Here is a 57671-nt window from a genome sequence, read left to right as displayed (position 1 = left end):
CGAACAGCGACGGGGCCCGCGGCCTGGCGAAGGTCAAGGCACAGGGCGGCCTTACGATTGTCCAAGACCCGGAAGAGGCGCAGGTTTGCACCATGCCCGAAGCGGCGCTCAGCTTGCATGAGCCCGACCACATCCTAACTTTGCAGGGCATCGGCCAGTTGCTGGCCGGGCTGGAATGAACCACATGCCAAGAGATATTCAAGCCAAACTGCTGATCGTCGACGATCTGCCTGAGAATCTGTTGGCCCTGGAAGCGCTGATCAAGCGCGACGACCGCCAAGTCTTCAAGGCGTTATCGGCCGATGAAGCGCTGTCCCTGCTCTTGCAGCATGACTTTGCCTTGGCAATCATCGATGTGCAGATGCCGGGCATGAACGGGTTCGAACTGGCCGAGCTGATGCGCGGCACGGAAAAGACCCGCAGCATTCCCATTATTTTCGTCAGTGCCGCCGGCCGCGAGCGCAATTACGCGTTCACCGGTTATGAAAATGGCGCGGTGGATTTCTTGCACAAGCCGCTGGACACCCACGCGGTCAAAAGCAAGGTCAACGTGTTCGTCGAGCTCTATCGCCAGCGCAAGGCAATGAAGGAGCAAGTGATTGCCCTCGAGCAAAGCCGTCGGGAGCAGGAGCAGTTGCTCAAGGAGTTGCAAGCCACCCGCAGCGAGCTCGAGCAGGCGGTGCGCATGCGTGACGACTTCATGTCGATCGTCGCCCATGAGGTGCGTACGCCGCTCAATGGCTTGATCCTCGAAACGCAGCTGCGCAAGATGCACCTGGCGCGGGACAACGCAGCGGCGTTCACCTTGGATAAGGTGAAGGCGATGGTGGAGCGCGATGAACGCCAGATCAAAAGCCTGATCCGCTTGATCGAGGACATGCTGGACGTCTCTCGCATTCGAACCGGCAAGCTGTCCATTCGTCCGACCCGCTTCAACCTGACGGCGCTGGTGCAGAACCTGCTGCGCAACTTCCAGCCGCAGATCGCTGCCGCCGAATGCACGCTGAGCTGCACGGCCGAACCGTTGGTAGAAGGGCACTGGGATGAGTTCCGCATCGAGCAGGTGGTGTCGAATCTGCTGACGAATGCGCTGCGCTATGGCAGCAAGAGTCCAATTGACGTTCGGGTCTACAAGACGCCCGACCATGCTTGCGTCGAAGTCCAGGACCAGGGCATCGGTATCAGCGAAGAGAATCAGAGGCGCGTCTTCCAGCAATTCGAGCGGGTTTCCTCCAAGGCCGCCACGGCGGGCCTTGGGTTGGGCTTGTTCATCTCCGAACAGATCGTTACCGCCCATGGCGGCAGCATCACGGTCGATAGCCGCCTCAACGAAGGGGCGTTGTTTCGCGTTTGTCTGCCTTTTCAGAAAACTGGCGAACGGACGCAACCTCTGAGTGACCCCAGGGTCGTATCAGCAGCTATTGATCCAACAAAGGCTTCTCATGAGTGAAGATGCGCAAGACGTTGTTCTGATCGTCGAGGATGACCCCTCGATCCTGATGGTGCTGTCGGCTTACCTGTCCGGCGAAGGCTATCGCGTGCTGCAGGCCGAAAACGGTGAGCAGGCGTTCGAGATCCTCGCGAGCAAGCCCCATCTGGACATGATGATTACCGACTTCCGCCTGCCCGGCGGCATTTCCGGCGTGCAGATCGCCGAGCCGGCGGTGAGGTTGCGTCCTGACCTGAAGGTCATCTTCATCAGCGGTTACGCCCAGGAAGTGCGCGAGACCGACAGCCCGATCACCCGCAAGGCGCCGATCCTGGACAAGCCGTTTGACTTGGATGTTTTGCAGAAAATCATGCAAAAAATGTTGTCCTGACTTCAAACACTTCAGGGGTACCCACTCAATATTCTCTGCTCGATGCCTATGTAACTGAACACTGCATCGTCAGAAGGTGTCGCCGGTAGTGTCAGCCTGATAATCGGCACCACCACCATTTCTCCGGATTGAATGTAATGGGCCCATTGGTCTCGCTGGGCGTCTTCCAGTCCGCCTTCGGTATAAAAAAAAGCCTCAATGGGAACCGAAGCGGGGTTGTTCAACTGTGGCCACGTGGCGAGGATGAGCTCGATATAGGCATAGTTTCCCTCGAAAAAACCGGCGAGGTTGTGGGCTCGAATGGTCTCTGCAAAGGATCTCGCGCTGGCATTGTTCGTTCGGTTATCGACGTCAAAACCGCACCATGCACCGTGGGCATCCCGGTTCTGTACCCATTGCTCTGCGGTAGTGATGCCCAGTGTCTGGCAACGTTGACTTTGATGGCGTTGGGTAGCATCAGTGAAAGGGTAAGCGCCACAGCCGGGCTTCTCCCGATTGTTGGTTGCTCCGTCCATAGGGAAGGCGCATAGGACCTTTACGTGGAGAGTGTCGGGATCCCTGATCAAGTCCGGATAAAAAATGTAACCGCTGCGTTGCCCATAAACCAACCCCTGGAATTTCACATCCTTTCTCAGGAAGGAAAACGAAACCCCGCCGCTACCTTGCGAGTATGGACTTGGATTCCAAGCGAAGTAATTGGATCCGCCTTTTGCCGCACGCAACATTACACCAGAGCAAAGAAAGCTCGGCCTTGTAGCGGAGCCGCAATCATCCCGAAGATCGTTGTATCGTTGATTCAGTTCGACTGCCACTTGGCCACCCGAGCGGCGCCAATCCGATGCGGAAGCAAACTCTACGGCACCACCTGTCAATGCGATCAGCAACGCCCATATGCCAATTTTTTTTTTCATGATCCACCTCAAACGCATTATTCATGCCTTGGAGGGTTCTCCAGGGCTGTGCGTTAAAGATCTAATCAGGAAAAAACCGTCCGGATAACTGTCAACTCTTACAGCTATCCATCAGTGCGATCTGCATTCAAGATATTGCGTCTTCTAAACCTTGATCATTTCCCGCACCTTCGCCGTCAATAGATCAAACGTGAACGGCTTGGTGATCATTTGCATGCCAGGGTCCAGGAAGCCACCGCGCACGGCTGCGTGTTCGGCGTACCCGGTGATGAACAGTACCTTGAGATCCGGGCGGATCTGCCGGCCGATTTCCGCCAGTTGCCGCCCGTTCATCCCAGGAAGGCCCACGTCGCTGATCAACAGGTCGATGCGCTGGCTCGATTGCAGGATCGGCATCGCGCCGTTGGCGTCGCCGGCCTCGACGAAGGCATAGCCCAACTCGCTCAGCACCGCACAGACCAATACCCGCACCGCTGGATCATCTTCGACGATCAGCACGGTTTCGCCATCCTGTGCATAAGGGGCCTGTTGGGCAACGGCCGACGGTTCGTGTATTTCTTCGCCCACGAAGCGCGGCAGGTAAAGGTTCACCGTGGTGCCTTTGCCGACCTCGCTGTCGATGGTCACATGGCCCCGCGACTGCTTACTGAAACCATAGATCATCGAAAGACCCAGGCCGGTGCCCTGGCCGATGGGTTTGGTGGTGAAGAAGGGGTCGAACGCTCGGTTGATCACCGCTTCAGGCATCCCGCAACCACTGTCTTGCACGCTCAGGACCACGTAGTCACCGGGCTCCAGGTTGGTGTAGGCGTCGGTGAAACCGGTGTCCAGGTATTGATTGAAGGTCTGCACCACCAGTTTCCCGCCATCGGGCATAGCGTCCCGGGCGTTGAGCACCAGATTGAGCAGGGCGCTTTCCAGTTGGTTGGGGTCGGCTTCGGCGATCCAGAGCTGATCGTCCAGCTGCATGTCCAGGCGGATACTCTCGTTGAGGCTGCGTTGCAGCAACTCGCCCATGGACAACACCAGGGTGTTCATTTGCACGGCCTTGGAGTCCAGCGATTGCCGGCGTGAGAAGGCCAGCAACCGATGCGTCAGGCCTGCCGCCCGATTGGCCGACGTCACCCCCAGGTCGATCAGACTGTCGAGGTCTTCGGTACGGCCGCGGGCCAGGCGTCGGCGCAGCAGTTCGAGGCTGCCGATGATGCCGGTGAGCATGTTGTTGAAGTCATGGGCGATGCCGCCGGTGAGCTGTCCGACCGCTTCCATTTTCTGTGATTGGCGCAGGGCTTCTTCGTTATGACGCAGTTGGGCGGTGCGCTCCTCGACCTGTAGTTCAAGGGTTTCGAGGGTATTTTGCAGGCGCAGTTCGCTGTTGCTGAGGTCGATCAGGCGGTCCCGTGCTTCATATTGCCTTCGGCGTCCACGCAGCGCGGTGGTCACCAGGCTGACGAGCGTCACCGGGTGGAACGGACGCTCCAGGAACGTCACGTTGCCCAATTGAGCGCCAATGCGAGCGACCGGGTTGTGCTCGGGGCCACCGTGATGAGTCAGCAGGACTATGGGCAGGTCGGACCAGGCCGGTTGCTGTTCGATGTGCTGGAACAGCGTTTCCATATCTGGCCCCACCAGGGCTTCGGAGGACACTACCAGCACGCCCGCCCCATGCTCCAGTTCTTCGCACAAACGACCCAAATGGCTGCAAACGACTCCGCCGAAACCGGCTTCGTTGAGAATCATCAGGGCAATCTGGCTGTCCCGTCCCAGCGGCGCGAGAATCAGCGCCCGCTCGGACAGTGGCGTCGCCGAAGTCACTGGGGGGCATCCTCGAGCAGCGGGTTGTCCGACCCCATATAAGTCGGTACGCCACGCAACACGCCCTGGAAAGCCTCCAATGGTTGGCCAATGGTCATGCTCTTCTTGCTGATGCGGTACTCACGGATAGTGGATTCATGGCTGCCGGTGCGTTTCTTGATAATGGATATCGCTCGGCGAACCTTGCCCAGCGCCTCGAAATAACGCAGCAGGATAACGGTGTCGGCCAGGTAGGTAATGTCCACCGGCGCCTGCATGTCGCCCACCAGACCGTGCTGCGCAACGGTCATGAACGTCGCCGCGCCCTTGCGATTGAGGTAGAGCAACAGTTCATGCATGTGCAGGACCAGGGCGTTTTCTTCCGGCATGGCGGCCTGGTAGCCGTTGATGCTATCGATCACGACCGTCTTGATGTCGCCCTCGTCGACGCAGCGACGCACGCGGTGGGAGAACTCGCCGGGCGACAGTTCCGCAGCGTCCACCTGTTCGATCAGCAGGTTCCCGGTTTCTTGCAGCGCACTCAAATCAATCCCGATGTGTCTCATGCGTTCGAACAGCAAGCCCATTTCTTCATCGAAGATGAACAGCGCAGCTTTTTCGCCACGTCGCACGGCGGCTGCCGCGAAGATCAACGCAATCAGGGATTTACCGGTACCGGCCGGGCCAAGGATCAGCGTGCTGGAGCCGGTCTCGATGCCACCGCCCAGCAGGGCGTCCATTTCCGCGATGCCGCTGGACAGTTGCTGGCGCAGGTACTGGCCACGGTGCTCGGCAGCCACCAGGCGAGGGAAGACATGCAAGCCGTCGCTCATGATGGTGAAGTCGTGGTAACCGCCTCGGTATTTCTGCCCGCGATACTTGACCACCCGAAGCCGGCGCCGCTCTGCGCCGTAGCTGGGGGTCAATTCCTCAAGGCGGATAACGCCGTGGGCCACGCTGTGCACGGTTCTGTCCAAGGATTCGGTGGTGAGATCGTCCAGCAGTAATACCGTGGCGTCGTAACGCACGAAATAGTGTTTGATCGCAAGGATCTGGCGGCGATAGCGCAGGGAGCTTTGCGCCAGCAGGCGGATCTCGGAGAGGCTGTCGAGCACGACTCGGGTCGGCTTGAATCGCTCGACCACTTCGAAGATCTGCCGGGTTGCTTCGCCCAACTCCAGGTCCGAGGAATACAGCAGGCTCTGCTGGTGCTCGGCATTGAGCAGGCTCTCGGGCGGGGTCAGTTCGAAAATATGGATGTTTTCATCCAGTGTCCACCCGTGGGAGGCTGCGCCCTGGCGCAGTTCACGCTCGGTTTCCGATAGCGTGATGTACAACGAGCGCTCGCCGGCCTGAGCGCCGGCCATCAGGAAGTGCAACGCAACCGTGGTTTTACCGGTACCCGGTTCGCCCTCCAGGAGGAACACATGACCCCGAGACAAACCACCGGAAAGGATGTCGTCCAGTCCCTCGATACCGGTGGCGGCTTTTGCGCTGATCGACTCGTTAGATGTAATCAAAAATAACCCTCTCATGACTAGGGGAGTGGGCAGTAGACGGGGTATCGCCTGAAATGAACTGCCTGAACACTTGACCTTTGGCAGTGATGGCGGTTCCGCTTTCTTTGACAAAACGCGCACTGCTGCGCAACTTTCGGCTCGCGTCGATTGGCCTAGAGCCCTTGCTGCAGCGCCGGGTCGTCGGGGTTCAGTTGTTCCAATTGGGCCAGCAGGATTTGGACATTCTGCAACTGTCCAGTCTCTTTCCAATAGTTGATCAGCAGCACACGTGCCTTGCGGTCGGCGGGGTAGCGCTGGACGATTTCCTGCAGCTGTTTCTGTGCGGCTTCCACTTCCTGCTCGGCGTGCAACGTGGTTGCCAAGTCATAACGGTAATGCCTGTTCTCAGGCTCCAGCTCCACGGCTTTTGCCAGGCCGAGCACCGCGTATTCGCTCTGGCCGTGTTGCAGCAGCCACATGCCCAGCGCATGTTGCAGATAGGCGGATGCCGGCTGGGTTTGCAACTGGCGGGCGAGCAATTGTCGTGCGGCTTCAGCCTGGCCTTGCTTGTCCAGCACGTCGACCTGCATGACCAGCGCCGGCAGGTTGTCCGGTTGCAGGCGCAGCGCCTGTTCAAGTGCCTGCTGGGCTTTTTTCAGCTCGGCGTTGTGCAAATACAGGCGGGCGAGTTGATAGAGCGATTCGGTAGTCGGTGGCCCGTCGTTCAACACCTGTTTCCAGGTATCGACAGCGATCTGCATCGCTGCGAAATACAGGCCCAGTTCATCCGGCGAAGACCCCAGCAGCGCATCCACCGCAGCGAATCGGACGCTTGGCTCGTTGTCATCCAGCAGCGGGCCGAGCAACAGGCTGCGATGGGCGTTCGGCACCAGCCCGACGATACTGCCGATGGCCGCTCGCCGCACTTCTGGCGCTTCGCTTTGCAGGTCCGCCTGTGCCAGTTTCAGGGCTTGGGGGCTGGGGTAGTTGGGCAGTTCCGCGTGCAGCCATACCCGCCGTTTGGGCGACAGGTCCGGACGTCCCAATTGCTGATACAACATCCGCGCGGCGCCGGGCTGGCCATTGCGTGCTTGTTCCAGGGCTTCGCTGTAACCGCGCTTGATAGCCTCGGGAATCTGCGGCGTCGTACCGCGCTGCCATATCGCGACAAGACCGATCGCCAACACAACGGCAAGACTGAGGAGCAGGTAGCGGCGAGGCGAGGGCATGCAGGTAGTCCATAACCAGGAGCGTGAAATGTCGCAAGCTTCGGTCAGGCCGCGACCTTAGTCAAACCTTGTGGCTATCCGCGCACGAAACGTATCGGCGATCGACCAAAAAAAGCCCCGCGTCCAGATGGGAGGCGGGGCAAAAATTTGGCTGGTTGCGGCCAACCAAAGGAGCTCGGTTGAGCCGGCTGGTCAGTTGCGGGCGACGGTTTCCGGTTGCCAGCCGCCGCCGAGGGCCTTGTAGATCGCGACGATGCCGCGATACAGGTCGACTTCGGCCTGGGCCTGGCTATCTTCCGCAGCCAGGCGCTCACGTTGGGCGTCGAGGAGCACGAGGAAATCCTCCGTGCCTTCGCGGTAGCGAATTTCGGCGAGGTTGGCGGCCGCGCGGCTCGATTCGCTCTGGCGGATCAGCGAGATCAGCCGTTGCTGGCGCTTGCCGTAGTCGCTGAAAGCATTTTCCGATTCTTCCAAGGCCAGCAGCACTTGTTGCTCGTAGTTCGCCAGGGCGCCATCCGCCTCGGCGCTGGCACCGCGCAGGCGAGCCCGCACGCTGCCCAAGTCGAAAGCTGCCCAGGTAATGCTCGGACCCAGTGCCCAGGCATTGGCCGCCGAAGAGCCGATCTGCGAACCGCGTCCAGCGGTAAAGCCGAGGAAGCCGCTGAGGCTGACCCGTGGGAACAGGTCGGCCTTGGCCACGCCGATGCGTGCCGTGGCGGCTGCCAACTGACGCTCGGCGCTGAGCACGTCCGGGCGGCGTTGCAGCAGTTGACCGGGGTCGCCAATCGGCAGGGCCTTGGCAATGGCCGGCAACTGTTTGGGGCTCAGGTCCACGCTCAGCTTGTCCGGACGCTCGCCCAGCAAGGTCGCAATGCGGTTGCGCTGGCGGGCCTGTTCGGCTTGCAGTTGCGGCACGCTGGCTTCCACTGCGGCCAGCCGAGCATCGGCACGGACCACGTCGAGCTGATCGCCGACGCCGGCATCGCGCAGGCTTTCGGTGATCTTGCGTGACGCCTGCTGGTTGTCCAGGTTCGCCAGGGCAATCTTCTCCCGAAGCTGGGCGCCGCGCAGTTGGCCGTAGGCATCCACCAGTTCGGCGATCATCGTCACCTGTAACTGGTAGAGGTCGGCTTCGGTGGCCTGCTGGTCGGCGTCGGTGGCCTCCAGGTTACGTCGGATGCGGCCGAACAAGTCCAGCTCCCAGGCCATATCCAGGCCCAGGTCGTAGCGCTCGCTGTTGACCCGATCATCGGTCTGGCCCATCGGGTTCTGCCCCTTGCCCAACTCGCTGCTGGCACGGCTGGTGATGGTCGGCATGGCGTCATTGCTGGCGTCATCGCGAATCGCACGGGCGGCCCGCAGACGGGCGAAGGCCACGCGCAACTCGCGGTTGCCTTCCAGGGAGCGGGTCACCAACGCGTTGAGGGTCGGGTCGTCGAACTGCTGCCACCAGATGCCTTCGAAGCGCGCGCGGTCGAAGTTCTTCTGGCCGGCGGCGCCGTCGGTGGCGGTGGTGATATTCGCCGCCTCCGTTTCTGGCGCCTTGTAGTCCGGGCCCACGGCGCAGGCACTCAGTGCCAGGACCAGCAAGCTCGGCATGAACACTTTCAAACTCATTGTTGCGCCTCCAGTTTCAAGGCCCGGGCCGCTTTGCGGGCCTCGCTGCGCTCGACAAAGTTGCGGATCAATACATAGAACACGGGCGTCAGCAGCAGACCAAAGAACGTCACGCCGAGCATCCCCGAGAACACCGCGACACCCATGGCATGGCGCATTTCCGCACCGGCGCCGCTGGAGAACACCAGGGGCACCACACCCATGATGAAGGCGAACGAGGTCATCAGGATCGGCCGCAGACGCAGGCGGCAGGCTTCGAGCACGGCGGCCAGCGGGGTCATGCCTTCGAGCTGTTTATCCTTGGCGAACTCGACGATCAGAATCGCGTTCTTACAGGCAAGCCCCACCAGTACGATCAAGCCGATCTGCGTGAAGATGTTGTTGTCACCGCCCGACAGAATCACACCGGTGATGGCCGACAGCAGGGTCATCGGTACGATCAGGATCACCGCCAACGGCAGGCTCCAGCTTTCGTACTGTGCCGCGAGTACCAGGAACGCCAGCAGGACGCAGAGCGGGAACACGAACAGCGCGGTGTTGCCCGAGAGGATCTGCTGGTACGTCAGGTCGGTCCACTCGTAGGTCATGCCGTTGGGCAGTTCGTCCTGGAGCAGTTTCTCGATGGCTTTTTCAGCCTGGCCGGAGCTGTAGCCCGGGGCAGCCGCACCGTTGATTTCAGCGGTGATGAAACCGTTGTAGTGCATCACGCGGTCCGGCCCCGAGGTGTCGCTGACCTTGATGAAGGTCGCCAGCGGGATCATCTCGCCACGGTTGTTACGTACCTTGAGCTGGCCGATCTGGTCCGACTCGAGGCGGAACTGCTGCTCGGCCTGGACGTTGACCTGATAGGTGCGGCCGAAGCGGTTGAAGTCGTTGGCATACAGCGAACCCAAGTAGATCTGCAGGGTGTCGAAGATGTCGCTGACGGCCACGCCATGGGTCTTGGCTTTTTCACGGTCGATGGCGGCATCGACCTGGGGCACGTTCACGGTGTAGCTGGTGAACAATCCAGCCAGTTCCGGCACGTTGTGGCTCTTGGTGATGATGTTCATGGTTTCTTTGTACAGCTCGTCGTAGCCCAGGTTGCCCCGGTCTTCGATTTGCAGGCGGAAACCACCGATAGTGCCCAGGCCTTGTACTGGCGGCGGCGGGAAGATCGCCATGTAGGCTTCCTGGATTTCCGAGTACTGGCCGTTCAACGCACCGGCGATCGCACCGGCCGACATGCTCGGGTCCTTGCGCTCGTTAAAAGGCTTGAGGGTGACGAACACGATGCCGGAGTTCGGGCTGTTGGTGAAACCGTTGATCGACAGGCCCGGGAAGGCCACCGCGCTTTCAACGCCTGGCTGTTTGAGGGCCATGTCGGACATGCGCTTGATCACGTCTTCGGTGCGGTCCAGGCTCGCGGCGTCCGGCAATTGGGCGAAGGCCACCAGGTATTGCTTGTCCTGGCCAGGCACGAAACCGGTCGGTGTGCTTGAGAAGCCGAAGAACGTCAGCACCATCAGGCCTGCGTACAGGACGAGGGCAATGCCGCTGCTGCGGATTACGCGGCCGACGGCGCCCACATAGCTGTGGCTGGCGCGGTCGAAGAAGCGGTTGAACGGTCGGAACAGCCAGCCGCCGAAGATCTTGTCGAGGAACCGCGAGAAACGGTCCTTGGGCGCGTCATGGCTCTTGAGCAATACCGCGGCCAGCGCTGGCGACAGGGTCAGCGAGTTGAACGCCGAGATCACCGTCGAGATGGCAATGGTCAGGGCAAACTGCTTATAGAACTGTCCGGTCAAGCCACTGATGAAGGCCGCTGGCACGAACACCGCGCACAGCACCAGTGCCGTGGCAATGATCGGCCCCGTCACTTCGCCCATGGCGCGCTTGGTCGCTTCCACCGGAGTGAGCCCGAGGCCGATGTTCCGTTCGACGTTCTCCACCACCACGATGGCGTCGTCCACGACGATCCCGATGGCCAATACCAGGCCGAATAGCGACAGCGCGTTAAGGGAGAAGCCGAACAGGTGCATGACCGCGAAGGTACCGATCAGCGACACCGGAACGGCCACCAACGGGATGATCGAGGCGCGCCAGGTCTGTAGGAACAGGATGACGACCAGCACCACGAGAATCAGCGCTTCGAACAGGGTGTGGACCACCGCTTCGATGGAGCCGCGCACGAAAATCGTCGGGTCATAGACGATGCTGTAGTCCATGCCGGCCGGGAAGCCTTTCTTCAACTCGTCCATTTTCTCGCGCACATCGTTGGAGATCTGGATGGCGTTGGAGCCTGGGCGCTGGAAGATCGGGATCGCTACCGCCGGCTGGTTGTCGAGCAACGAGCGCAGGGCGTATTGGCTGGAACCCAGCTCAATCCGTGCGATGTCTTTCAGGCGAGTGATTTCACCGTGGGCGCCAGAACGGATGATGATGTTCTCGAACTCTTCTTCGCTCACCAGGCGACCCTGGGTGTTGACCGAGAGTTGAAACGCCTGGGCGTTCGGCGCTGGCGGGGCGCCCAGGGCACCGGCGGCAACCTGGCGGTTCTGTTCACGGATCGCCGTGACCACGTCGGTGGCGGTCAGGTTGCGCGAAGCGGTCTTGTTCGGATCCAGCCAGACCCGCAAGGAGTAATCGCCCATGCCGAACAGCTGCACATCACCCACGCCGCCGAGGCGCGCCAGCTCATCCTTGATGTTGAGCAAGGCGTAGTTGGACAGGTAGAGCATGTCGTAGCGTTGGTCCGGCGAGGTCAAGTGCACGACCATCGTCAGGTCGGGCGATGCCTTGTCCACCGTGATACCGATGCGGGTCACTTCCTCCGGCAACTTGGGCTCGGTTCGGGTGACGCGGTTCTGCACCTGCACCTGGGCGTTGTCCAGGTCGGTGCCCAGGGCAAAGGTGATGGTCAGGGTGATCTTGCCGTCGGCGGTGGACTGCGAGGACATGTACAGCATGTTCTCGACACCGGTGATGGCTTGCTCCAAGGGCGCGGCAACGGTTTCGCCGATCACTTTGGGGTTGGCGCCTGGGAAGTTGGCGCGCACGACCACGGTCGGTGGCACGACTTCCGGGTATTCGCTGATCGGTAGCTGGAATAGCGAGATGGCGCCGGCGATCAGGATCAGCAGCGAGAGCACCGCGGCAAAGATCGGCCGTGAAATGAAGAACTGGGAAAATTTCATCTTGAGTTCAGTCCCTTAACCGCGTGGGGACGCAGAGGCCAGTTTGCCTGCCGATCCGGACGGCGCCTTGGCGGGCGCGACCTGAGGCAAGTTGCTGGCTTCGAGCGCTTTGCGTTGTTGTGCCAGGGCGGCGAGGGTGGCTTCGCTGGCCATCGGCACGGTTTCAGGCGTAACCGGCGAACCCGGACGGGCGCGTTGCAGGCCCTTGACGATGATGGTGTCGTCCTTGCTCAAGCCGTTGCGCACGATGCGCAGGCCTTCGATCTTCGGCCCCAGCTCGACGGCGCGGTACGCAGGCTTGTTCTCGGCGTCCATCACCAGCACGAATTTCTTGCCCAGGTCGGTGCCGACGGCTTCGTCGTTGATCAGTACGGCGGAGTAGGTGCCGCTGCCGACCAGCTTCAGGCGAGTGTAGAGGCCTGGCGTGAAGGCGCCGTCCTTGTTGTCGAATACCGCGCGACCGCGGATGGTGCCGGTCTGCGGGTTGACCTGGTTGTCGACGAAGTTCATCTGGCCTTGGTGCGGGTTGCCGTCTTCGTTGGACAGGCCCATGTAGACCGGCGTGGCCTGGCCGCGCTGGCCCTGGCGGGCGAGTTGGGTGTACTTGAGGAAGACACGTTCGTCGGCGTCGAAGTAGGCGTAGACCTTGTCGGTGGACACGACGCTGGTCAGCGGCGTGACGTCGGCGGTCACCAGGTTGCCAGCGGTGATCTCCGCACGGCTGACGCGGCCGCTGATGGGCGAGGTGACTCGGGTGAAGCTCAGGTTCAGTTTCGCCAGGTCCAACTGCGCCTGGATGCCCGCTACGGCGGCGCGAGCTTCCTGGGCCGCGGTGGTGCGCGAATCCGCCAGTTCGGCGGAGATGGCATTGCTCAAGCGCAGGCGTTCGCCACGCTGGGCTTCGTTCTCGCTGCGGGTTGCAGTGGCGCGGGCCTGGGCCAACTGGGCTTCGAGACGACGCACTTCTGCCTGGAAGGGGCGCGGGTCGATCTGGAACAGCAGGTCGCCTTTCTTGACCAGCGCACCTTCGGTGAAGGCCACTTCATCGATCTGCCCGGAAACACGCGGGCGAATCTCGACGGTTTCCGGCGCTTCGAGGCGTCCGGTGAATTCATCCCATTCGTTGACGGGCTGCTCCAGCACCTTGGCCACGCTGACTTTGGCCGCCGGCATGGAAGCTGCCGTGTCGGGAGTCTTGCCGCAAGCGCTGATCACCAGCACTGCCAACAGTGCGAGGGGAAAGCGCAGTTTAGAAAGTGAATGTTCCATGGATAGCATCCGCCAAGTGTATTGAGATGGCCGGATGATGCGTGGCGAGGCGCAGAGGAACGAATCGAATGAAGCAAAGGTAACTATCATTCGGAATGATATAAGCCATTGGCGAGCCCTCTGGAGCGGGGCTTTCGTTAGGTGGCTATCATTTGCAATGATGTTTCGGGCACGTCTTATGGCAGGTAAACATCATGAATACGCTTGATCGCACCCTCCTTGCGCAACGCTTCCACCGCCTCACGCAAGTCGTCGACAATCTTCGCCGAGCAGCGCCGCGAGCAGGCCAGGTAAAGGTCGGCGCTGCTGCCGACCGAACTCATCAGCAGTTTGCGCTTGGACACTTTCGGCCAGATGTAGCGACTCTCCGGAACGCCGTTGAACCAGGCGTCGATACGCCCCATCAGTAGCATCTGGGCAGGGTTGTCGCCGATGGCCAGGGGGTAGATCTGGTCGTCCCGGAAGCCCTCGGTGCGCAGGATCTCCTCTTGCGCGCTGCCCAGGCCGACGCCTATCTTGCGGAAGGTTTCTTTCGCTTGGGCGAAGCTGTCCACCTGCCGGTCGAGGCTGAAGAAGGCTCGCTCCATGGGCATGATCCGGGCGATCCAGGTGAAGCGATCCTCTCGCCCCGGAATGCGCGACAGGGGCGTTATCAAGTAATCGTGTTCTTCGCTCACGTGTTTCTGTGCCCTGGCCCAGGGAAGCAGATGGATCTTCGCGGTGTACCCGGCCCGGGTCATGGCTTGCACCGCGACATCGCCGATAATCCCGTGCCCCCTGGGGTCGTCGACGAAGGTCAGCGGGGGCGCGTCGAGGATGTGCAGTTCAAGCACCTGGGACTCGCTGCGGGCGTGATCGACTACCAGCAGCAACAGGCAGAGCAGGCACAATGCTTGGGTACGGCCATTCAAAACGCGGTTGATCCGGCTCATGATCGATACTTCAGGCATTGAAAGGGCGGGGCGCCATTCTACGCATGCCGGGCGCCAGTCACATCGTCTTGCAGGCCGCTGTGTCATGGGGACGCGCTTGCATACACGGCGCGTTCTTGTCTGGACATGTCCGCGTTTGTCATCCGGCCTGATTGCGTGTTCCTGAAGGTATAGATCATCCCGACGATAAAAACCCGGGTGCGCGGGATTTGATGTCAGGCGGGTGCACTCCATCGAACCTTGTAAAGCAGCGCCCCTTCAGAACCGCGCGCCCATGCCGATACAGCGCACATAACTTCTATTGCGCGGTCGCTTTCGAGCGCCCCAGCCAGGAAAATCAAGGCGTTCGTGTACTTGTACTCCCTACGATTTTCGCAGGTATGAACATAAGCGGACCTCAGGGAAAGAACCATGTCAGCCCATCCCCGGACCGAATTGGAAGGCGCCCTTGCCGCGTGCAAAGGCAGTTTTCTTTCCGTTGCCTTTTTCAGCTTTTTCGTCAACTTGCTGATGCTGGTCCCCTCGTTCTATATGCTGCAGGTCTACGACCGCGCAGTCGCCAGCACCAGCCTGTCGACGTTATTGATGTTGACGCTGATCATGCTGCTGATGATGACTACCATGGGCGGCCTGGAATGGGTTCGCTCTCGGATCATGGTGCGGATCAGCACGCGCCTGGACACGCTGCTTGGGCAGCGTCTGTTCGATGCGAGCTTCAAGCAGGCACTCAACTCCTGTGGCATGAACGCCACGGCCCAACCGCTGAGTGACTTGAATGCGTTGCGCCAGTTCCTGACTGGCAATGGTCTGTTCGCGTTTTTCGACACGCCGTGGATTCCGATTTACCTCACCGTCATGTTCATTTTCCATCCCTGGTACGGCTGGATGGGGCTGCTGAGCGCGTTATTGCTGGGGGCGCTGGCCTTCGTCAACGAGAAGCTGACCCACGCGCCGTTGCAAGCCGCCAACCGTGAACAGATGGCGGCCACCGCGTTTACCAACAAAAGCCTGCGCAACGCCGAAGTGGTTGAATCCATGGGCATGCTGGGCAGTCTGCGCCAGCGCTGGGATGGACAAACCTACAACATCCTGTCTTTGCAAAGTCTGGCCAGTGACCGCGCCACGACCGTTGCCGCGGTGTCCAGGACGTTCCGCCAGATTGTCCAATCGCTGGTGCTGGGCCTGGGCGCATACCTGACGATCAATCAGGAGATTTCGCCGGGACTGATGATCGCCGGTTCGATTTTGCTCGGCCGTGCCCTGGCCCCCATCGATCAGTTGATCGGCGTCTGGAAAGGCTTTTTGAGCGCGCGGGGGCAATACGCCAGGCTGCATGAACTACTGCTCAAGATCGCCGCCGAACCGGAACGCATGTCGTTGCCAGCACCCGAAGGAGCGATCCGCGTCGAAGGGCTTTGTGTCGGATCGCCGAACAGCCGCCAGGCGATCATTCGTGGCCTGAGTTTCGAAGTGCCGGCTGGAGAGGTGGTGGGCATCATTGGTCCCAGCGGCGCCGGTAAGTCGACCCTCGCCAGAGCGCTGCTCGGGATCTGGCCTGGCCAGTCCGGCACGGTGCGCCTGGACGGCGCGGACATCAGCCAATGGCGCCGGGACGAATTGGGCCCGTACATTGGTTATCTGCCGCAAGACATCGAGTTGTTCGAGGGCACGATCAGCCAGAACATCTCACGCTTCGGCCCGGTGGACGCGGCCGCGGTGGTCGCTGCCGCACGCATGGCCGGGGTCCACGAGCTGGTGCTGCAACTGCCCGATGGCTACGACACCGTGATCGGCGCCAATGGTGGTGGATTGTCCGGTGGCCAGCGCCAGCGCATCGGTTTGGCCCGCGCGCTTTACGGCGAGCCCCGTCTGGTGGTGCTGGATGAACCGAACTCCAACCTGGACGACGCCGGAGAGAAGATGCTCACCGAGGCGCTGAAAAAGCTCAAGCAGAGTGGGGCCACGGTGTTCGTCATCACCCATCGTTCCGGGGTGCTGGCGCAGGTCGACAAACTGTTGGTCCTCAATCAAGGCGAGCTGAGCCTGTTCGGTCCACGGGACAAGGTGCTGGCGCGGTTGCAGGGCGCAGCCCCAGCCACCCAGCAGGTCGCCGCGGTTGAAGCGCAGAAAACGGGTGAACAGCTTTATGCAAAACAGTAGTCCCTCATCCGTCGACAGGGTCGGCTTGCCTATCGACGACAAACCGGTGCGCCGAGTGGGTTATCTGATGCTGCTGGTGACCTTCGGCCTGTTCGGCGGCTGGGCGACCCTGGCGCCGCTCAACAGTGCGGCGCTTGCGCCGGGCGTGGTCACGGTCAAAAGCTATCGCAAGACCGTGCAGCATCTGGAAGGCGGCATCGTCCGAGAACTGCGCGTGCATGACGGCGACTTGGTGAAGTTGGGCGATGTGCTGCTGGTGCTCGACAACACCCAGGCACGTTCGGAGATGGAGGCGATGCGCAGCCAGCTGATTGCCGCCCTCGAACTCGAAGCCCGGCTGGTGGCTGAACGTGATGCATTGCCCGAGCCGTTGGCCGTCCCGACCCTGGATCCTGCCGACCTGCGCGTACGCGAGGCCCGCGACAGCGAGGCGCGGATTTTCCAGACCCGCCGCACTTCGTTGCTCGGCGAGATCGCCTTGCTGGAGAAGTCCATCGGGCAGATCGAAGAACAGATTCGTGGCTACAAGGCCATCGTCGCCAGCAAACAATTGCTCGCGGTGTCCTATCAGGAAGAAATTTCCGATTTGCGTGCGTTGTTGGCTGAAGGCTACGTCGACAAGCAACGCCTTCGCGAGCAGGAGCGCAGCCTTGCGCGCCTGCACGCCGAAATTGCCGAAAGCCAGTCCGAAAGCGCGCGAGCGGGGGTTCATGTCGACGAAGCGCGGCTGAAGATACTTCAGCTGAAAAAAACCTTCGCTACCGAAGTCGCGGGTTTGCTCGGCGATGCGCGGACCAAGGTCTACGAGCTGCGTGAACGACTGGCCACCTTGCAGGATCGCGACCAGCGCACCGATATCCTTGCGCCAGAATCAGGCCGGATCATGGGCATGACGGTGCACACCCTGGGCGCCGTGGTCAGCCCTGGCACCGCGCTGCTGGACATTGTCCCGGCCAATGAGGAATTGATCGTCGAGGCGCAGGTTTCGCCAATGGACATTGACCGGATCAAGGTCGGCAAACTGGCGGGTATTCGCTTCAGCGCGTTCAAAAGCGGCACCACGCCCGTCATGGAAGGGCAGCTGGTGCAGGTATCCGCCGATCGCCTGGTCAACAAAGACACCGGCGCGCCTTATTACCTGGCGCGGGTGGCGTTGACCGACAACGGGCGCCTGGCGCTGGGCGACCTCGCCTTGGTGCCGGGCATGCCGGTGGAGGTGCTGATCAATACCGGCGCGCGGACGCTGCTGGAGTATTTGATGCAGCCTGCGAGCAATGCATTCGCCCGCTCGCTGATCGAGGATTGATATGAAGCCTCTGGTCGTGCTGTGCCTGGCGCTCATGCCGTTTGGCGCTCTAGCTGACAACGACGCTTACCTGGACCTCTGGCAATTGCATCAAGAGGCGCAGGGGGCGGATCCGCGCATCCTTCGGGCACAAGCCCTGATTCGCAGCGGCGAGGGCAACGAGCGAGCGGCCTTCGGTCAGTTGTTGCCGCAGCTCAACGCCAGCGGTAGCGTCAACCGCAGCCGGCGCGACGATGATCTGAGCCGTATCCAGTACAACGGCAAGCGCATGGCGGTGATGCTCAATCAGGTGATCTACGACCCGCAGGTCTGGCGCAGTTATCAGCGGTACGTGGAGCTGGCCCGGCAAAGCGAGTACGAATCCGACGATACCCAGGTGCAGGCCAGCATTGACCTGTCCGAGCGGTATTTTGCGGTGCTCGCAGCGGAAGACGAACTGGCTCTGGTGCGCAGCGAGCTCGGCGCGACCGAGCGCAACCTCAAGCGTGTCAACGCCCTGTATGCGCGCCAGATGGCGATGGTGACCGATACGTTGGACCTCGAGGCGCGCGTGGATGCGCTCAAGGCTGATGAGATCGAGGCCAGCAACAAGGTCGAGGTCAGCCGCGAAGCAGTGTCCGAACTGGTGGGGCGCGCCGTCACCGAGCCGTTCAAGCGCATCGCCGATAATCCGGCGTTCAGCTTGCCGGCACAAGCGCAGGATTATTGGGTGCAGACCGCGCTGGACAGCAACCCGGCGCTGCATGCGCGCGAACACAGTATCCGCGCCGCCGAGGCGGCTATCGGTGAAGCCAGGGCCGGGCATCTGCCCCGATTGGGCCTCAACCTGATGGCGCAACGCAGCGACATCGGCTATGAAGGCGCGTTGGCGCCTCGCTCGGACAACCTCGTCGCGTCCCTCGATTTGCAGATGCCGCTTTACAGTGGCGGCTCCACCCGTGCCCGAGTCTCAAGTTCCGAAAGCGACAAGGAAGTCGCCCAGCAGGAACTGGAAGCCTTGCGACGCCAGGTCATCAAGGAAACCCGTACGGCCTACCTTGGCATGAGCGCCGAGCTGAGTCGTATCAAGGCGACACGCCGCGCTTTGGATTCCGCTGAAAAGTCCCGGGTCGCCACCGAAAAAGCCTTCACCTACGGCGTCAAGAATGCCGTGGATGTACTCGATAGCATCAAGGAGGAGTTTCGCGCGCGGCGTGATTTCCTTCAGTCCCAATACCGCTTCGTCACCAGCCTGCTGGTCCTGCACCGCTGGAGCGGAAGGTTGGGGGAGGGGGATATCCGCAAAGCCAACGAATGGCTGGTTGCCCCCGCCTCGTCGGATATACGGTCAAAAAATGATGGCTAAGTAATATTATTGACGCCATTTTTCGGGCAAAATGAACCACTTGTCGCGGCCGCACCCGGGAAAGGCCGCAGATCGCCCATAGGAAGCTCGTATGCCCAGTCCACTTGGTTATTCCTCGATTTCGTATGCAAAGCTGACTAGCAATGTGCAGGTCAACAGTTTGCTGGTCGGTACTTATTGGGCCGGTAGTGCGACGGCGGGCACGTCCTTGACGTACAGCTTCATGACGGCAGATTCCTATTTCGCCAGTAACTACAGCAGCGAAAACGAATACGAGCGCGGCTACGCCGTAACATCGGCGCAACAGGACGGCATCGTCAACGCCATCGGAAGCTGGGGTTCGGTTGCCAATATCCATTTCACCCAGGTCGCCGAGTCTGCTACCAATGTGGGTGATCTGCGATTTGGCGGCTATCTGTGGATGGACGATGACACGGCTGCATGGGGCTATTACCCCGACAGGACACCCAGCGCCGGGGATGTCTGGCTGGGGCCAGTGACCAACGATCCAACTCCCGACGAGGGCTCCTACGACTACCTGGTCTTCATGCATGAGATTGGCCACGCGTTGGGCCTCAAGCACCCGTTCTCCAAAAGCCTCTCGAACCCGACGATTCTTTCCGCGCAGTTCGATGACGTGCGCTACACGATCATGAGCTACAACAGCGCGTACTCCTACGAACCGACGACACCGATGTTGCTGGATATCGCGGCTATCCAGAGCCTGTACGGCGCAAATAACCAATGGCAGACCGGTAATACCACTTATAGCTGGGCGACCGGCCAATCGGTTTTCGAGACGATCTGGGACGCGGGCGGCATCGATACCATTGATGCGAGCAGCCAGGCGCAAGCTGTGCGTATCAACTTGAACGAAGGGCAGTTCAGCAAGATAGGCCAGGCATTCGTGAACCTCAGTACCGACACTGATTTCAATGAAGGCCTGGCGATCGCCTATGGCACCAAAGTCGAAAACGCAGTCGGCTCGGCCAATGACGACACGCTGATTGGCAACGCGCTGGCCAACGTGCTGAACGGTCGCGCTGGCAAGGACGTGATGATTGGCGGGGCAGGTAACGATACCTACGTCGTCGACAATATCGACGATGTTATTCAGGAAAACAGTGCGCTCAATAGTGGAGTCGATACAGTCCTGGCCTCCAGCAATTATGTCTTGAGCGCCAACATCGAGACCCTGACGCTCAGTGGTGTCGGCAATATCAACGGCACCGGCAACGCCCTGAACAACCGCATCACCGGCAACACCGCGGCGAATGTGCTGGACGGCGGCATCGGTATCGACACGTTGGTCGGTGGTACCGGCAACGACACCTACGTGGTCGACAACCTCAAGGACGTGATCAGCGAAACCAGCACCCTGGCCAGCGAAATCGATACCGTACGTTCCTCTTTGAATTGGACGCTGGGCGCCAACCTGGAGAACCTCACCCTGACCGGGCTCGCCAACCTCAACGGCCTTGGCAACGCTTCGAGCAACGTGCTGACCGGCAATGCCGGCAACAACGTTTTGGATGGCCTGACCGGACGCGATACGTTGATCGGCGGTGCGGGCAACGACACATATATGCTCGATAACGTTGGCGACAGTGCTGTCGAACTCGCCGATGAAGGCCGCGACGTGGTCCGCACTTCGGTCAGTCATGTCTTGTCGGCCAACGTCGAGGACGGCCAACTGCTCGGCGTTGCCGCGCTCAATTTAACCGGCAACGCCTCGAACAACAGCTTGATCGGCAACGCCGCGGCCAACGTGCTCAATGGCCTGGATGGCGCGGACTTCCTGGACGGTGGTGCCGGCATCGACACCTTGATCGGTGGCACCGGCAACGACACTTACGTGGTCGACAACCTCAAGGACATCGTCAGCGAAACCAGTACGTTGGACGGCGAGATCGACACCGTGCGCTCCTCGGTGAGCTGGAGCTTGGGCGCGAACCTGGAAAACCTCACGCTGACGGGCGTCGCTCACATCAACGGCAGCGGCAATGCGCTCGCCAACGTGCTGGTCGGCAATGCCGGCAATAACGTGTTGAATGGTGGCGCAGGCGTCGACCAACTGGACGGCGGTGCCGGCAACGATACCTACTACGTGGATAACCTCGGCGATACGGTCACCGAGCGAGGCGCTTCGCTGGTTGAAATCGACAGCGTTATTTCGTCCGTCAACTACGCCCTGGGCGCCAATCTCGAAAACCTGACGTTAAGCGGTTCCGGCAATATCAACGGCATCGGCAACGCCCTGAACAACCGCATCACCGGCAACACCGGGGCGAATATGCTGGACGGCGGCATCGGTATCGACACGTTGGTCGGCGGCACTGGCAACGACATTTATGTGGTCGATAATCTCCGGGACGTCATCAGCGAAACCAGTGTCCTAGCCAGCGAAATCGACACGGTTCGTTCCTCCCTGAGCTGGACCCTTGGCGCCAACCTGGAAAACCTCACGCTGACTGGCATTGCCCCTATCAACGGCAGCGGCAATGCCTTGAACAACGTGCTGACCGGCAACGCCGGCAACAACCTACTCAATGGCCTGGCCGGGCGTGACACGTTGAAAGGCGGTGCGGGCAACGACACCTATATGCTCGATAACGTTGGCGACAGTGCTGTCGAACTCGCCGATGAAGGCCGCGACGTGGTCCGCACTTCGGTCAGTCATGTCTTGTCGGCCAACGTCGAGGACGGCCAGCTGCTCGGCGTTGCCGCGCTCAATTTAACCGGCAACGCCTCGAACAACAGCTTGGTCGGCAACGCCGCGGCCAACGTGCTCAATGGCCTGGATGGCGCGGACTTCCTGGACGGCGGCGCCGGCATCGACACCTTGATCGGTGGCACCGGCAACGACACTTACGTGGTCGACAACCTCAAGGACGTCGTCAGCGAAACCAGTACGTTGGACGGCGAGATCGACACCGTGCGTTCCTCGGTAAGCTGGAGCCTTGGAGCCAATCTGGAAAACCTGACGCTGACCGGTGTCGCCCACATCAACGGCAGCGGCAATGCGCTCGCCAACGTGCTGGTCGGCAATGCCGGCAATAACGTGTTGAATGGAGGCGCAGGCGTCGACCAACTGGACGGTGGTGCGGGCAACGACACGTATTACGTCGATAATCTTGGCGACACAGTGATTGAGCGGGGTGCGTCGCTGATTGAAATTGACAGCGTCTTTTCAAGCATCAGCTACAATCTGGGCACCAACTTCGAGAACCTGACGCTGCTCGGCGCCGCCAGCCTCAACGGCACCGGTAACGCCCTGAACAACCGCATCACCGGCAACACCGGGGCGAATATGCTGGACGGCGGCATCGGTATCGACACGTTGGTCGGCGGCACCGGCAACGACACTTATGTGGTCGATAACCTCCGGGACGTCATCAGCGAAACCAGTGTCCTGGCCAGCGAAATAGACACGGTTCGTTCTTCGCTGGGCTGGACGCTGGGCGCCAATCTGGAGAACCTCACCCTGACTGGCATTGCCCCTATCAACGGCAGCGGCAACGCCTTGAACAACGTGCTGACCGGCAATGCCGGCAACAACGTTTTGGATGGCCTGACCGGACGCGATACGTTGATCGGCGGTGCGGGCAACGACACCTATATGCTCGATAACGTTGGCGACAGTGCTGTCGAACTCGCCGATGAAGGCCGCGACGTGGTCCGCACTTCGGTCAGTCATGTCTTGTCGGCCAACGTCGAGGACGGCCAGCTGCTCGGCGTTGCCGCGCTCAATTTAACCGGCAACGCCTCGAACAACAGCTTGATCGGCAACGCCGCGGCCAACGTGCTGAATGGCCTGGATGGCGCGGACTTCCTGGACGGCGGCGCCGGCATCGACACCTTGATCGGTGGCACCGGCAACGACACTTACGTGGTCGACAACCTCAAGGACATCGTCAGCGAAACCAGTACGTTGGACGGCGAGATCGATACCGTGCGCTCCTCCATAAGCTGGAGCCTTGGCGCCAATCTGGAAAACCTGACGCTGACGGGCGTCGCTCACATCAACGGCAGCGGCAATGCGCTGGATAACGTCATGACCGGCAATGCTGGCAACAACGTGTTCAACGGCGGCGCAGGCAATGATCGCCTCGATGGCGGAGCCGGCAATGACACGCTGATGGGCGGTGTTGGCACCGACACCTTGATCGGTGGCGCCGGAGCCGACCGTTTCGTCTTCAGCACGTTGAGTGAACTGGGCAAGGACGGTACCGGTGACGTCATTCTCGATTTCAGCCGCCTGCAGGGCGACAAGATCGATCTGTCGAAATTGGATGCCAATGCCCTGACACCGTTATTCAATAAGTTCAGCTTTATCGACGCGAACGATTTCACCGGAGCAGGGCAACTGCGCTTCATTGACCATGTGCTGTATGGCAACGTCAACGGCGACCTGAACGCTGATTTCGAGATTCAGTTGCTCGGTGTCAACACGTTCAGTGCCAACGATCTGGTTGCTTGATCAATCGCTCAGCCTGCCTTCGATGAGGGGCGGCTGAGCGATTTGAAGGCTTTGCCTTGGGCGGATATCAGGTCACCGCAGCGGCAGCGGCGTCACGCTTGGCGTATGCCGCAAAGCCATGTTGCGACGACCACGCCACCGCCAGTGCCAAAAGCAGCAGGACCGTCAGCGCAGGCGCAAACGCAACGACCCCCAGATGATTCAACATGGCGCCTCCGATGATTCCACCGCCGGCAATCGCAACGTTCCATGCGGTGACCAGCATGGACTGGGCGAGATCAGCTGCTTGTGCCGCCGTCTTGACAATGGCTGTCTGGAACAGCGTGCCGGCCCCACCGAAAGCGATTCCCCACGCTGCCATCGCGACATAGATCGCGACCGGCATGTCGCGCATCATCCCTAGCATCAACGCGGCGATGGCAAACAGGACTGTGCTGGCGAGCGTCAGGGCCCGAAGGTGTCGATCAATCAACACGCCGACGATCCAGATGCCGAGTAGCGAGGCGACGCCAAACACCAGTAATACAAGATCCGTTCGTTCGGCCAACCCGGACGCTGCCAGGAAGGGAGCGATGTAGGTGTACAAGATGTTGTGCGCCAATACGAAGGTCAGCACCACGAACAACACGCTGCGGACACCGGGCAGAGCAAGCACCCGACCTAATTCAAGCCGCTTCGCCCGGGGTTGCCCGGTGAAGTCAGGCACCTTCAGATGTACCCAGACCATCAAGGCAATCGCAAACACGCTCATGATGGCGAAGCTCATCCGCCAGCCAATCAGGTTGCCAAGCAGAGTGCCTGCCGGCACGCCCAGGGACAGTGCCAGCGGCGCTCCAACCATCGCAATCGCTATTGCCCGACCTTTTTGGCGTTCTGGCACCAGGCGGGCGGCATAACCGGCCAGCAATGCCCAGAGCAGCCCCGCTGAAACACCACCGAGCAACCGAGCGATGATCGTCAAACCGTAGCTGGTGGACAGTGTCGTGACGGTATTGGCGATGGCGAAGCCGGCGATGGCCAATAACAACAAGGGCCTTCTGCGCATGCCTTGGGTGGCTGCCGTCAACGGGATGGCTGCGAGCAACGAACCGAGCGCATAGACAGTAACGAGTTGGCCTGCGAGAGCTTGCGAGACCGCCAGTCCTTCGCTGATCTGCGGCAACAGGCCAGCGGGAAGTGCTTCGGTGAGGATAGTGACGAACGCTGCCAGTGCCAGGGCAAACAGCGATCCGAGGGGGAGTGGTGCGGCATCTTCGTCGTCGTTTCGATCTGCGCCGATCCGGGTATTGGCAATCGTCATGTTTCACCTTCCTGTAAGCCGCTGGTGGACTGGATGATTCCGTCCCTCAAGGATGACTATCTGGCGGCTACGGTAAGTGCGCTTCAGAGTGAAGACAATAATGCTAAGGTTCGGAACACAACGGACAAATTGTCTCTAATGGATCTCCCATGGAATCGTTAAGCGGGATAGATTTTTTTGTTCGGGCCGCCGAGGCTCGAAGCTTTTCAGAGGCGGGCCGGGTACTCGGGGTCTCCTCGTCGGCGGTGGGCAAAAGCGTGGCTCGCCTTGAAGAAAGATTGGGCGTGCGTCTGTTCCATCGCAGCACGCGAAGTATCACGCTGACGGCGGAGGGCGCGCTTTTCCTGGAACGCTGCCGGCGCATCCTGTGCGAAATCGAAGCGGCGGAGTTCGAGTTGTCCGAAACCCGAAAAGCGCCGCGCGGGCGATTGCGGGTGAGCCTGCCTTTGGTGGCGGGGCTGGTCATGCCGACGCTGATTGCGTTTATGCGCCGCTATCCGAGTATTGAGCTGGACCTGGATTTTTCTGATCGATTGGTGGACATCGTCGAGGAAGGTTTTGACGCGGTTATTCGTACCGGCGAACCGAACGATTCCCGGCTGATGTCCAGGCCGTTGGGCACATTTAAACTGTTGGTGGTCGGTTCACCCCGGTACTTCGTCGAACATGGCCGGCCGCAGGTCCCGGCGGATTTGTTGCAGCATGCCTGCCTGCTGTACAGATTTCCGAGCTCCGGCAGATTGCAGGTTTGGCCGGTCGCCGGGGAAGGGGAGGCGGATCTCGCTCTGCCGGCGGCTCTGATCTGCAATACCACTGAAGCGTTGCTACACGTTGTACGCGATGCACTGGGGATTGCCTGCGTGCCGGACTTCACCGTACGCGATGCGCTCGCTGCTGGGGAATTGGTCACCGTTCTGGATGACTTCAATCAGCACCAGAACACGTTCCGCATGCTTTGGCCTTCCAGCAAGCATCTGGCGCCCAAGTTGCGGGTGTTCATTGATTTCATGTGCACTGAGTTATTCAAGCGATAAGCGCAGCACAGCGGATCAAAACAACCGGAACAGCCAGTAAGGGCGGCCTGACAACGGGGTGGCGCCCGGTAGAGCGGGTATTCGAGTCATCAGTTAGATGTTGATCGAAATCAAAATCTTGACGGCGAAGATTATGACCATCATCATAGCTTCGCCCGACACGCTTCGATGCCGGGCCGACCCAGCCCGAGGAGTTCCTATGACGATCCCTAAACCCGTAGCGTTGGTGACAGGCGCTTCGTCTGGCATCGGAGAAGCCATTGCCAACAAACTCGTGGCCGCTGGCTACCGTGTGTACGGCACCAGTCGACGAGGGACGCGGGCGGAACGTCAGGCATTTGCGATGCTGGCCCTGGACGTGACTGACGATGCCAGCGTCGAAGCCGCCGTCGCAGAGCTGTTGCGGTTGGAAGGGCGCATCGATTTGTTGATCAACAACGCGGGCTTCGGACTCGCCCCGGCCGCAGCCGAAGAGAGCTCGATCGAGCAAGCCAAGGCGCTCCTCGATACCAATTTCCTCGGTGTCGTGCGCATGACCCGCGCCGTCGTGCCTCACATGCGGCGCCAAGGTGTCGGTCGAATCATCAACATCGGTTCGATACTCGGCGTCGTCCCCGTGCCTTATGTCGCGCTCTATGTGGCCAGTAAACATGCGGTGGATGGCTATTCCCAGGCGCTGGATCACGAACTGCGTACCCATGGCATCCGGGTTGTGGTCATCGAGCCCGGGTATACGAAAACGGCATTCGAGAGCAACAGCTTCCAGGCCGACGCCAAGCTGGACCTGTATGAGGATATTCGGGTAAAGGTAACCAAAGTCGTCAATCAGGCAATGGCGTCTGCCGAGGGGCCCGATGTGGTCGCCGACGTGGTGCTGAAGGCTGCTCGTGCCGATCGGCCGAAATTGCGCTATACCGCTGGCAAGGCCGCCGCCCAGTTGCAATTCATGCGCCGCTTCGCTCCGGCAGGCTTGCTGGACTCGGGCATTCGCAAAGCCATGCAATTGGCCTGAATCGCCTACGCTGTCCAGCGCTCTGGAGCACACGCGCTGGCCCGAATTCGCTCAAATGGACAGGAAAACAACAATGACCTTCAAAGCGCTGCTTTCCAATAAAACTGGCGATGTCATCTCCACCAACCTTGTCGACTTCAACGACGAGGACTTGATGGCCGGAGACGTCACTGTCGCGATCGAATATTCCACCGTGAACTACAAGGACGCCATGGCCCTCAGTGGCCGCACGCCGGTGATCCGCCAGTTTCCATTGATCCCAGGCATCGACTTCGCCGGCATCGTCGAAAGCTCCAGCCACGCCGGTTTCCAGGCTGGCGACCGGGTGCTGGTCAACGGTTGGGGGCTGAGCCAGACCCATCACGGCGGTTTTGCCCAGAAGGCACGGGTGAGCGGCGATTGGCTGGTAAAAGTCCCCGAGGTATTTTCGACCCGGGAAGCGATGGCGATCGGCACGGCAGGTTATACGGCGATGCTCAGCGTCTTGGCGCTGGAGCATGGCGGACTGACCCCGGAGCGCGGCGATATCCTGGTCACGGGCGCCAGCGGCGGCGCCGGCTCGGTGGCCATCGCGCTGCTCTCGGGCCTTGGCTATCGGGTGGTGGCCTCGACCGGGCGTCAAGAGGAAGCCGGCTACCTGAGCGATCTGGGTGCGACACAAGTCATCGATCGCCACACCTTGTCAGAGCCGGGCGCACCCATTGCCAAGGAGCGCTGGGCGGGCGTCATCGACTCGGTCGGCAGCCATACCTTGGCCAACGCCTTGGCGCAGACTCAATACCGTGGCGTTGTCGCTGCTTTCGGCCTGGCCCAGGGGGCGGACCTGCCCGGATCGGTGTTGCCCTTCATCTTGCGTAACGTGACCCTGGCCGGTATCGATTCTGTCAATGCGCCGCAAGACGTCCGGTTGCAGGCATGGTCACGACTGGCGCGGGACCTCGACTTGAGCAAGCTCGCCCGTACCACTCAGGTGGTGGGTTTGGCACAGGTTCCAGCGGTCGCCAGTCAGGTGCTGGAAGGCAAGGTCCGGGGGCGCACGGTCGTCGATGTGAACGCGTGACCTACGCTTCTCGCGGCCATCTGGAACTGAGGAGTCATCCATGACGCTTCCACGGCGCGAGCGATACGCGCCGGCAATTCTTGCGCACCAACTGCGTGGACGTCGCTGAAGCTGCCCGCAGTTAGAGACTCTCAGGGTCGCCTTCGTTCACCTGAGTAAAGCGCCCGTGCTCAAGATCCATGATGCCGATTGAGGTCGCCTGACGCAGGGCCTCAATTTTGGCGGCGTCTTCGGCGACGCGCTGCTCCAATAAACGTAAACCTTCTCGCATCACTTCGCTGGCATTCTGATAACGGCCGGACTGCACCAAGTCATGGATAACCTGTTCCTGGTGAGGGGTGAGCACAACGTTTCGCGTCGCCATAACTAGCTCCAGGTCTATGCAAACAGGTACTTTTGATTGTTGGCATATTATGCCATTTTCGCTCAGGAGAATAGCTTGGGGGCGACATCCGGCGATCAGGTGATGGCTGACTCGAACATCTTTGAATTATCAACGTTTCCGGAGCCTTGACTGTTGAGCCAGATGAAAGGCTAGTTTTACCAACCCTGGGGCGATCACTTCATCGCTGCCGTTGAAGTTCGATTCTGGTTTGCATGGGAAGTGTCAGCCCCTCCGATCTTGGCTTGAAAACGAGTCTGCACGGAGGTGGTGTTGTTCGCTCATCGATTCCAGTGTCCGCCGTTCCGCTGAAAGCTTCAGGCCGGTCTATCGAATCGCAGAGTGTCCGGTCGGAGCTATCCTCATCAATAGCCCACTTGGCCTTAGGCTGGGGGCATCCTTTTCAAACCATCCAAAGCATGCCCTCAGATGTGCCCCCAATGTAGCCATCCACTGGAAGTGAACGGAGCTCCATGGTTTGTCGAAAGGCAAAAATGATCAGATAAACAGCCAGCCCGACGACGCCTAAAGACTCTCAGGGTCGCCAAAAAACATCTGAATCCGCGATCTCAACCAGCGTTCGCCCGGGTCGTTGTCCTGGGATCCGCGCCAGGCCATGTGCAGCTCGAAGCTGCGCACCGGGATCGGTGGGTCTTCGGCGCGTACGCCGCCAGCGGCGGTCAGTGCGTCGGCGGTGTAGTCGGGCACCGTAGCGACGATGTCGGTGCCCGCCAGCAATGTGCTCAAGCCGTTGAACTGCGGCACGGCCAGCACCACATGGCGCTTGCGGTCGAGTTTTTCCAGCTCTTCGTCGATGAAGCCGCTCAAGTCGCCGGCAAAGGAAACCAATGCATGGGGGCGGGCGCAGAATTCGTCCAGGGTCAGTCGTCCCGGCGCGGTGTCGGCGCGCAACACTTTGGGTAAGCTGCGGCGCAATACCTTGCGCTTGGCGTTCGCCGGGAGGTCGTCGGTGTAGCTGACACCAATGGAAATTTCACCTGAGGCGAGCAGACCTGGCATCAAGATGTAGTTGACTCGCCGCACCACGAGCACAATGCCTGGCGCTTCCGCTCGCAGGCGCTTGAGCAGCATGGGCAGCAGGGCGAACTCGGCGTCATCCGACAGACCGATGCGAAACACCGACGTGCTGGTGGCCGGATCGAACTCCGCCGCCCGGCTGACGGCCGTGGAAATCGAATCCAGGGCCGGGGACAGCAGGGCGAAGATCTCGATCGCCCGGGCCGTGGGCTCCATGCTGCGCCCGGTGCGCACGAACAACGGGTCATCGAACAGGCTGCGCAGGCGCGACAGCGCGGCACTGATGGCCGGCTGGCCGAGAAACAGCTTCTCGGCGGCGCGGGTCACACTGCGTTCATGCATCAATGTTTCGAACACGATCAACAGGTTCAGGTCGACACGACGCAGGTCATTACGATTCATCTGGGGTCCTGGCAGATTCGGCAAGCTTGACGTGGGCGGCCATATGAGAACAATGACCGGCGTGAATCTTACGGGGAAAGGCTGGTACTCTGCATCGGCTAATTGCAATTTTTAAGGATAAGTCTTACCGGACTGGTTCGGTTTTCCTACGCGGAATCAATGACAGGCATGTCGACTATTAATAGCCACTGATGGTCTTGGGTACAAAGCCCGGATAGAGTTCATGGCATTAGAGGTAACTTTGACGAGGTTTGCGATGTCCCGCACGATCCGTTTTCACAAGTTTGGTGGTGCCGAGGTGCTCAAATGCGAAGAGCATGCGGCGGCTCTTCCTGCGCCAGGAGAAGTGCAGGTCCGCGTCGAAGCGATCGGCATCAGTTGGTATGACACCCTGTGGCGCCAGAACCTGGCGTCGTCCCAGGCCCGCCTGCCTTCCGGGCTGGGTCATGAGATGGCTGGGGTGGTGACGGCGGTTGGCGAGGGTGTCGATGACCTGGCCGTGGGCGACAAGGTCGCCAGCTTCCCCGCCGAGAGCCCGAACGATTACCCGGTGTACGGTGAAATCATCGTGCTGCCCCGTACGGCGTTGACTCGTTACCCCGACGTGCTCAGCCCGATCGAAGCCGCAGTGCATTACACGCCGCTGCTGATCGCCTACTTTGCCTATATGGATCTGGCGCGGGTGAAACCCGGACAATTTGCCTTGGTGACCGACGCCAGCCATTGCGCCGGCCCATCCTTTGTGCAATTGGGCAAGGCCTTGGGCGTACGGGTGATTGCGGCGACCAAGACTTCCGACGAACGCGACTATCTTCTGTCGCTTGGCGCTGAAAAGGTCATCGTCACCGAAGAGCAGGACTTGCTGATGCAAATCAACAAGCTCACTGATGGTCGTGGCGTCGATGTCGTGTTCGATGGTCTCGGCGGGCCGCAGATGTCGCTTCTCGGCGACGTGCTGGCACCCCGTGGCAGCCTGGTGCTATATGGCTTGCAGGGCGGTAACCAGACACCCTTTCCAGCCTGCGCGGCGTTCCAGAAGAACATTCAGTTCTTTGTGCACTGCATTGGCAATTTCACCGGTAAGCCGGAGCTGGGCATTGTCCAGGACCAGGTGGCGTTGCAGCGGGCGTTGCGCGATATCAATCAGCTGACTGCCGATCGCGTGCTGCTGCCGCTCAAGACTCGGGTGTTTCCGTTCTCCGAGTTTGTCGAAGCTCACCGCTACATGGGCGAATGCCCTTGCCGTGAACGTGTTGCCCTTCAGGTAGTCGATCCCGCCTGATTATCCCCCTTGCGCAAGAGTCACGGGCTTCGACTCTTGCGCTGCCCTGGTCGTACCGACCATTTTCTTCCTCGTTCGTAATCCATCGTGTCCGCCGGAAAGTGCGCACCTGCGCCTGGCATGCGTGACGTACGGCCGTTTCACTACGGCGCGTTGAAGGCTCACCCCGCAAGAACGGCAACTGAACTGGTTTTTGCCGTTAATCTGTATCTTCTAATCATTATTTAAGTCCTGATAATTGAGCGCTCGTTTCCAACTCAAGGAAGAAGTCGTGGCGCGATACAGACTTTGCACTGATTTCGAATCTTCTGCGCATGTTCCAAGTGACTTCCGCGTTATTTCCTTCGTGGCTGCGCGTCGACAAAGGGGAAGAGTGGCTGGGGCAGCAGGTAGGTCGCCGCTCGGCATGTTCCTTATTTGTTGTATCCCTTGTCTGTGGGAAGTTGTAAGAAATCTCCTAGGACACTTTAAACATTTGGCGATGCCCCATGTTTCCGGGGGGTCTGCCGGCGCCAGTGGTAGAGAAGGGGTGGCACTGCTCGTATGTGTCAAATAATTACGCAGGACAGCATTCAAGCCTATCGCCAATACTTTGGGCAATAGCAAAACAATCCTCCAGACCAACACGTCGTGTAAATCAAGCGGGCGCGACGCCGATAATCGAATTTGCAGGTAAATGGTTATGAGTGCAATTCATGAGCAGGCGATGACTTACGTATATCAGCAAGTACTGCAGCGCTTGCTGAATTTTTATTCTCGTGCGGAACGGACTGCATTGCAGCTTTTGATTCAACGCTTGATCGTCGCAGCCGGAGGCATCGACCGCATAGGCGAATACCGCGTGTTGACCGTCCAGAACGGAAGCCGGGAAGGATTCTATGTTCTCACGGCCTTGCGCGCCGCGCAGTTGAGCATTGCTGGCCGGCATCCGACGACGTTCGATCTGCGCGTCGCCACGCCTCGCCTGGGCGAGACCACGCAGGCCAGCCTGGAAAATATCCATCGCTGCTATAGCGCTCTGTTTGTCTACGATGATCCGCGTGTGGAACTGCTGATGGCGGACAATCGTGAAGTGGTGCCGTTCAACCACAACAAAGCGTTGTCGACGGCGGGGCACGAGGCCAATCGCTTGGATATGCTGGTCTTCGGGCACCTGCGGTCGAATGACAGCCTCTTGGGCATGGGCGACGAAGGCTACCTGGCGATGGCGGAGTTCTACAGGCACATGGCGCGCTGGGAGTCGGGCGTGGACTCATGGGTCACCTGTGACACGCCACGCCAGCAAAAGCAATTCATGACGGGCCTCCAACGCTCGATGCACAAGATCGGCCGGGCCATTGACGCAGGTTGTGGCTATGACGGCCTTTTCTCCCAGCTCGAGACCTTGGGCGGCGAGGTCTTCCGGGGTTTCTACGGGCAGGAATGCCTGGGGCCGTGGCAGCCCGAGGGGCAGTTCGAGGCCCGTCGGCGGATAGGGCATATCAGCATCGAAGACCTGATTGTCGACCGGTCGGAAGAAAACAACTGGCCATTGTTCAGCGAGTTCCTGGGGGTGCGCTCCCACGGACTGATCGTGCCAACGCTTGAACATGAGTACCTCAGTCCGTATCTATCCGCCCACTTGTATGGCTTGCAGGCTTGTTACCTGCAAGGGCGCAGTTATGAAACGGGCTACAGCGACTATGTGCAGCGAACCATCATGATCATGCATCGCAAGCAACTGCCCATGCACGTCTGCCAGCAGGTCCAGGAATTGTTCGGCACGCCGGCGGCCATTCCTGAGCGCCGCGCCCAGGCGGCTGCCGAAGCGCAAAACTCGCTGGGCCTCAACGAAACGCAACTGGTTTGCATGCTGTTCGCACCCTTCGTGGAAAACGGCGCCGGCCTGGAGCATTTCCTGCGCTGTTGCCATCCCGGCATGCTGGTGGCGATGCCAGATTTGCACAAGGCCATGCGGGGCGGAGCCGTGGCCGATCAGGTTGCGCAATGGATGGTTGATGTCAGCGGCCTGCCCATTCCCATGCTGGGCAAGTTGTACCGGACGCGTATTAGCCCGGCGGAAGCGGAAAGCGTCTTGACGAGCGACCTGCAATCGGCTGTCGGAAGCGTTGCTACGGAGGACGACGAGCAGGAGGGCGACGGCCTGTGTGGACGATCGGCTTGGCGTTGAGGAGCACTGCTTGAACGATTTCTGCTCCATCATCCGGCCATGTCCGGTCATGGCACATTTTGTTGGCCTTTCTTCATGAAGGGTGGCCGTGAAACCGATTTTGCTTACCAGGCGGTCTATCGATACCTGACGAGCCTGATCAATGAGTTGGGCACCGACGCCCGGGTGCGCCTGCCGTCGTTGCGGCAATTATCCGAGCGCTTGAACGTCTCCATTTCGACCATCCAGTACGCTTATTCCTTGCTGGAGAAAGAAGGGCGCGTGTATTCGATCGCCAAGTCCGGTTATTACGCGTTGCCGGTGCCCTGCGTTGCCACCCTCGGCGGTGGCGACGATTTGCTTGAAACCTTGTATGTCAATGCACGCCGGCCAGGCATGCTGGCGCTGAGCGACGACGAACCGGCGTCCTTGCAGTCGCTGGACAGTCCGCTCCTGTTGCTTGAGCGCGAGTTGCTACGCCAGTATCCACGCGCTTCGCAGCTGCCTTCGCAGCCTTGGGGCGAGCAGGAGCTGCGCATGGCGCTGGCGGCGCGCTACACCTCGTCGCCGGCTAGATGCTGGAATGCCGACGACGTGTATATCGGGGCCGACCTGAGAGGGGTCCTGGAAATCCTGATTGCCGTGCTGGCCCTCAGGGGCGCAACGGTGTTGATCGAATCGCCCTGCGACTGGACGATCCTGCGCTTGTTGCAAGCGGCCGACGTCCAGGTCATCGAACTGTCGTTGCTGGAGGGGGGCGAAATCGATGTCGATCAACTGGCCCGATTACTGGCGAGCGAAACGGTAAGGTTGGTGGTGCTGTCCTCGGTCCTGAGCATGCCCATGGGTACGCAGGCAAGTGAAGGCAATCGCCACGCGGTGGCGCGGCTGCTGGATTCGTACGGCACATGGGTGCTGGAAAACGACAGCTATACCGACCTGATATTCGAGCCAGGAGGAACGCCTTACCGAGACTTGCTTGACCCGGATCGGCTGATTGTCTACTCCACTTTCGAAAAAACCATCGGTGCCGAAGCGCCCTACGGTTATCTGCTGTCGCGGCAATTGACGCTGTCGCTGCAGCGGCACTTTCTGTTGCGCGCGTTTCGTCTGTCGCCAATTCGCCAGAAGGCGATTGCTCGCCTGTACAGCAATGGTCGGATCGACCAGCACTTGCAGGTGCTGCGGCGGTTGCTGCGTGAAAGTGCCGTTTCGACGACGCAGTGGATAGGCGAGCGGCTAGGGGACTGCCTGCAATGGGTGGAGCCTGAAGGTGGCGCGACGATCTGGGTGCGGTCATCGCGCCAAGCTGATCTGCGGCGCGTTTTCCAGCGCCTCCTTGCCCAGCGAATCGTTATCGCGCCGGGGGAGTTGTTCAGCATACAGGGACTATACGATCAGCATTTGCGTTTGGCCCACGTGGTCAGCGGGACCGAGGATCCAGACGCAGCCTTCTGCGCGTTGGCCGATGCGTTGAGGGCCGAACAATCATGATGACAGGGCGATGGATCGAACCCATCGCTTGATGGTCGAACTGTCAGTAAACTGCGTTCATTTTTCGAGCCACTCCATTCCGAGGTTTTGCATGACAGTCAGTCCATTTGCGGGCAAGCCGGCACCGGCAGAGTTGTTGATCGATATCCCGCGACTGGTGACGGCCTATTACACTGGCCGGCCCGATGCTTCGGTTTCGACCCAACGCGTGGCTTTTGGCACTTCGGGCCACCGGGGAAGCTCCTTCGACCTGGGCTTCAATGAATGGCACGTATTGGCCATCAGCCAGGCGATCTGCCTGTACCGTGAAGCCCAGGGCATCAATGGGCCGTTGTTCGTCGGTATCGACACCCATGCGTTGTCGACCCCGGCAGGCGCCAGCGCGTTGGAAGTGCTGGCCGCCAACGGCGTGACCGTCATGATCGCCGAAGGAGACGAGTACACGCCCACGCCGGCGATTTCCCACGCCATCCTTTGCTACAACCGTGGCCGTACCACCGGCCTGGCTGACGGCATCGTCATCACACCGTCCCACAATCCGCCGCAGAGTGGTGGCTATAAATACAACCCCACCAATGGCGGTCCGGCAGATACCCACATCACCAAATGGATCGAAGCCAAGGCCAATGAGCTGCTGGCCAATCAGCTGGCTGGCGTCAAGCGCATCAGCTATGAGCAGGCGCTCAAGGCCGAGACCACCCACCGCCACGATTTCCTCAATACCTACGTGGCTGACCTGGTCAACGTCATCGATTTCGATGCCATCCGTGGTGCCGGGTTGCGCCTGGGCGTCGACCCGCTTGGCGGCGCGGGCGTACGCTACTGGCCAGCCATTGCCGAGCACTACCGGCTGGATCTTGAAGTGGTCAACACCCATGTGGATTCGACCTTCCGCTTCATGACGGTCGACTGGGATGGGCAAATCCGCATGGACCCTTCTTCGAGTCATGCCATGCAAGGCCTGATTGGCCTTAAAGAACGCTTCGACGTGGCTTTTGCCTGCGATCCGGATCACGACCGCCACGGTATCGTGACGCCGAGTGGCGGCCTGCTTGCCCCGAACAACTACCTGGCGGTGTCCATCGATTACCTGTTCCAGAATCGTCCGCAATGGCGGGCCGATGCCGCCATCGGCAAGACCGTGGTCAGCAGCGGCCTGATCGATCGCGTGGCCAAGCGCCTGGGGCGGCGCCTCTATGAGGTGCCGGTGGGCTTCAAGTGGTTTGCCGACGGTCTGTTCGATGGCTCCCTGGGCTTTGGTGGCGAGGAAAGCGCTGGCGCTTCGTTCCTGCGCAAGGACGGCGGTGTCTGGAGTACTGACAAGGACGGCCTGATCCCGGCGCTGCTGGCTGCTGAAATGACCGCTCGTACCGGTCGTGACCCAAGCCAGGCCTACCGTGCCCTGACGGATGAGCTGGGCGAACCGTTCTCGGTGCGCGTCGACGCCAAGGCCAGCCCGCAACAGAAAGCACTGCTGAGCAAGCTGTCGCCGGACCAGGTCCAATCCACCGAGCTGGCCGGGGAGGCGATCCAGAGCATCCTCAGCCATGCGCCAGGCAACGACCAGGCCATCGGCGGCTTGAAGGTCATGACCGAAAACGGCTGGTTCGCGGCGCGTCCATCCGGTACCGAAGACATCTACAAGATCTACGCCGAAAGCTTCATCGGCGACGAGCACCTGAAACAATTGGTGGTCGAGGCCCAGGCACTGGTGGACGGGGCTATTTCCGGACGGTAATAAACAGCTAAGCAGCCTCGCCCACACGATACGATTTGCAACGATGCAAATCGTTTTATGGGGGCGAGGCTGCTTGTAATTGGCAATGGGCATCCTGATACGACACTTTCATTTCATCGCCTAAATCCCTGAGTTAAAAGCTTTTGGCTGGAATCCGCTGGCAAATCCAGACACCATGGTCGCCATGGTTCTGAACACCGGAGTTTCCAGCGTGTCGCAACACAGCCCCGATCTTCCTCCCGAACTTTTGCCCCTGGCTCAGATGCCCTGGTTAAAACGCCTGGCCGCGCGATTTTTCGGCCACGGCCTGACCCGTCTGCGCGCCCAGCATCGCGCATCCTGGCTGCACGGCCAGGCTGATGGTTTTCGCAGCGGTCATGCCGCCGGGTTCGACTACGGTTTCGGCGAAGGCAAAGCCGAAGGACTGGAGGAGGGCCGTCAGGTTCTGTTGATCCGTGACTCCCGAAGTACCGACCACCCGCCCCCCAAGGTCGATGATCTGCTATTCGACGATTGGCGCCTGCCCGTCACCGCTGAGCTGAAGAAGCGCGTCAAGGCCGACGTTGCGCGACGTTTACCGGCGGATGAGCAGCCCAGCAGTGCGCAATGGAAAATGATTTTCAGCGACACGCCCACGACTTCGGTCATAGCCGGCGCGGGTGCGGGCAAGTCCACGACGTTGGTGCTGCGGGTTGTGCTGCTCTCCCAGTACTTGGGTTTCGAGCTGGATTCGATGACCGTGGTGACGTTTACCCGGGAGTCGCGCAAGGACTTCATCGAAAAACTGGTCGCGGTGTTTGCGCTTTGGGGGCGCACCATCAGCCTCAAGGAGGCGCGCGACCTGGTGCGCACCTTCCATTCCCGTCTCCTGCCCATGGTCCGTAGCCTGCCGGGGTTTGAGCGGCTGCAGGCGTTCGAGACGCTGAGCCACCGCACCGGGGCGGATGACGACGACACCCAGGGCAATCCGTTCGATTTACGTATCAACGATGCCCAGCGCCAGCAACTCAATGCCTGTTATCACAAACTCTACCAACGCGACGAGCGCTTCCGCGAGCTGATCAAGCCGCTTTCCCTCCACGCGCTGCAACTCAAGGCGCTGGAACGTGACCACCCGGATGTGCAAAAGCGTGTGGCAGTGACTGAGTTGGCGGCTCAGCGCGATGAAGCATTGTGCGATGCGATTGAAGACCTATGGTTTCGCGCGGGTGCCTGGCCGATCAAGGGCATTGAGCCCAAGCGCCAGGTGTTCGAGATCAACGGATCACGGTTCTATTGCCATGGCTATAGTCAGTCGCTCGATGCATGGGTGATGTTGGGATTCGATCCCCGTGAAAATTCCCAACTGAGCCGACCCGGTGCCAAGCTGAGCCTGCGCGCCGAATGGGCTGTAAAGCGAACCTTGTTTCAAGCTTTTTCGCGTAAACCATTGATTTGGTTAGACAGTTATGAAGATTCCAAACGCGTCATGACCTCGCTGGCGGGGAACGCCAGCTCGGGGCCCGGGTTCGATTACCGGGTCAAGGGCGAATTGAGTTCAGCACCGTTGCTGGATTGTTTCGTCTCGGCGGCAGGCTTTATCGAAAACCTCGGCCTGGACGTCCCGGATGCGGTTGGCAAAATGTGTTTCGCCCAAGACGATCCCGATCGGTATTTTTTTGAAGCCTTGAGTCGATTCTGGCGGGCGTTTGAGGACCATTTGCTCGACCAGTCGCCACCAGTGATGACTTACAACCGAATGTTTGCGCTGTTCAGCGAGCATTCGCCAGAAAACTTCAAGCTGCTCGACGACACATTACTGAGGCCGCTTTCGCATCTGATGATCGACGAGTTCCAGGACGTTTCTCCACAAATCGTCTCTTGGATACGGGCGAGTCTGGGCGAGGCGCGCAGGCGCGGACCCACCATGCACGTGGGGCGCGGTGCTCAACGTTCATCCTTGCTGTGCGTGGGCGATGACTGGCAGTCAATCTACGGTTGGCGCGGCAGTTCGCCGAGTTTCTTCATGGGCTTCGACAAGCAGTTCCCGTCACCGGCCACAACTCGGGTGATGCTCACTGAAAACTACCGTAGCCACCAATACATCATTGATGCGGCCGAGCACATCGTTCGCTCGGCGCAATCCATCCCCGGTAAAAAAGCCAAGGCAAGCGGCAAGCCCCGTGCACCAAGTCCGGTCACGGTGCTGGACCGGGATGACGAAGGGTTGGCGCGGCGACTCGAAGAACATTATCGCAACGGTGATTCGATCTTGATGTTGTATCGAAAAAGCAGCGATAAATCATTGATAGAAAAGAACATTAGCCAAATAGTTAATGTGGATTCTAGCTTGCCGTACCCGCAGCGGCGGCTCAGGCAGATGACCTATCACAGCGCCAAAGGTCTTCAAGCCGATGCGGTGTTCCTCTTAGGGGATTGCCAGCACCTCACCCGTTCGCCCTACAAGAATCAGGTTTACCGGATGGCCGGGTTGGGCCAAAAAGGTGACATCGAACCGTACGACACGGCGCAGAAAGATGAGGTCCTGCGCCTGGCCTACGTGGGCATCACCCGTGCGGTCCAGCATTGCTACTGGTATGTCGACTCCCAGGAAGGCCAGGCGGTCAATGCACCGAAGGCTTCGGACCGGATCGGCGCGGGCAAGCCGTTCTTCCTCGATCATCGCCGTGCCCGAGGTTGAGATCAGACTGAATTGACGCCCATAAAAAAGCCCACATCAATTGTGGGCTTTGGTTTGCCAGGACGCGTCAGGAGGCGAATCGTTGCAAGCCAACTGGCGGCACGAAGGCTTCAAGCTCGGCTTCCACCGCTTCGATGATTCGCTCGACGTCGGGAGCGTTCATTACGGTTGCGCAGGGAATGCCTGCAATCGCGATCATGGTTTCGCCGCTGGCGCGGTCGAACAACCGGGCAACCATGCTGCCTGGCGCGTCCATGCTGGCTTCGAAGCCCATAGGATGGAAATGCCAGCGCATCAATTGGCAGGCATTGGGGAACGTCACCTTGCTGAAAGATCCTTTATTCATTTGCGGCCCGCCTTCTTCATCAAGCGCTTCCTTTTGCTCATGTCAGGAAGGAAGAGCCATCATGGCTCTACCAATGAGAACTAAAAATAGCACCTGAAAATGAACGTCACGTGGATTTTTTCAGTCCGTTTGGCGATTGGTTCAGTTTTTTTGATCTGCGTCATGACCTAAAGGCAAATGTTCAGAGTGCCATCATCGTTCACCTGTGCTTTCCTGATAGGCCTGCGATGGCTCTGGGACGCGGTGTTTAAACGCGATAAGCCATCCCAGGGCCGTCAATGCCAGCGCTACGCCGAAGGTCATGTGCAAGCCGTTTGCAACGTCGTCGGGGCTGGCTGTAGAGATACCGTTGGTCGGAAGCGTGGCCGCGAAAACCGCGCCGAGCACCGAGGCACCGGTAAAAAAGCCGAGGTTGCGGGACAAGTTCAGCAGACCCGAGACGACGCCGCGCTGGTTATCGGCGACGGGTGCCATCACCGCCGTATTGTTGGCCGTCTGGAACATCGCGTAGCCAAGGGTCGTCACCACGATCGCAGCGACATAGCCACCGATGCCAAGCGCCGGGGAGAGCAATGACAACAGCGAGGTGCCAAGGACCATTGTCGCCAACCCGGCCAGCCGCATGGGGCGCGCACCGAATCGGTCAGCCAGGCGCCCGGCGGGAACCCCGGAAAGGGCCGCGACGCACGGTCCCGCTGCCAATACCAGCCCGACGATGGCCGAAGGCAGGCCGAGCGTGATGGACAAATAGAACGGCCCGACGAGCAAGGTCGCCATCATCACCGTTGCGACCAGCGCATTCGTCGCCAGGCCCGACACCAGCAAACGGTCGCCAAGCATCGCCAAGGGGATCAGTGGCGACCCCAGCCGACGCTGCACCCGGACGAATAGCCCACCGCTGAGGATTGCCGCCAGCAGCAATCCGGCATTCAACCCACCAAAGCTCCCGCGCCCAAGCGTCATCGCCAAGGCATAAGCGCCCAGCGTCGTTGCCAGGAGCAATGTGCCCAGGCCATCGAAGCGCACATGCCCGGCCTTTGTTGCCGTGGGTCCGGCCGGAAGGGATCGCCAAGCCAGCAGCAGCGTCAGCAGCCCGAGTGGCACGTTGATCAGGAACACCGCATGCCAACCGAACCCGCTGATCAACAGGCCACCTACCGACGGGCCCAGGGCGGTGCCCACCGCCGATAGCGTGGCCAGCAGTCCCATCGCGGCACCGGTCTTGGACTTCTCGACCGTTTCGCCAACCAGCGCCATCGTCAGGGTCATCATGATGGCCGCCCCCAGGCCTTGCAGCGCCCGGGCGGCAATCAGCAACCACAACGAGGGCGCCAAGCCACACAGGGCTGACGCTAGCGTAAATAACGCAATGCCCATCAGCAAAAGCGTGCGGCGGCCCATCAGGTCTCCCAGGCGTCCCATGCTGACGATCAGCGTGGTGATCGCCAGCAGGTAAGCCAGCACCACCCATTGCACCTGCGCGAAAGATGCATCGAATGCCTGGGCCAGCACCGGCAAGGCCACGGTGGCTACGCTGGCGCCCAAGGAGGCGAGCAGTGTGGAAAGTGCCAGGCTGGCCAGGGCCCAGCGTGTAGAAACACCCTGATGTCGGAATGCGCCCGATGGCAAGCGTTGCTCTGTATCGGCTGGCTTCATCATGTTCCCTCTGTCTGCTGCTCTCGCATTGGAGCTGTCGGAACAGTACGCCGAGGCATAACATGACGGAAGACGCACGAGTTGCATGTTATAGCTGCGTCAAACGCCATCTATCAGATCCGGGGCCGACCATGTCCACACCTGACCTCAACCTGCTCGTTACCCTTGACGCCTTGCTGTCCGAAGGCAGCGTGGCCGGTGCGGCCCGACGGCTGCGATTGAGCCCCTCGGCCATGAGCCGAGCGCTGGCGCGTCTACGGCAGGCGACCGGTGATCCATTGTTGGTACGGGCGGGGCGTGGGCTGGTTCCGACGCCACGGGCGCAGGAGTTGCGCGAGCAGGTCGGTCAACTGCTACAGGACGTCCAGGCGGCGCTGCGCCCGGTGCAGGCCCCGGATCTTCGACGAATCAACCGCACCTTCACGCTGCGCACCCGCCAAGGGTTCGTGGAAAACTTCGCGGTTGAGCTGCTTGCCCACATTGGTGGGCAAGCCCCTGGAATTAGGCTGCGTTTTGTCGACAAGGCGGACCGCGACAGCACGGCGCTACGCGAAGGCAGCGTGGATCTGGAGACCGCCGTGGTGGGCGAGGACACCCGCCCGGAGCTGCGCACGCAAGCGCTGTTCACCGACCGCCTGATGGGTGTGGTGCGGGCGGGGCATCCCCTGAGTCGGGGCGAGGTGAACGTTACCGACTATGCGGCGGGCCAGCACATCGGAGTTTCCATGCGTGGCCTTGAGCATGGCCTGATCGACAAGGCCCTGGGCTCGATGGATTTGACTCGCCAAATCATTACCACCGTACCGGGCTTTTCCACCGCGCTGGGCCTCGCCCGTTCAAGCGACCTGATCGCCAGCGTGCCGGAACGCTACACCGCCCGTTTGCGAATTGGCATGCACAGTTTCGTGCTGCCAGTGGCGGTGCCCGAATTCACCATTGCCATGCTTTGGCACCCGCGGATGGATGCCGACCCCGTGCACCGTTGGCTAAGGGGCTGTCTGCGGGAGGTGTGTGCGTGATGCTGACAGGCTCGGGCCGGTTTGCCCGGGCCAGAAGAGGCCAGCCCTCACGGAGAGGGCTCGATTACAGTCAGTCTTCCTTGCGTATCGTCGCCACCTCATCGGCGCGCACCCGGACTTTCTTGCCCGAAATGTCTTCGAACTCGTAGAAGCCGTCGGCGGTACGGGTATTGGGGGTGTCCTCGGTCAAATACTGGGTACCGTTCTGCAAGGTCACTACGGTCGGTGTCGAACAGCCGGCCAGCGCCAGGAATGTCACGGCGACCAAGGGCAGCCCGAGAAACCTGATGTTCATAGTCCATAACCTCTAGTCAAAAAGACGCGAGCCTGGCTGATTCGACCAGGCCATCACTGAGTTAACCGCCATTGGTCTCGCTTGCCGTAGGAAAGTTCATCGCCGATTGAAGGATTTCACCTTTAAATATAGAAGACCGCTCATCTTTTGCAGTTGCTTGGGCCGCGAGTAGCTGATATCTGTACGCATAACCAGTACTTCCCGCATGCGTGGCGCTTTTCCGTGACAGCCAACCCCCTCGACGATCCCTTTTACTATCTGAACAACTTCCAGCGAGTACTCGCATGGCTGACGCAACGTTACGCCGATGTGCTCGGCAGCGAAGAACTGCGCTTCATCGAGGATTTCTCGGCATTGCCGCGCTCGTCCCAGGGGTTGTTGGTACGGTTGGTGATGCGCAAGGGGCTGCACTTTCGCCGCAACAAACTGCACTACGGCGAAATCGGCGAAATCGACCTCGCCGTGGCGCCGTTGTTGGCGCTGGGCTGGGTCGAGGAGCACGCCGATCTTACTCTGGTCGAGCTGTTTGACGTGTTGCTCAAGCAGGAAGTCCTCCTTTGCCTGGGTCATTTGATCGAGCACCCCAAGGCGAAGAAGACCCAATGGCTGCAAGCATTGAGCGATCATTGCAGCCAACCCCAGCCGTTTCGCGATTGGTGCCCTCAGCTCGAGGATCGACTGTTCAGCGTCACGGTCATGGCGCTATGCGACCGCTTGCGACTGATGTTTTTCGGTAATCTTTACCAGGACTGGTCGGAGTTCGTGCTGGCGGACCTGGGCATCTTTACTTATGAAACGGTCGAGTTCAGCGTCGAATCGCGGGGATTGCGCAGCCGACAGGACATCAATGCGTGTTTTTTCCTGCATCAATGCCAGCAAGCTTTCGAGGCTGGCGAGCCGCTCGAATCGATCGTCACCCAGGTCGACAGCCTGGTTCTGGACAACCCTTGGCTGGAGCGCCGCCGGGGCAAATTGTTGTTCCAGATCGGCCAGCACGGCGAGCGTATCGGCGATTTTGCCTTGGCCCTGCGCATTTATCGCGATTGCACGTACCCCGGCGCGCGGCTGCGGATGATCCGCGTGCTGGAGCGGATCGGCGAATATGCGTTGGCCCTCGAGCTGGGCGAAGCGGCAGCCCAGTCGCCGCAAAATGGCGCCGAACATCAGGCCGTGCTGAGGATAGTGCCTCGATTGCGACGCAAACTGGGTGGGCCACCGGTGCCACGGGCGATGGCTCGGGCGGTGGAGCGGCTGGACCTGCATTTGCCCCGCGTCGACCCGGCCCTGTCGGTGGAGTATTGCGTCCAGGCGCATCTGCATGATGAGGCCGCGCCGGTACATTACGTCGAGAACAGTCTGGTCAACTCGCTGTTCGGCCTGTTGTGCTGGCCGGCGATCTTCGCGCCGCTGCCGGGCGCCTTTTTCCACCCGTTCCAGCGCGGCCCGGTGGACCTGCTCCATGAAGATTTCCATGACCGCCGCGCCGAGCTGTTCGCGGCGTGTTTCGCCGAGCTGGAGGACGGTCGCTATCGGCACACCATCCGCCGCCGCTACGCAGAAAAATCGGGCGTGCAATCGCCTTTCGTATTCTGGGGCGCGCTGTCCGAGGAACTGCTGGACCAAGCGCTCGATTGCTTGCCGGCTGAACACCTCAGGCACTGGTTCAACCGCCTGCTGTTGGATATCAAGGCCAACCGCGCCGGCATGCCCGACCTGATCCAGTTCTGGCCGCAGCACAAGACCTACCGCATGATTGAAGTCAAAGGCCCGGGTGATCGCCTGCAGGACAACCAATTGCGCTGGTTGGACTTCTGCCATGAGCACCGGATGCCCGTTGCAGTCTGTTACGTGCAATGGGCGGAGCAGGGCGCATGACCGAGGCGCCGAGCTACAGCATCGCGGTCCGGGCGTTGTGTGAATTCACTGCCAAGGTCGGCGATCTGGACCTGCGTTTCACCCCGTCGCCCACGGCGCTGGAAGGCATTGTCGGCCACCGCACCGTGGCATCGCGGCGCAGTGAGGGCTATCAGGCCGAAGTGAGCCTGGAGGGCGTCTATCACGCGCTGAAAGTCAAGGGCAGGGCGGACGGCTACGACCCGGTCCGCAACTGCCTCGAAGAGGTGAAGACGTACCGGGGCGACCTGGGCAAACAACCCGACAACCATCGCCAGTTGCATTGGGCCCAGGCGAAGATCTATGGCTGGCTGATGTGCCAGAAGCTGCAACTGCCGCGCATCGACGTGGCCTTGGTGTATTTCGACATTGTCAGTGAAAAGGAGACCTGCCTGGCGCAAAGCTTCGACGCGCCGCAACTCCAGGCGTTTTTCGAGCAGCAGTGCGCGCTATTCCTGGCCTGGGCCGAACAGGAAATGGGCCATCGCCTGGCACGTAACCTGGGGGCCCAGGCCCTGGCATTTCCCCACGCCGGTTTCAGGCCCGGGCAACGGCACCTGGCCGAGTCGGTGTTCAAGGCCGTGAGCACCGGTCGTTGCCTGATGGCCCAGGCGCCCACGGGGATCGGCAAGACCGTTGGCACCCTGTTTCCGATGCTCAAGGCTCTCGCGCCGCAGCGCCTGGACAAGGTATTTTTCCTCACCGCGAAAACCCCGGGACGCAAGCTGGCGCTGGACGCGGCTCGGCTGATCACCCAAAGCGACCCCGCGCTGCCGCTGCGGGTATTGGAAATGATCGCCCGGGACAAAGCTTGCGAGCATCCGGACAAAGCCTGCCATGGCGAGTCGTGTCCCCTGGCCCGCGGGTTTTACGATCGGCTGCCGCAGGCCCGCGAGGCGGCGAGCCAGATCACGCTGCTCGATCAGGCGGCGTTGCGTGACATCGCGCTGGCTCATGAGGTCTGTCCGTACTACTTGAGCCAGGAAATGGCCCGATGGGCGGATGTGGTGGTGGCCGACTACAACTATTACTTCGACTTCAGCGCCTTGCTCTTCGGCCTTGCCCAGGCCAATGCCTGGACGGTCGCGACCTTGGTGGACGAAGCGCACAACCTGGTGGAGCGAGGCCGCCAGATGTACAGCGCGACCCTTGACCAGCCGGCGCTGACGGCGGTGCTGAAAACCGCGCCTGCGCCCTTGAAGAAGGCGCTGCAGAAGGTCAATCGGCAGTGGAACGCCTTGCATGAACCGCAAATCGCCGCTTACCAAGCCTATGGAAAACCCCCGGAAAAGCTGCTCCAGGCGCTGGGATCCTGCGTCACGGCCTTCGGTGATTACCTCAATGACCATCCCCAGGGACTCGACAGCGGGCTGCAAGCGTTCTACTTCGACGCGTTGCAATTCGGCCGCGTGGCGGAGTCGTTCGACGAGCATTTCCTGTTCGACATCCACAAGCGCGAGTCCGGTCGCCAGCGCAGCCTCTCCACGTTGTGCCTGCGCAACGTCGTGCCGGCCGGTTTCCTGCGGCCCAGGTTCACGGCGTCGCGCAGCAGCGTGCTGTTTTCCGCGACCCTGGGCCCGCGCCAGTATTACGCAGACCTGCTGGGAACACCGGCCGACACGGTATGGATCGACGTCGAGTCGCCGTTCCAGGCGCAACAGCTGGATGTGCAGGTGATCAGCCGGATTTCCACTCGGTTTGCCCATCGCCAGGCATCCCTGGAGCCTATCGTCGCGCTGATGGCACGCCAGTTCGAAGAACGTCCTGGCAACTACCTCGCGTTCTTCAGCAGCTTCGATTATTTGCAGCAAGTGGCCGAACTGTTCGCCGAACGGCACCCGCACATTGTCACCTGGACGCAATCGCGCGGCATGGGCGAGGCGCCTCGCCAGGCGTTCCTCGACCGATTCATGGAACACAGCCAGGGCGTCGGTTTCGCGGTGCTGGGCGGTGCGTTCGGGGAGGGGATCGACCTGCCGGGTTCGCGACTGATCGGCGCCTTCATTGCCACCTTGGGATTGGCGCAGTTCAACCCGGTCAACGAACAGATCAAGCAACGCATGGCGGTCATTTTTGGCGATGGCTACGATTACACCTATTTGTACCCCGGCCTGCAAAAGGTCGTGCAAGCGGCGGGTCGCGTCATCCGCACCCAGCAGGATCAAGGCGTCGTCATGCTCATCGACGACCGGTTTGGCGAGGCCAAGGTGCAACGGCTGCTACCGCAATGGTGGTCGGTCAGGCCGGAACAAGCCCCATCCCCCGACAAATATCACCATAACCCCACATAAAGCAGGTTTTTCCTGGCGCGGGACTTGTTTCATACTCCACGAAAATCCCCAAGGATTCCTCGGCCACCATGCTTGAGAACGACCCAAAGACCGCCCCCGTCATCAATGAAGACCAGCGCTTTCGACTGCTCATCGACGCGGTGGTCGACTATGCGATCTACATGACTGACCCGTCGGGCATCATCACCAGTTGGAACTCCGGCGCCCGACGTTTCAAGGGCTACGAAGAGTCCGAGATCTTGGGCGAGCATTTTTCCCGTTTCTACACCGACCAGGACCGTGCCGCCGGCCTGCCGCAGCGGGCGCTGGATACGGCCGTGAGCGAGGGGCGCTTCGAAGGCGAGGGTTGGCGGGTGCGCAAGGACGGCACGCTGTTCTGGTCCCATGTGGTCATTGATCCGATCATCGACAGCCAGAGCGCAGAACTGCTCGGTTTCGCCAAGATCACCCGCGACCTGACCGATCGCAAGATGGCCGAAGAAACCCTCAAGCAAAGCGAGCAACAGTTTCGTCTGTTGGTGCAGAGCGTCACCGACTACGCCATCTACATGCTCGACCCGGATGGCCAGGTGACCAACTGGAACCAGGGCGCGCAGCGGATCAAGGGGTACTTGCCGGCGCAAGCCATCGGCCAGCATTTTTCAATGTTCTATACGCCCGAAGACCGCGAAGCAGGTGAGCCGCAGCGTGCCCTGAGCATCGCCGCCAGTGAGGGCCGGTTCGAAAAGAAGGGCTGGCGCGTGCGCATGGATGGCACGCGATTCATGGCGCATGTAGTCATCGATGCGATTCGCAGCGATACCGGAACGCTGTTGGGCTTTGCCAAGATCACCCGCGACATCACCGATGCCACCCAGGCTCAGCAGGCCCTTGAACAGGCCCGCGAGGCGCTGTTCCAGTCCCAGAAACTGCAAGCCATCGGGCAGCTTACCGGCGGCATCGCCCATGATTTCAACAATCTGTTGACGGTAATCCTCGGCAACCTGGAGATCGTGCGCAAGCGCATGCCCAGCGAGCCGAAGCTCAGCCAGCTGTTGGATAACGCGACCCAAGGCGCACTTCGCGGCGTGTCGCTGACCCAGCGCATGCTCGCGTTTGCCCGCCGGCAGAAGCTCACCTCCGAATCGGTGGAGCTGTCGGCGTTGGTGCAGGGCATCAGCGGTCTGCTGCAAAGCTCCATGGGGCCTTCGATTCATATCCAGACCCAGTTCGCCGAGGCGTTGGCGCCGGTGCTGGCCGATGTCAATCAACTCGAACTGGCGATCCTCAACCTGGCGACCAACGCCCGGGACGCCATGCCACACGGCGGCAGGATACTCATCCAGGCGCAGGAACGGTTGGCGACCGAGGTAACGGGACTGGACAAGCCCTTGGCCCCCGGGCGGTACATTTGCCTGGCGATCACGGACGAGGGCGAGGGCATGGATGAGCTGACGCTGGCCTCGGCGGTTGATCCGTTTTTCACCACCAAGGGCGTGGGCAAGGGCACCGGCCTGGGCTTGTCCATGGTGCATGGTCTCGCCGAGCAGTTGGGCGGAAGGCTGATACTCAGGAGCGAAAAAAGTGTCGGCACCACCGCCGAGCTTTGGCTGCCGGTGGCGGATGATTCGGTAGCGCAGACGCCGCCTGCGACGCCAGCGCCGGCGCCCCCGGTCGAGGAGTTGCGCGTGCTGGTGGTGGACGACGACAGCCTGGTGCTGACCAGCACCCGCCTGATGATCGAAGACCTGGGCCATCGGGTTCTCTGCGCACCGTCGGGCGCCCAGGCGCTGGAGTTGTATGAGCGCAACCAGGACATCGATCTGGTGATCACCGACATGGCCATGCCACAAATGGATGGCGCGCAGCTGGCAAAGTTGCTGCGTATGCGCCAGCCGAACCTGCCGATCATCCTCGCGACCGGTTATGCCGAACGCCTGGAAGGCTTCGCCACCGAGCTGCCACGGCTGACCAAGCCGTTCAAACAGATCGACCTGGTGCAGATCATTGGGCAGACAATGAAATAAAACACCCGGCGTAGATGCAATGTGGCGAGGGAGCTTGCTCCCGCTGGGTTGCGTAGCGACCCCCAAAATCCGTGGGCGCCACGCACTTGAACTACTGTGTGTTTTTCTTGAACCCCCGCAAATTCATCGCACACAGGCAGAACTGCAAGACGATCAGCGCATAAGCGCTGGTATGCAGGCCCCACACCACCCACAAAATATTGCTGACGATAAAACAGCTGAATCCCGCCACCCGCCGACGCGGCTGGCGTGAGCCGATCAGCCATGCGGCCAGCACCGTTACCCCCATCGCGGGCCATTGGACCCATCCCAGATAATCCACGCGGTTTTCCTCTTGCCCTCGTTGCCTTTAAAGACCCCAACGGCGCCGTAGCGTTTCCTCGGACCTTTGGTCCATCCGCTTGAACTTGCCTCGCGGCGCTCCCTTCTAATGGCCCTCTACCACGCCGAGGGACAACTTACGCAATGCCCAGAATCCTTACCCGCCAGACCCCGGAAGAAGAACTCACCGAGCACAACGCCAAGCTGTTCGGCTCGCCCAAGGAACGGCTGGACTTTTACCGTCGGGAAATCCAGTACGAAACCAGCATCCTGGCCAATCGAACCGATGCCTACCTGACCGCCCAGTCTTTCCTGGTGATCGCCTTCGCCTCCTGCATGGCCAACCTCAATCCGGAGTGGGGCAAGCTGTTTACGCTGATCGTGCCACCATTCCTGGCGCTGCTGGGTTTCCTCAGTTCGCTCAATGCCTGGCCGGGCATCCGCGCCGCCTACGAGATCATCGATCATTGGCATTTCAAGCAAAGCGAACTGCTGCGCAGTGAACCGCTGATGGGCCTGGCCTACGATGAATCGCCGCTGTTCAGCGAGCGCGAGTCCACGCACAAGGGCTATCGCAAGTCGCTGCTGTTTTCGTTGCGCACGCCGTGGATTTTTGCCGCGTTCTGGGTGCTGCTGGGGGTGTACTCAGTGTTCATCCAAGTCACCGATCCGGGCGGCTAATCGTCGGGCTTCGCTTTATGGCGCTCATACCAGGCCAGCGCGGGCTGGGTGCTTACCCCGTGCACCAGGATGCTCAGCGCTACCACCGACAACGTGAGGTCGATGCACAGCGCCGCGACTTCTGGCTGCAAATCATGGTTCAAGGCATAGAACAGGTAGAACAGACTGCCGATGCCACGGATGCCGAACCAGCCGATCAACATCCGTTGCGGTCCTTTCAACAAGCGCCCCCAAGGCATCGCCAGCACGCTCAGAGGGCGTATCACCACGAACAGCAGTCCGCCGACGATCAAGGCGCGCCAATCCCAGTGACTGGCGAGCACGACCCCCAAGAGCGTTACCAGGAAGACTTCCATGGACCGCTCCACCAAACTGCCGAACGCCAGCATGTCGCTCATCATCACACCGGCCGCCACCTGGCCGTCGTCCAACCCCTGCGCGTCGCCCACCACCGCCTGCTCGGGATCCACCGTTTCGTGTCCGACCACCGCTTGCACCAGATGCTCGGCCGGTGGCGCGTCTTCATCGCCGGAGTCGACCTCGGCCTGACGCAGCCCCAGGCCGGCGGCGAAAACGGAAAGAAAGCCGTAGCCCTGGACGGCTTCCGCCGCGACGTAGGCAAGGGCAATCAAGGCCAGGGCCAGGTAGTCATTGGGCGACAAGGTGCTGTCGGCGTTCTTGATGCGCATCGACAAGGTCAGTCGACCGATGCCACGCCCCAGCCAATAGCCAATCAGCAAGCCCGCCGGCACGGCCCACAAGACATTGCGTAAAGCCCACTCACCGAGAAAACCGCCGTCGGGTTCGCGCAGCATCAGCAAGCCAAGAATGACAAAGGGAAATGCGGTGCCGTCGTTCAGCCCGGCTTCCCCGGACAGGCCGAAACGCACGCGGTCATCGTCGCGGGCATCGTTCACCTGTACCAGGGCCGCCAGCACCGGATCGGTGGGCGCCAGCATTGCGCCGATCAATAGCGAGACTCCCCAGCCCAGGCCAAACAGATAATGCAGGACCAGGCACAAGCCGGCGATGGTCAGGATCATCACTGGGCCGGCGAGGCCATAGGCCACGCGCCAACTGCGGTTCTTGAGCGATAGGCGCAGCTTGAGGCCGCTGACAAACAGCGAGAACACCACCGCGACTTCGGTCAGGTGCTCCATCCATACGGAAGAATCATCGACTTCTAGTCTCAGCAGTCCGAGCCCCGCCGGCCCGATGGCGACGCCCAAGGCCAGGCACACCGCCGAAGTCGTGACCGGCATCCAGCGAAGGTAGGAAGACGTCAGGGCCAGGGTCAGCAACACGGCTCCGAGCACGGCCACCCACACGGTGAAGATCATGGTTGCTCCTTGGGATAACGCCTATGCCGGGCGGCAATGACTACGGTTCCCTGTGGCGAGGTCTACCTCGCTACATGAACGAGTTGTTGCTGCCTAGGGTTCGAGGGCCGGAGCGAAGCGAGGGTTCCGCGTTTCTGAAGGCGGTTCCGTTTATCCGGCCGCTTTTCGATTGTGGGGAATTTTTTCCACCGCGCAGGGCTCTGCAAAGGAAGAGACGTACTGATCCAGCGTCCTGCCGAGAATTCCAAGAGGCCCTTATGACTGCGCTGACACCCCTTCAATCCCGGCCTGCCGACGCGCAGCCATTCTCCACGGTCGGTAACGTGCGCCAATGCTACGAGCGGTTGCTGCAAGGCCCCGACGATGCTGATAAACAAGCGGTCGCCCAGGCCTTCCTGCAACCCTGCCTCGAACAGGCCGGCGCACTGCCGCAGGAAATGCCCGACGATCCCGCGGCGTTGCTTGCCTGGGTCGAGCAGCACAGCGCTGACGTGGCCTTGCAATATGCCGACTACCTGGAACGTCGGAAAAACGGCGGCCGTCGGGAGTTTTTCACCAGCAAGGCCCACGCCTTGTATTTCCTCCAGGCCGTGGCGCCGACCAAACTGGTGGACGGCGCCTGGTTGTACGGCGTGCTCAAACACTGGCATGACCACCGTTTCGAGGGGCTGTTGTGCACCTATCTGGAAGAACTCGGTGACGGCGTGCCCGCGCAGAACCATGTGGTGCTCTACCGCAAATTGCTCGCCGAACACGGCCTGCCGGACATGCCCGACATCGATGACGATCGCTACCTGCAAGGCGCGGTGCAACTGGCCCTCGGCTACGCCGGCGATGATTACCTGCCCGAAGTCATTGGTTATAACCTGGGCTACGAACAACTGCCCCTGCACCTGTTGATCAGCGCCTACGAGCTGAGCGAACTCGACATTGACCCGTATTATTTCACCCTGCACGTGACCATCGATAACGCCAGCACCGGCCACGCCCACAAAGCCGTGCAGTCGCTGATGCAGTTGATGCCGATGGAGGCGGACCGCGAATCGTTCTGGCGCCGGGTCACCCGGGGCTATCGCCTCAATGATCTGGGGCAGGGCAGTCGTGCGGTCATCGAGTCGTTTGACCTGGATCGCGAACTGCTTGACATGCTCGAGCGCAAGCGCCCGTTCGGCCAGCACATGCATTCCGACTACTGCAAATTCGAAGGCCGGACCGTCAATCAATGGCTGGCGGAACCCGGGCAACTGGAGGGCTTCTTGAAGGCCATGCAGGGCAAAGGCTGGATCCGGCGTCACGAAGACCCGCAAAACAGTCGGTTCTGGACCCTCATCGAAGGCGCCGGCGCCGCGATGTTCGGGGTGTTCAGCCCCTATGAGAAACAGCTGCTACACGATTGGATCGCCGGTGACTGGCTGGACGAGCGTGGCCGCCCCGGAGCCCGTCGCAGTCATGGCGTGGCCCATGAGCCGCCGACGCCAGCGCAGGACCCGGACGTGCAGAACTTGCAGCAAACGCTGCGGGGCAAGGCGCCCGACGAGCAGATGCAGATCCTGACGCCCTGGCTTTCGGCCCGCTGCCACAGCCATCCGGCCGGGTTGCTGGCGACCCGCCGCTTCATCGAACTCAAATCCGCCCTTCGTTAGGAGCCTTGCATGAATCAGGAAGATCGCCTGTCCGAACCTGACCTGGCGCTGTTGCAACTGGGTCGTCGCCTGCACGCCGACGGCTACCGTTTTATCACCCCGACACCGTTGACCCACGAACGCGTCAACCAACGGCCCGGTAACGAGCGCTCGAAGACCCTGCGAGACGTGTTCGGTTGGTCGCGGCCGTTTGCGCCGGGGCTGATCTCCGCCGACGAACAGCGCCAATTGCAGGACGCCCAAGTGCTCGAAGCGCGCGATGGCCTGCTCTACAGCCGCGTACGCTGGTCGAGCCTGGACGGCATGTTGTTCGCTCATTCGCCGTTTCCTACGCAGGCTACCGATGCGGTTTTTTTTGGTCCGGACAGCTACCGTTTTGCCCAACTGATCCACACTCATCTGCAACAGAACTTCAGCGCGGTACATCGGGCCGTGGACATTGGCTGCGGTGCCGGCGTCGGGGCGATGGTGATTGCCCGCGCCCGGCGCGAGGCTCAGGTCCTGGCGGTGGACATCAATCCCCTGGCCTTGCGCCTGTGCGCGGTCAACGCGGCGCTGGCTGAGGTTGCCAACGTCGAGATTGCCCACAGTGATGTGCTGCAAGACGTGGAAGGCAGCTTCGACCTGATCGTCGCCAATCCGCCTTACATGGCCGACCCGGCCGAGCGTGCCTACCGCCATGGCGGCGGGACACTGGGCGCCGGGTTGTCGCTGCGCATCGTCGAGCAGGCGTTGCCCCGGCTTACGCCTGGCGGTTCGCTGGTGCTCTATACCGGTGTGGCGATGGTCGATGGTCGCGATCCGTTCCTCGAAGCCCTGGGCGCGTGGCGCGACTCGGCCGAGTTCGGCTGGACCTACAGGGAGTTGGACCCGGACGTCTTCGGCGAGGAATTGCTGACCCCGGGTTACCAGGACGTGGAAAGGATCGCCGTGGTGGCGTTGGTTGTCACCCGCACGGGTGCGGGTATCGGAGGGAACATCGATGAACAGGCGTCTGAAGTTCGGCATTGAAGAAGAATATTTCATCACCGACCTGCAAACCCGGCGCATGCCCGACCAGCCGCCCGCGGCGGCGGTTGCGGCATGCCGGGAGGAGCTGGGCGAACATTTTGCCCACGAGATGTTCCTGAGCCAGGTAGAGATGGCTTCGCCGATCTTCCAGAGCCTGGCCGAGGCGGCCGATTACCTGGCCCAGGTGCGTAGCGGCCTGACGCGACGCCTCGCACCCCATGGCCTGGGATTGTTGAGCGCCGGCTCACATCCGATGACCACCGTTGGCTTGCAGCCCACCGACGAGTTGCATTTCCAGCAACTATTCGACGATTACCAGCGGGTGGCGCGACGCAGTGTGTTGTCGGGCCTGCACGTGCACGTAGAGGTGCCGACCGGCCAAGACCGGGTCCGGATCATGAACGAAGTGCTGCCCTGGCTGCCGATGCTGTTGGCATTGAGTGCCTCTTCGCCGTTCTGGAATGGCGCCTACAGCGGCTTCAGCAGTTATCGCCAAGTGGCCTGCGATGAATGGCCGCGCATGGGTATACCGGAGTTTTTCGACGGCGAGCCGGCATTCAATGGCTACGTCGACATGCTCACGCGCACCGGTTCCATTCGCCAGCCCAGCGACTGCTGGTGGGTGCTCAGGCCTTCGTCGCGGTACCCGACCCTTGAGCTGCGCATCTGCGATGCCTGCCCGCGAATCGACGATGTCCTGTGTCTCGTATCGCTGTTTCGCCTGATGGTGGCCCATGCCGTCGCTCAGCCCAAACCGGGGGCCGACTACAGCCTGATGTCCCACTGGATCCTCAAGGAAAACCGCTACCGGGCCAAGCGCCACGGCATCCTCGCGGAGTTCATCGTTGAAGGGCAGGATCAACCCATGCTTATCGGCGAATGGCTGAACCTCGCCGAGCAGACCTTTGCCGACACCGCGACGGCGCTGGGCGTGCAGGACGTTTTCAAGCAAGCCCGCCGGATCATCCAGGAAGGCACCAGCGCCGATCGCCAAGTGGTCCTGTATGAACAGGGCCTGTTGTTGGGCGATACCATCGAGCAGGCCTTGAGTCGAGTGGTCGATCAACTGCTGTCGGAAACCGCGGGCATGCCCGTGGCCGATCCCACCCTTGCGCAAGTTGCAGGTGGCCCATGACCAGCAAAACCCTTGATGATTACAACCGCATGCGCGATTTCGCCGCCACCTCGGAGCCGGCGGCGAAGCGTTCGCGCAAGTCGGCGAAAACCGCCCACGCCCTGCAGTACTGCATCCAGAAACACGACGCCACGCGACTGCATTACGACTTCCGCCTGGAGCTGGACGGCGCGCTCAAGAGCTGGGCGGTGCCCAAGGGACCGTCCCTGGACCCGAAGGTCAAGCGCCTGGCCGTGCACGTCGAAGACCATCCGCTCGATTACGCCACATTCGAGGGCAGTATCCCGGAGGGGCACTACGGCGCTGGCGAGGTGATCGTCTGGGACCGTGGCATGTGGATCCCACAGGGCGATGTGCACGAAGCCTACGAAAAGGGCCGGCTCAAGTTCGAACTGCAAGGGGAAAAACTCGCCGGCCTGTGGAACCTGGTGCGCACTCACATGCCGGGCAAGCAGGAGCAATGGTTCCTGATCAAGCACCAGGACGACGCAGCTCGTCCGGAAAGCGAGTACGACGTGGTCGAGGCCGAACCGGACAGTGTGCTCAGCGACCGCACCATCGTGCCTAAGCGCCGGGGCAAGGCCGCCGCTGCCAAAGCCGTGAAACAGCCGGAAAAAGCCGCCAAACCGAAGCCACCGAAAAAAAGCGCGAAGACCACCCTCAGCGGCGCGGTGGCCGGCCCGATCCCCGAGACCCTCAAGCCGGAACTGGCGACCTTGGTGGAAAGCGCACCCAGTGGTGACTGGCTCTATGAGATCAAGTTTGACGGCTACCGGGTCATGGCGCGCATCGACAACGGCGATGTGCGCTTGATCACGCGCAACGGCCACGACTGGACCCACAAACTGCCGAAACAGGCCGAGGCCTTGGCCGGGCTGGGATTGGAATCGGCCTGGCTCGACGGCGAAATGGTCGTCGCCAATGAGCAAGGCGTGCCGGACTTCCAGGCCCTGCAAAACGCCTTCGACGCCGGCAGCAGCGGCAAGATCGCTTATTACCTGTTCGACTTGCCGTACCTCAATGGCATGGATTTGCGCAAAGTCCCGGTGGAAGAGCGCCGGGCCGCGCTGGCCGCCGTGCTTGAGCCCAACGACAATCCGCTGCTGCGCTTCTCCGATGCCTTCGAGGAAACTCCCGAGGCGCTGCTCAACAGTGCTTGCCAGATGCAGATGGAAGGGTTGATCGGCAAGCGTCAGGGCAGTGCGTATGTGTCGCGCCGCAGCAACGATTGGATCAAGCTCAAGTGCAAGAATCGCCAGGAATTCGTCGTGGTCGGTTTCAGCGACCCCAAGGGCGCCCGCAGCGCGTTTGGCGCGCTGTTGCTGGGCCTGCATGACGTCGACAGCGGTGAGCTGCGCTACGCCGGCAAGGTCGGCACCGGCTTCAACGAAACCACGCTAAAAAGCATCTACCAGCAGTTATTGCCACTGGAAACGAAAAAAGCCGCCGTGGTCAACCCGCCCACCGGCTACGACGCCAAGGGCGTTCACTGGCTCAAGCCCCAGTTGCTGGCCGAAGTGGCGTTTGCCGAAATGACCAAGGAAGGTTCGGTGCGCCACGCGGTGTTCCACGGTTTGCGCAACGACAAGCCGGCGAAGGCAATTACCCAGGAACTGCCGAAACCGGTCGAAAAAGCCGCTAGGAAAAAAGCCGCAGCCAAGGATGAAGCGGAACCGGCACCCGCCAAGGCCAAAGCCAAAGCCAAACCCAAGACCACCCAGGCGCCGGCCTTGGAGGGCAAGGTGCGCATTACCCATCCGGACCGGATCATCGATGCGACCAGCGGCACGACAAAAATGCAGCTGGCCGAGTATTACGCCAGCGTCGCCGACTTCATCCTGCCGGAGCTGGCCGACCGTCCAGTGGCGTTGGTACGGGCGCCGGATGGCATCGCCGGCGAGCTATTCTTCCAGAAAAACCCCGAGCGGCTGGGCATTCCCGGCATCACCAGCCTGGACAAGGACCTGACCGGGCAACCGGTGATGATCATCAATAACGCCGAAGCGCTGATTGGCGCGGTACAGATGAGCACCGTGGAATTGCACACCTGGAACGCAACGTCCATCGACCTGGACAAGCCAGATCGCTTTGTCCTCGACCTCGACCCAGACCCAGCATTGCCGTGGAAAAGCATGGTGGAAGCCACGCAGTTGACCTTGTCGGTGCTCGATGAGCTGGGCCTGAAGGCGTTTCTCAAGACCAGCGGCGGCAAGGGCATCCACGTGGTGGTGCCTCTCACGCGTAAACTTGGCTGGGACGAGGTCAAGGGTTTCAGTCACGCCATCGTCAGTCACATGGCCAAGCTGTTGCCTGATCGCTTCTCGGCGGTGTCAGGGCCGAAAAACCGGGTAGGGCGGATCTTCATCGATTACCTGCGCAACGGCCTCGGCGCTACGACCATCTGCGCTTACGCGGCTCGGACCCGCGAGGGGCTGCCGGTGTCGGTGCCGATTTACCGCGAAGAAATGGCCGAACTCAAGGGCGCCAACTTGTGGAACGTGCACAACGTGCATGAGCGGCTGGCAGAGGTCGGGCATGAGCCGTGGGCGGATCTGAAGAAGACCCGCCAGGGCATCACCGCCGAGATGCGCCGGCGGATCGGCATGAAGAAAACCGCTAAATAGCCCCTATATGTTCGCGGTCGGTTTGCTTTTGTGGCGAGGGAGTGGCCGCCGCGTCTTCGACGCTGCGCTGTCGCGCAGGAAACTGGAGCGCCGTCTACGAGATGTCGGTTTTTTGATCGTTTGATCGTTCCCACGCTCTGCGTGGGAATGCATCCCGTGACGCTCTGCGTCACCCCCCAGAAGCGGAACGCGGAGCGTCCCTGGCGGCATTCACACGCAGGAGCGTGGGAACGATCAGTAGCGGGGCGGTGCGACGTTTCGCTAAATCCCCTCGCCACAAGAGCCGTTCCAGCCACCAAGC

The 57671-nt window shown here is 60.8% G+C and carries 40 protein-coding genes (1 of these 40 cut by a window edge); 24 read left to right on the top strand and 16 right to left on the bottom strand.

What is annotated here, in order from left to right:
- The 3 genes in view from HU762_RS02965 to HU762_RS02955 are tightly spaced (at most 5 nt apart) and all read left to right on the top strand, a layout consistent with a single transcriptional unit that may run on beyond the window.
- On the top strand, nucleotides 1-179 hold the final stretch of the coding sequence (locus HU762_RS02965; protein ID WP_186632674.1) for a chemotaxis protein CheB. The gene continues 409 nt to the left of window position 1, outside the view; only the last 179 of its 588 coding nucleotides appear in the window; its start codon lies beyond the left edge, outside the window; its stop codon occupies nucleotides 177-179.
- 5 nt (nucleotides 180-184) lie between these two features.
- A complete protein-coding gene (locus HU762_RS02960) occupies nucleotides 185-1450 on the top strand; it encodes a hybrid sensor histidine kinase/response regulator (protein ID WP_186632671.1) in 1266 nt (421 codons plus the stop codon).
- Nucleotides 1443-1820, top strand: a complete 378-nt coding sequence (locus tag HU762_RS02955) for a response regulator (protein ID WP_186632668.1) — start codon at nucleotides 1443-1445, stop codon at nucleotides 1818-1820. Before HU762_RS02960 ends, HU762_RS02955 begins: the two co-directional genes overlap by 8 nt.
- An 11-nt stretch (nucleotides 1821-1831) precedes the next feature.
- Here HU762_RS02955 and HU762_RS02950 read toward each other — a convergent pair whose 3' ends face one another.
- The 8 genes from HU762_RS02950 to HU762_RS02915 all read right to left on the bottom strand — a co-directional run bounded on the left by HU762_RS02950 (nucleotide 1832) and on the right by HU762_RS02915 (nucleotide 14247).
- Nucleotides 1832-2731, bottom strand: a complete 900-nt coding sequence (locus HU762_RS02950; protein WP_186632665.1) for a halovibrin HvnA — start codon at nucleotides 2729-2731, stop codon at nucleotides 1832-1834.
- 144 nt (nucleotides 2732-2875) lie between these two features.
- Nucleotides 2876-4546, bottom strand: coding sequence for a response regulator (locus tag HU762_RS02945; RefSeq protein ID WP_186632662.1), 1671 nt, complete (start codon nucleotides 4544-4546; stop codon nucleotides 2876-2878).
- The gene (locus HU762_RS02940) at nucleotides 4543-6045 is read right to left on the bottom strand and encodes an ATPase domain-containing protein (protein WP_186632659.1); all 1503 of its coding nucleotides are present in this window, start codon (nucleotides 6043-6045) and stop codon (nucleotides 4543-4545) included. Before HU762_RS02940 ends, HU762_RS02945 begins: the two co-directional genes overlap by 4 nt.
- 152 nt (nucleotides 6046-6197) lie before the next feature.
- Nucleotides 6198-7253, bottom strand: a complete 1056-nt coding sequence (locus tag HU762_RS02935) for a tetratricopeptide repeat protein (protein ID WP_186632656.1) — start codon at nucleotides 7251-7253, stop codon at nucleotides 6198-6200.
- Nucleotides 7254-7445: 192 nt separating this feature from the next.
- A complete protein-coding gene (locus tag HU762_RS02930) occupies nucleotides 7446-8870 on the bottom strand; it encodes a TolC family protein (RefSeq protein ID WP_186632653.1) in 1425 nt (474 codons plus the stop codon).
- A complete protein-coding gene (locus tag HU762_RS02925; protein ID WP_186632650.1) occupies nucleotides 8867-12046 on the bottom strand; it encodes an efflux RND transporter permease subunit in 3180 nt (1059 codons plus the stop codon). Before HU762_RS02925 ends, HU762_RS02930 begins: the two co-directional genes overlap by 4 nt.
- Before the next feature lie 15 nt (nucleotides 12047-12061).
- Nucleotides 12062-13315 carry a multidrug efflux RND transporter periplasmic adaptor subunit MexE gene (gene mexE / locus HU762_RS02920; protein ID WP_186632647.1) on the bottom strand — a complete coding sequence of 418 codons (1254 nt, stop codon included), beginning with the start codon at nucleotides 13313-13315 and terminating at the stop codon, nucleotides 12062-12064.
- Nucleotides 13316-13491: 176 nt separating this feature from the next.
- Nucleotides 13492-14247: a transporter substrate-binding domain-containing protein gene (locus HU762_RS02915; protein WP_186632644.1), complete on the bottom strand. Its 756-nt coding sequence runs from the start codon at nucleotides 14245-14247 to the stop codon at nucleotides 13492-13494.
- 411 nt (nucleotides 14248-14658) lie between these two features.
- Between HU762_RS02915 and HU762_RS02910 the strand changes: the two genes are divergently transcribed.
- The 4 genes from HU762_RS02910 (at nucleotide 14659) to HU762_RS02895 (ending at nucleotide 23538) form a co-directional block, all read left to right on the top strand.
- The gene (locus tag HU762_RS02910; RefSeq protein ID WP_186632641.1) at nucleotides 14659-16407 is read left to right on the top strand and encodes a type I secretion system permease/ATPase; all 1749 of its coding nucleotides are present in this window, start codon (nucleotides 14659-14661) and stop codon (nucleotides 16405-16407) included.
- A complete protein-coding gene (locus HU762_RS02905; protein ID WP_186632638.1) occupies nucleotides 16394-17713 on the top strand; it encodes an HlyD family type I secretion periplasmic adaptor subunit in 1320 nt (439 codons plus the stop codon). The genes HU762_RS02910 and HU762_RS02905 overlap by 14 nt, the downstream gene beginning before the upstream one ends.
- Nucleotide 17714: 1 nt before the next feature.
- Nucleotides 17715-19058 (top strand): TolC family protein, encoded by a 1344-nt coding sequence (locus HU762_RS02900; protein WP_186632635.1) that lies wholly within the window; start codon nucleotides 17715-17717, stop codon nucleotides 19056-19058.
- 91 nt (nucleotides 19059-19149) lie between these two features.
- Nucleotides 19150-23538 (top strand): M10 family metallopeptidase, encoded by a 4389-nt coding sequence (locus HU762_RS02895; protein ID WP_186632633.1) that lies wholly within the window; start codon nucleotides 19150-19152, stop codon nucleotides 23536-23538.
- 67 nt (nucleotides 23539-23605) lie between these two features.
- On the opposite strand, the gene HU762_RS02890 is transcribed toward HU762_RS02895, so the two are convergent.
- On the bottom strand, nucleotides 23606-24838 hold the full coding sequence (locus HU762_RS02890; protein WP_186632630.1) for an MFS transporter: 1233 nt from the start codon (nucleotides 24836-24838) through the stop codon (nucleotides 23606-23608).
- 149 nt (nucleotides 24839-24987) lie between these two features.
- Between HU762_RS02890 and HU762_RS02885 the strand changes: the two genes are divergently transcribed.
- From HU762_RS02885 to HU762_RS02875, 3 genes are all read left to right on the top strand, one after another.
- Nucleotides 24988-25872 carry a LysR family transcriptional regulator gene (locus HU762_RS02885; RefSeq protein ID WP_186632627.1) on the top strand — a complete coding sequence of 295 codons (885 nt, stop codon included), beginning with the start codon at nucleotides 24988-24990 and terminating at the stop codon, nucleotides 25870-25872.
- Nucleotides 25873-26071: 199 nt separating this feature from the next.
- Nucleotides 26072-26884: an oxidoreductase gene (locus HU762_RS02880; RefSeq protein WP_186632624.1), complete on the top strand. Its 813-nt coding sequence runs from the start codon at nucleotides 26072-26074 to the stop codon at nucleotides 26882-26884.
- Between the two features lie 73 nt (nucleotides 26885-26957).
- Nucleotides 26958-27944, top strand: coding sequence for an MDR family oxidoreductase (locus HU762_RS02875; protein WP_186632621.1), 987 nt, complete (start codon nucleotides 26958-26960; stop codon nucleotides 27942-27944).
- Nucleotides 27945-28065: 121 nt separating this feature from the next.
- On the opposite strand, the gene HU762_RS02870 is transcribed toward HU762_RS02875, so the two are convergent.
- The gene (locus HU762_RS02870) at nucleotides 28066-28308 is read right to left on the bottom strand and encodes a type II toxin-antitoxin system ParD family antitoxin (protein WP_186632618.1); all 243 of its coding nucleotides are present in this window, start codon (nucleotides 28306-28308) and stop codon (nucleotides 28066-28068) included.
- A 543-nt stretch (nucleotides 28309-28851) separates the two neighbouring features.
- Nucleotides 28852-29766 carry a LysR family transcriptional regulator gene (locus HU762_RS02865; protein WP_225923569.1) on the bottom strand — a complete coding sequence of 305 codons (915 nt, stop codon included), beginning with the start codon at nucleotides 29764-29766 and terminating at the stop codon, nucleotides 28852-28854.
- A 256-nt stretch (nucleotides 29767-30022) separates the two neighbouring features.
- Here HU762_RS02865 and HU762_RS02860 point away from each other — a divergent pair, with 256 nt between their 5' ends.
- The 5 genes from HU762_RS02860 to HU762_RS02840 all read left to right on the top strand — a co-directional run bounded on the left by HU762_RS02860 (nucleotide 30023) and on the right by HU762_RS02840 (nucleotide 39109).
- Nucleotides 30023-31048, top strand: a complete 1026-nt coding sequence (locus HU762_RS02860; protein ID WP_186632615.1) for a zinc-dependent alcohol dehydrogenase family protein — start codon at nucleotides 30023-30025, stop codon at nucleotides 31046-31048.
- A 682-nt stretch (nucleotides 31049-31730) separates the two neighbouring features.
- Nucleotides 31731-33218, top strand: coding sequence for a hypothetical protein (locus HU762_RS02855; protein WP_186632612.1), 1488 nt, complete (start codon nucleotides 31731-31733; stop codon nucleotides 33216-33218).
- 75 nt (nucleotides 33219-33293) lie between these two features.
- On the top strand, nucleotides 33294-34691 hold the full coding sequence (locus HU762_RS02850; RefSeq protein ID WP_186632609.1) for a PLP-dependent aminotransferase family protein: 1398 nt from the start codon (nucleotides 33294-33296) through the stop codon (nucleotides 34689-34691).
- A 91-nt stretch (nucleotides 34692-34782) separates the two neighbouring features.
- Nucleotides 34783-36429, top strand: coding sequence for a phosphoglucomutase (alpha-D-glucose-1,6-bisphosphate-dependent) (gene pgm, locus HU762_RS02845; RefSeq protein WP_186632607.1), 1647 nt, complete (start codon nucleotides 34783-34785; stop codon nucleotides 36427-36429).
- Between the two features lie 211 nt (nucleotides 36430-36640).
- The gene (locus HU762_RS02840) at nucleotides 36641-39109 is read left to right on the top strand and encodes a UvrD-helicase domain-containing protein (protein WP_186632604.1); all 2469 of its coding nucleotides are present in this window, start codon (nucleotides 36641-36643) and stop codon (nucleotides 39107-39109) included.
- Nucleotides 39110-39176: 67 nt separating this feature from the next.
- Here HU762_RS02840 and HU762_RS02835 read toward each other — a convergent pair whose 3' ends face one another.
- Nucleotides 39177-39455, bottom strand: a complete 279-nt coding sequence (locus tag HU762_RS02835) for a DUF1652 domain-containing protein (RefSeq protein WP_186610273.1) — start codon at nucleotides 39453-39455, stop codon at nucleotides 39177-39179.
- A 192-nt stretch (nucleotides 39456-39647) separates the two neighbouring features.
- Nucleotides 39648-41111: an MFS transporter gene (locus tag HU762_RS02830; protein ID WP_186632972.1), complete on the bottom strand. Its 1464-nt coding sequence runs from the start codon at nucleotides 41109-41111 to the stop codon at nucleotides 39648-39650.
- A gap of 131 nt (nucleotides 41112-41242) precedes the next feature.
- Between HU762_RS02830 and HU762_RS02825 the strand changes: the two genes are divergently transcribed.
- Nucleotides 41243-42130 (top strand): LysR family transcriptional regulator, encoded by an 888-nt coding sequence (locus tag HU762_RS02825; protein WP_186632601.1) that lies wholly within the window; start codon nucleotides 41243-41245, stop codon nucleotides 42128-42130.
- 70 nt (nucleotides 42131-42200) lie between these two features.
- Here HU762_RS02825 and HU762_RS02820 read toward each other — a convergent pair whose 3' ends face one another.
- Complete coding sequence (locus HU762_RS02820) at nucleotides 42201-42425, bottom strand: YgdI/YgdR family lipoprotein (RefSeq protein ID WP_186610275.1); 225 nt, start codon at nucleotides 42423-42425, stop codon at nucleotides 42201-42203.
- 222 nt (nucleotides 42426-42647) lie between these two features.
- Here HU762_RS02820 and HU762_RS02815 point away from each other — a divergent pair, with 222 nt between their 5' ends.
- The 3 genes from HU762_RS02815 to HU762_RS02805 all read left to right on the top strand — a co-directional run bounded on the left by HU762_RS02815 (nucleotide 42648) and on the right by HU762_RS02805 (nucleotide 48615).
- On the top strand, nucleotides 42648-44300 hold the full coding sequence (locus tag HU762_RS02815) for a VRR-NUC domain-containing protein (RefSeq protein ID WP_186632598.1): 1653 nt from the start codon (nucleotides 42648-42650) through the stop codon (nucleotides 44298-44300).
- Nucleotides 44297-46609, top strand: a complete 2313-nt coding sequence (locus HU762_RS02810) for an ATP-dependent DNA helicase (protein WP_186632595.1) — start codon at nucleotides 44297-44299, stop codon at nucleotides 46607-46609. The genes HU762_RS02815 and HU762_RS02810 overlap by 4 nt, the downstream gene beginning before the upstream one ends.
- A gap of 68 nt (nucleotides 46610-46677) precedes the next feature.
- Nucleotides 46678-48615, top strand: a complete 1938-nt coding sequence (locus tag HU762_RS02805; RefSeq protein ID WP_186632592.1) for a PAS domain-containing sensor histidine kinase — start codon at nucleotides 46678-46680, stop codon at nucleotides 48613-48615.
- 91 nt (nucleotides 48616-48706) lie between these two features.
- On the opposite strand, the gene HU762_RS02800 is transcribed toward HU762_RS02805, so the two are convergent.
- A complete protein-coding gene (locus HU762_RS02800; protein WP_186632590.1) occupies nucleotides 48707-48937 on the bottom strand; it encodes a hypothetical protein in 231 nt (76 codons plus the stop codon).
- A gap of 143 nt (nucleotides 48938-49080) precedes the next feature.
- On the opposite strand from HU762_RS02800, the gene HU762_RS02795 reads away from it, so the two are divergent.
- Nucleotides 49081-49617 (top strand): hypothetical protein, encoded by a 537-nt coding sequence (locus tag HU762_RS02795; RefSeq protein WP_186632587.1) that lies wholly within the window; start codon nucleotides 49081-49083, stop codon nucleotides 49615-49617.
- Here the strand turns inward: HU762_RS02795 and HU762_RS02790 are convergent.
- Nucleotides 49614-50957, bottom strand: coding sequence for a cation:proton antiporter (locus tag HU762_RS02790; RefSeq protein ID WP_186632584.1), 1344 nt, complete (start codon nucleotides 50955-50957; stop codon nucleotides 49614-49616). The two genes, HU762_RS02795 and HU762_RS02790, sit on opposite strands and share 4 nt — an antisense overlap.
- A 257-nt stretch (nucleotides 50958-51214) precedes the next feature.
- On the opposite strand from HU762_RS02790, the gene HU762_RS02785 reads away from it, so the two are divergent.
- The 4 genes from HU762_RS02785 to ligD are packed head-to-tail and all read left to right on the top strand — an operon-like array spanning nucleotide 51215 to nucleotide 57370.
- Nucleotides 51215-52600, top strand: a complete 1386-nt coding sequence (locus tag HU762_RS02785; RefSeq protein WP_186632581.1) for an iron-containing redox enzyme family protein — start codon at nucleotides 51215-51217, stop codon at nucleotides 52598-52600.
- Between the two features lie 9 nt (nucleotides 52601-52609).
- Nucleotides 52610-53611 carry a class I SAM-dependent methyltransferase gene (locus tag HU762_RS02780; RefSeq protein ID WP_186632578.1) on the top strand — a complete coding sequence of 334 codons (1002 nt, stop codon included), beginning with the start codon at nucleotides 52610-52612 and terminating at the stop codon, nucleotides 53609-53611.
- The gene (locus HU762_RS02775; RefSeq protein ID WP_186632575.1) at nucleotides 53583-54746 is read left to right on the top strand and encodes a carboxylate-amine ligase; all 1164 of its coding nucleotides are present in this window, start codon (nucleotides 53583-53585) and stop codon (nucleotides 54744-54746) included. The genes HU762_RS02780 and HU762_RS02775 overlap by 29 nt, the downstream gene beginning before the upstream one ends.
- Nucleotides 54743-57370: a DNA ligase D gene (ligD, locus tag HU762_RS02770; protein ID WP_186632572.1), complete on the top strand. Its 2628-nt coding sequence runs from the start codon at nucleotides 54743-54745 to the stop codon at nucleotides 57368-57370. Before HU762_RS02775 ends, ligD begins: the two co-directional genes overlap by 4 nt.
- Nucleotides 57371-57671: the final 301 nt, after the last annotated feature.

Source organism: Pseudomonas sp. SWRI92 (assembly GCF_014268685.1).
In the GTDB taxonomy this organism is placed as follows: Bacteria; Pseudomonadota; Gammaproteobacteria; order Pseudomonadales; family Pseudomonadaceae; genus Aquipseudomonas; species Aquipseudomonas marvdashtae.
This window is presented reverse-complemented; position numbering and strand designations above follow the sequence as displayed.

What these genes read in the sequence shown, in the direction of transcription:
- HU762_RS02960 (WP_186632671.1), top strand. Translation starts at nt 185, where the DNA reads ATGCCAAGAGATATTCAAGCCAAACTGCTGATCGTCGACGATCTGCCT.
- HU762_RS02955 (WP_186632668.1), top strand. Translation starts at nt 1,443, where the DNA reads ATGAGTGAAGATGCGCAAGACGTTGTTCTGATCGTCGAGGATGACCCC.
- HU762_RS02950 (WP_186632665.1), bottom strand. Translation starts at nt 2,731, where the DNA reads ATGAAAAAAAAAATTGGCATATGGGCGTTGCTGATCGCATTGACAGGT.
- HU762_RS02935 (WP_186632656.1), bottom strand. Translation starts at nt 7,253, where the DNA reads ATGCCCTCGCCTCGCCGCTACCTGCTCCTCAGTCTTGCCGTTGTGTTG.
- HU762_RS02930 (WP_186632653.1), bottom strand. Translation starts at nt 8,870, where the DNA reads ATGAGTTTGAAAGTGTTCATGCCGAGCTTGCTGGTCCTGGCACTGAGT.
- HU762_RS02925 (WP_186632650.1), bottom strand. Translation starts at nt 12,046, where the DNA reads ATGAAATTTTCCCAGTTCTTCATTTCACGGCCGATCTTTGCCGCGGTG.
- mexE (WP_186632647.1), bottom strand. Translation starts at nt 13,315, where the DNA reads ATGGAACATTCACTTTCTAAACTGCGCTTTCCCCTCGCACTGTTGGCA.
- HU762_RS02915 (WP_186632644.1), bottom strand. Translation starts at nt 14,247, where the DNA reads ATGAGCCGGATCAACCGCGTTTTGAATGGCCGTACCCAAGCATTGTGC.
- HU762_RS02910 (WP_186632641.1), top strand. Translation starts at nt 14,659, where the DNA reads ATGTCAGCCCATCCCCGGACCGAATTGGAAGGCGCCCTTGCCGCGTGC.
- HU762_RS02905 (WP_186632638.1), top strand. Translation starts at nt 16,394, where the DNA reads ATGCAAAACAGTAGTCCCTCATCCGTCGACAGGGTCGGCTTGCCTATC.
- HU762_RS02900 (WP_186632635.1), top strand. Translation starts at nt 17,715, where the DNA reads ATGAAGCCTCTGGTCGTGCTGTGCCTGGCGCTCATGCCGTTTGGCGCT.
- HU762_RS02895 (WP_186632633.1), top strand. Translation starts at nt 19,150, where the DNA reads ATGCCCAGTCCACTTGGTTATTCCTCGATTTCGTATGCAAAGCTGACT.
- HU762_RS02890 (WP_186632630.1), bottom strand. Translation starts at nt 24,838, where the DNA reads ATGACGATTGCCAATACCCGGATCGGCGCAGATCGAAACGACGACGAA.
- HU762_RS02885 (WP_186632627.1), top strand. Translation starts at nt 24,988, where the DNA reads ATGGAATCGTTAAGCGGGATAGATTTTTTTGTTCGGGCCGCCGAGGCT.
- HU762_RS02880 (WP_186632624.1), top strand. Translation starts at nt 26,072, where the DNA reads ATGACGATCCCTAAACCCGTAGCGTTGGTGACAGGCGCTTCGTCTGGC.
- HU762_RS02875 (WP_186632621.1), top strand. Translation starts at nt 26,958, where the DNA reads ATGACCTTCAAAGCGCTGCTTTCCAATAAAACTGGCGATGTCATCTCC.
- HU762_RS02870 (WP_186632618.1), bottom strand. Translation starts at nt 28,308, where the DNA reads ATGGCGACGCGAAACGTTGTGCTCACCCCTCACCAGGAACAGGTTATC.
- HU762_RS02865 (WP_225923569.1), bottom strand. Translation starts at nt 29,766, where the DNA reads ATGAATCGTAATGACCTGCGTCGTGTCGACCTGAACCTGTTGATCGTG.
- HU762_RS02860 (WP_186632615.1), top strand. Translation starts at nt 30,023, where the DNA reads ATGTCCCGCACGATCCGTTTTCACAAGTTTGGTGGTGCCGAGGTGCTC.
- HU762_RS02855 (WP_186632612.1), top strand. Translation starts at nt 31,731, where the DNA reads ATGAGTGCAATTCATGAGCAGGCGATGACTTACGTATATCAGCAAGTA.
- HU762_RS02850 (WP_186632609.1), top strand. Translation starts at nt 33,294, where the DNA reads ATGAAGGGTGGCCGTGAAACCGATTTTGCTTACCAGGCGGTCTATCGA.
- pgm (WP_186632607.1), top strand. Translation starts at nt 34,783, where the DNA reads ATGACAGTCAGTCCATTTGCGGGCAAGCCGGCACCGGCAGAGTTGTTG.
- HU762_RS02835 (WP_186610273.1), bottom strand. Translation starts at nt 39,455, where the DNA reads ATGAATAAAGGATCTTTCAGCAAGGTGACGTTCCCCAATGCCTGCCAA.
- HU762_RS02830 (WP_186632972.1), bottom strand. Translation starts at nt 41,111, where the DNA reads ATGAAGCCAGCCGATACAGAGCAACGCTTGCCATCGGGCGCATTCCGA.
- HU762_RS02825 (WP_186632601.1), top strand. Translation starts at nt 41,243, where the DNA reads ATGTCCACACCTGACCTCAACCTGCTCGTTACCCTTGACGCCTTGCTG.
- HU762_RS02820 (WP_186610275.1), bottom strand. Translation starts at nt 42,425, where the DNA reads ATGAACATCAGGTTTCTCGGGCTGCCCTTGGTCGCCGTGACATTCCTG.
- HU762_RS02810 (WP_186632595.1), top strand. Translation starts at nt 44,297, where the DNA reads ATGACCGAGGCGCCGAGCTACAGCATCGCGGTCCGGGCGTTGTGTGAA.
- HU762_RS02805 (WP_186632592.1), top strand. Translation starts at nt 46,678, where the DNA reads ATGCTTGAGAACGACCCAAAGACCGCCCCCGTCATCAATGAAGACCAG.
- HU762_RS02795 (WP_186632587.1), top strand. Translation starts at nt 49,081, where the DNA reads ATGCCCAGAATCCTTACCCGCCAGACCCCGGAAGAAGAACTCACCGAG.
- HU762_RS02790 (WP_186632584.1), bottom strand. Translation starts at nt 50,957, where the DNA reads ATGATCTTCACCGTGTGGGTGGCCGTGCTCGGAGCCGTGTTGCTGACC.
- HU762_RS02785 (WP_186632581.1), top strand. Translation starts at nt 51,215, where the DNA reads ATGACTGCGCTGACACCCCTTCAATCCCGGCCTGCCGACGCGCAGCCA.
- HU762_RS02780 (WP_186632578.1), top strand. Translation starts at nt 52,610, where the DNA reads ATGAATCAGGAAGATCGCCTGTCCGAACCTGACCTGGCGCTGTTGCAA.
- HU762_RS02775 (WP_186632575.1), top strand. Translation starts at nt 53,583, where the DNA reads ATGAACAGGCGTCTGAAGTTCGGCATTGAAGAAGAATATTTCATCACC.
- ligD (WP_186632572.1), top strand. Translation starts at nt 54,743, where the DNA reads ATGACCAGCAAAACCCTTGATGATTACAACCGCATGCGCGATTTCGCC.